The sequence below is a fragment of the Streptomyces sp. NPDC033165 genome (assembly GCF_055577965.1).
The window spans coordinates 115,344-172,346 of the sequence record NZ_JBVIPK010000008.1; the positions used below are offsets into that span (position 1 = coordinate 115,344).

Here is a 57,003-nt window from a genome sequence, read left to right on the forward strand (position 1 = left end):
ACCGCGAAGGGCGGGCTCGTGCTCCGCAACGACCGGGGCGAGTACTCCGTCTGGCCGGCGGACATCACTCCGCCGGCCGGTTGGCGGACCGTCCTGGCGGCCGACGAGCGCCGCGCGTGCCTGGACCACATCGACACGCACTGGCGCACCGAGCGCCGCGGCGCTCCTCCGCGCGCCGAGCAGACCGACCGCGCCGCCAAGTGACCCGAGCCGTAAGGTTCCCGTACCCGAAGGACGACTCCATGCCACGTACTGCCCTGGTGTTCGGCGGCAACCGAGGCATCGGTCTCGCGATCGCACGCCACCTGGCCGACCGCGGCGACAAGGTCGCGGTCACCTACCGCACCGGTGAACCGCCGGAAGGACTGTTCGGCGTACGGTGCGACGTCACCGACCCCGAGCAGATCACGGCCGCCTTCGCCGAGGTGAAGGCCGCACTCGGTCCCGTGGAGGTACTCGTGGTCAACGCGGGCATCACGCGTGACCGGCCGCTGTTCACCATGACCCAGGACGATTTCGAGGTCGTCCTGCGTACCAACCTCACCGGCGCGTTCCTGGCCACGAAACTGGCCTCCCGGGCCATGATGCGCGGCCGCTGGGGGCGGATCGTGCTGATCTCCTCGGCCGTCGCGTTCTCCGGCGCCGTGGGACAGACGAACTACGCGGCGTCCAAGGCCGGGCTGATCGGTCTCGCCCGTTCGCTGGCCCTGGAGGTGGCCGGCCACGGCATCACGGTGAACACGGTCGCGCCGGGCTTCACCGACACGGACATGGTCTCGGCCATCCCGGAGGACCGCCGTGCCGTCCTGCTCGCGCAGGTTCCCGTAGGACGGATGGCCGACCCCTCCGAGGTGGCGGCGGCCGTCGGCTACCTCACCGGGGAGGACGCCGGCTACGTCACCGGCGCCGTGCTCCCCGTGGACGGCGGAGTGGCCATGGGCCACTGACACGGGACCGGAAGGATCCGCCGTCGGGGCGGCGGACGGGCACGGAAGCAAGGCGGGGGAATGCACGTAGGACGGGAAGGGCCCGCGGCCAGCGGGTCGGGAGCGGGCGGGGAACCGGCGGGGCCGCTGGTGGTGGTCCGCCGGAGCGCGGAACTGCTGCGCAGGGCCCCTTCGATACCACTGACCCGACAGGAGCGGGGTCGGCTGGAACGGCTGACGTCCCCCGGAGCGCGTCAGGACTTCGTCGCGGCGCACGTCCTGGTGCGTCTGTGCGCCGCCCGGTTCATCGGCGTCCCGGCGCAGACCCTGGTGGTCCGTCAGGAGTGCGCGCAGTGCGCGGCCGACGACCACGGCAAACCGTTCCTGCCGGACCACCCCGACGTGGGGATCAGCCTCTCCCACACGCGGGGCGCCGTCGCCGCGGCCGCTGGCCGGGGCGAGGTGGGCGTGGACGTGGAGGAGACAGCCGGCGCCGGCTTCACGCCTGCGATCGCGCGCCGCGTGCTCAGCGCACGCGAACTGGAGACGGTCCTGGACTCCGACGATCCCCCATGGACCTTCCTGCGCTACTGGGTGCGCAAAGAGGCCCTGGTCAAAGTCGGGGCCACAGCGCTGGGCAGGTTGCGTGACAGCGACCTCACCGGCACGGACCCGACCCCCGATACCGGCCTCGGCCGCAGCCGCGGCTCCGTCCTCGCCGGTGCCGGCGCAGCGGCCGGTGCCGACGTCTTCGACGCGTTCCCCGAGAGGTGCGGGGGCCGGTACTTCCTCGAATGGGCCGCCCCCGACCGCACCCTGCTGGCCGCCGCCGTCGGCCGCACCCCACCCGTACTCCTCTCCGACCGGTACACCGACGCGGACCACGAGTCCGCGCCGGCCCGGGACCCTCGACGTCACCACGTCATCACGTAACCTTCCGACCGCCCTCACCTGGGAAGTTGAACTCATGCCCGACAACCAGCACGCCGACCGGACCTCCCGTACACGCACGGCGGTGCCGCGCCGATTCCTGATGTGCCGGCCGAGCCACTTCGAGGTCTCCTACTCCATCAACCCCTGGATGCACCCGGAGAAACCCGTGGACAACTCGCTGGCGCTGAGCCAGTGGGAGGGCCTGCGGGACCTGTACCGCGAACTGGGCCACACGGTCGTGGAGATAGATCCGCTGCCCGGACTTCCCGACATGGTGTTCGCGGCCAACGGTGCCACCGTCGTCGACGGCAAGGTGTTCGGCGCGCGCTTCCGGCACGCCGAGCGCACCGCCGAGGGTCCGGCGTACCTGTCCTGGTTCCAGCAGCAGGGGTACGAGGACATCCTGTGGCCCGAGTTCATCAACGAGGGCGAGGGCGACATCCTCACCGTGGGGCGCCGCCTGCTGGCCGGCACCGGCTTCCGCACCGACCCCCGTTCGCACTTCGAGGCACAGGAGTTCTTCGGCCTGCCGGTCACCTCCCTGAAGCTGGTGAACCCGGACTACTACCACCTGGACACCGCCATCGCCGTGCTCTCCGACGACGAGGTGATGTACTACCCGCCGGCCTTCTCGGAGGGCAGCCGGTCGGTGCTCCGCGAGATGTTCCCGGACGCCATCCTGGCGACCGACGAGGACGCCGCGGTATTCGGCCTGAACGCGCTCTCCGACGGGCTCCACGTGCTGCTCCCCAAGGCGGCCACCGGCCTGCAGGCCCGCCTGCGGGAGCGCGGCTTCGAGCCGATCGGCGTGGACCTGGCGGAGCTCCTCAAGGCGGGCGGCAGTGTGAAGTGCTGCACGCTGGAGTTGCGGACCCGATGACACAGGAGACGCACGGCGCGCAGAGCCGCATCCTTGAGCGGTACGACACCACCGCGGTCAACTGTCTGACGGGCGGGTACTCCGCGCTCGCAACCGTACTGGGCCGCCCCGTCGCCGAACAGGCGATATTCGAGCGGGGGAACGGCTATCTGTTCCAGGCCGGGCTGGACGAGGGCGGCTACCCCGAATACATCTTCCCGGTCGAGGAAGCCGGCGCGCTCGGCATGACGCGGTCCGGCTTCAAGGTGCACACCATCCCGATCGAACCTGCGGCCATGGGCGCCCAACTCGTCCGGTTGTTGGCGGAGTTCAAAGGCGTGGTGGTGTGGGTGAACACGGCCCACCTCGGCTACGCGGACGTGTACACCGGGAACGCGCCCTACCTGCACGCCGTGCTGATCGAGGGGGTCTCCGAGGACCGCCGGCATGTAGACGTGCTGGACACGCTGGTCGTCGGCCCCAAGCCGTTCAGCTGCCGGGCCCGTCTGTCCATCGAGGACCTGGTCCGCGCAACGACCGACCACATCAGGACCGAGTCCCACGACGGGATGGGCTTCTTCTACGCGGCCACCGACACCCTGGCGGCGGCCGGCCCGGGTGAGGGGGCGGGCGACGGCGGGCTGGACGGTGTGCTGGCCGAACAGGCTCGGCGGTTCTTCGCCGAGGAACGGTTCCGCGGCGCGATCAACCGCTACCGGGACCTGTCCGCCGCCTGCTTCGCGGGCACCCGGGAACAGGCCGCGATCGGCGCCCGCCGCCTGTTCCACCACAGTTCGGTCCTGTACGCGGTGCCCAGCCTCGTCCTGATGGGCCGTTCCCTCGCGGACGCGGGGGCCGGTGAGGATACGACGGCCCTCCACGAGGAAGCCATGCGTCACTGGCAGGCCATGGGCGTCCTCGCCCTGCGCTACGAGGCCACTGCCGCGCCGTCCGTCCTGGGCCGCATCAACGAGCGGTTCGCCCGGCTCGACGAGGTCACGGTCCGACTCTGGGAATCCCTCGTCGGCCGCTGACCCCACCCGCCCCGCGGGCCGGGCGATCGGGCTGGACGCGCGGTCCCACGTCACCACGACGACCGCGCGTCCCGCCCGCCCCCTCCCGGGCCGACGTCCCGCAAAGGGGCATGGAACCGGCGACCTCGCGTCATCGGGGGTCGCGCGCATTCCGCACGTTCCGAGGGCCTGTGGTCACCGCCCGCGGGAGGCCGGGACCGGCAGCTTCACCGGGAAGCGGTATCCGACGAACACGGTGTCCAGCAGCCCTTCCCCGGCCTTATCCAGAAGGGGACATCACCTCGCGAACCGCCCCCTCAGGCGACCTTGACCCACTTCGCCACGGAGGGGACGCCGTCGGTGTCGGTGACGAAGAGCATGTACCAGCCGGGCGGCACCAGCGTGGCGTCGTCCGGCACGCTCACGCTCACCTCGCCCTCCCCCTTCTCCAGCCCCAGCTCGATGGAGCGCTGCTCCACGTCCGTCGTGTGCGTGACCGCGCTCGGCCGCATCAGCCGGGCCGTCGCGATCCGGTCCGCGTCGGCGCTCTCGAAGGTGATCGTCGCGCCGCGCTCGGCGTCCTTCGGGCCGTCCCCGATCACCGGGCGCCTGTCCTTGCCCCGGTGCAGGGCGGGCGGGGTGTAGACCTCCATGCGCTGCTCGAACTTGCCGAGCTTGGTGTTGTCCTTGTCGCCGTAGAGCGAGTCGGAGCCGAAGGTCACCACCCTCCCGTCGGGCAGCAGCAGCGCCTCGGAGTGGTAGTTGCGGCCCACCGTCGGCTCGGCCGCCTCCTTGAAGGAGTTGGTCTTCGGGTCGTAGGTCTGCGCCTTGAGGATGTTGCTTTCCCCGCGGCCCCGGTAGTCCTTCGAGCCGCCGCTGGTGAAGACGGTGTCGTCCGGCATGATCACGCTGTTCAGATAGCGCGTGCCCTGCGGCAGATCGGGGCCGGGGCGGAAGGCCGGACTGTCCTGCTTGAGGTCGATGACGGCGGTGCGGGCGGTGGACTTCTTGGACTCGCCCACCCCGCCGCCGCCCAGCACCATCACCTTCTGGTCCTGCGCGGGCGGCAGCATCAGCGAGGCGGCCGTCTCCAGCTCGTCGGTGTCGGTCAGCCCGGGAACCTTGGTGAAGGTGTTCTTCTTCAGGTCCCAGATCCCCGGGTCGCGCCCCTTGTCGGCGGGGCCGTAACCGGCGTTCGCCCCCGGGTAGAAGAGCTTGCCGCCCTTGGTGAGGAAGAGCGCCGGGTAGGTCGGGAAGTACTGGAACGGGCCCTTGGACCACTTCTTGGTCTTCGGGTCGTAGATCTCGTTGTCGCCCGGCAGGATCTCGCCGACGTCGTCGAGCCCGGACACGGCCAGCACCTTGCCGTCCTCCAGGCCGACCAGCGTGGGATACCAGCGGGCCTCCCTCATCGGGTCGACCGGGATGTACTTCTCGGCCGTCGGGTCGAACTCGTAGGCGGCCCGGATACCCTGGAAGTCCTGCTTGTCCATGGTGATCTTCTCGGCGAGCCCGTACGAGTTGTCGGCCTCCTTGCCCTTCAGGCCGACGATCTCGTACTGCGCGGCGTCGGTCGTGACCGACTCGGGGCCGTCCTTCACCGCCTCGACGAAGACCCGCTGTTCCGCCGCGGTCACCTTGGTCTTCCACGGCTTCATCTGGCCGTTCTTGAAGTACGTGACCTCGAACTCGCGCTTGGCCTTGGGGACGGTGACGTCGAACTTGGCGACGTACTCGACGCCGGAGGGCGAGCGGAAGACCGTGCCCTTCTTCAGCTTCAGGGGCTTGTCCGGGTTCTCGTTCTTGACCCGCATGCCGCCCCCGGCCCGCTGCACCTTGTCGTCGAGCACCTCGTAGCGGGCGGTGCCGCCCGCGATCAGGAGGCGCCCGTCGGGCAGCTGGGCGTGGCCGCCGCAGAAGAAGTCCTCGGGGGTGGGGATCCTCTGGAAGGTGTTCTCGGCCGGGTCCCACAGCACCGTGTCGAAGGTGCCCTCGTCGAAGTGCTTCTGGTCGTTGCCGGAGCCCGCGACGATCAGCACCTTCCCGGTGTGCAGGAGCGCCGCGTGGATCGCGTTGGTGCGGTAGTCCTTCGGGATGTCCACCCGCTCCCAGGAGCCGTACTCCGCCTTGTAGGCCGGCTGGTCGATCTTGTACGCGTGGTACCTGTCCTCGGCGAAGGAGAGTGCGGCGGGGGCGTTCAGCCCGGCGAGGAGCACCACCGCGCCGCCGCCCAGGAGTGTCTTCTTCATCTTCTTCGAGGGCCGGTAGGCCATGGCTCAGTTCCCTCCTGCGGTGGTGGTGGCGGTGGTACCCGCCGTCGCGGTGGTGGTCGCCGACGGGGCCGGCGCGGTGGTGACGTAGGCGGGTTCGGGCAGCGGGGGCGCCGGGGCGAGGACCCCGCTCGGGGCCGCGGCACGCTTGTCCTGCCAGTTGGTCCAGGCCCACACGGCGACCGGGGCGAGGGATATCGCCAGGCCCAGCGTGGCCCAGGTCCGCATCGCCACATGGGTGTGGTCGAGGTAGACCGACGCGGCGAGCGAGGACAGCAGGACCGCGGCCCAGAAGAGGTGGATACGGAAGGTGAGCAGCCGGTCCGGGGAGGTCTGGCCGCCCTTGGGTGTGACGACGAACCGTCCGTCGGTGCGCAGGACGGCGGAGCCCAGCGACTTCAGGTAGATCGGCGCCGAGAGCGCGGACATGGCCATGCCGGCGAGTCCGCCGGAGCCCTCGGGTTCGTGCGGCGAGACGTTGTGGCGGCGGTTCCAGAGGTAGAGGCCGATCTGGAGGGCGGCGGCGTCGCTGTAGAGCATCAGCCAGATGGAGGCGGCGACCTGGGTGCCGGACGCCCCGAACCAGAGGAACAGCACACAGCTCAGCACGCCGAGCAGCCAGTTGACGGCGGTCATCGGGTAGTAGACGAGCATCAGCGAGTAGCTGAACAGGCGGCCGGGCGGGACCCGGAACAGCGCCTTGCCGTACTGCTTGAACAGCGTCTCGTACGTCCCCCTCGACCAGCGCAGCTGCTGGGTGAAGAAGTCCGTCCAGGAGGAGGGCCCCTCGCCGACGGCCAGCACGTCGGGGGTGTAGACCGAACGCCAGTAGCGCCCGGTGAGGGGGTTGCGGCGGCGGTGGATCTCGAAACCGGTCGCCATGTCCTCGGTGATCGAGTCGTACAGGCCGCCGACCTGGCGCAGGGCGGCGATGCGGACGACGTTGTTGGTGCCGACGAACATCGGGGCGCCGTAGCGGTTGCCCGCGCGCTGGATGAGCGCGTGGAAGAGGAACTGCTGCGACTCGGCGGCCTTGGTGACGGCCATGTCGTAGTTCCCGTAGACCTGCGGTCCGACGACGAAGGCGACGTCCGGGTCGCGGAAGTAGCCCATCATCCGTTCCAGGAAGTTGGGCATCGGCACGTGGTCGGTGTCGACGGAGGCGAAGAAGTCGTAGTCGCCGCCGTGCAGCGCGATCCAGGCGTTGTAGTTGCCGTGCTTCGTCCTGGCCTTGTGGGCGCCTTTCTCGCGGTTCCACTCGGGGACCCCTCGCCGGGTGAAGTGGTGCACGCCCAGCTCCGCGCAGAGCATCCGGGCCCCGGGGTCGTCGCCCTCGTCGAGCAGCCAGACGTCCAGCGGACCGCAGTGCGTCAGCCGCACGGCCCCCTGGAGGGTGGCGCGGACCATGGAGAGCGGTTCCTTGCCGGGGACGTACGTGGTGAGGAAGGCGACGCGGGTGCCGGGCTCGGGCGTCACCGGGACCGGGTCCCGGGCGACCAGTGTGGCGTGCGCGATGGAGACCACGTTGACCAGCATGAAGAACCCGATCAGGCCGATCGAGACCAGCATCACGGTGTCGGCGACGACGAGCCAGCGTTCCCCGTTCTCGCGCTCGGTCCAGTGCGTGGGCCAGACCAGGTAGAGCATCAGGGTGGCGGTGAGCACCGGGGCCAGGGTCATGAGCAGGACGGCCCTTATTCGGTGCTTCTCCGTCGAGAGCAGGCTCTTGTACCGCACGCGGTATCCCGTCGGGTCCGGCTCGGTGAGCGGACCCGCGAGCCGGCTGTAGGTGTCGTAGTCGTAGCCCTCCGACCGCACCGTGCCTCCCACTGTCGAACGGGTTGATATCCCCACAGAAGGCGACGGCTAACGGCGTGTCGACTTGGCAGGTCCGAGTGAGCGGTTTTTGATCCGGCACCGGAAAAGCCCCCGGCCGTGTGGTTCCGGGGGCTTATCGGGTGAACGCGGGGCGTGGCCGAGCGGACGGCGCGTCAGGGGGCGAGATGGCGCTCCACGATCTCGACCTTCGAGGTCAGACCGTCGGTGACACCGGGCCTGATGTCGGCCTTCAGTACCAGGGAGACACGTCCCGCGCGGGCTTCGACGGCGGCGACGGCGCGCTTGACCACGTCCATGACCTCGTCCCACTCCCCCTCGATGGAGGTGAACATCGCGTCGGTGCGGTTGGGCAGTCCGGACTCACGGACGACCCGAACGGCGTCGGCGACGTACTCGCCGACGTCCTCACCGACGCCCAGCGGGGAGACCGAGAACGCGACGATCATGCGCTGACCGTGCCCTCGCGGCGTGCGCGGGCGGCGATGACACCGTCGGCCTCGTACCCCTTGAGGAGCTTGTCGCCGTAGAGGCCGCCGAAGGGGATCAGGGACAGGACGAAGAAGAGGGCGACGCGCTTGAGCGGCCACTTGGCCTTCATCCAGACGTCGAGCAGGAACACGGCGTAGACCACGAAGAGGATGCCGTGGATCATGCCGAGCGGCATCATCAGGAAGTCGATGTCCGAGACCCGGCTGAGGATCGAACCGAAGAGGATCAGGGCGGGGAAGGACAGCGCCTCGGGAATCGAGATGAGGCGCAGCCGGTGCAGGGCGGAAGCGGTCTTGATGTCCACAGGGGCACCTTCGGTGGGAGGGGGTCGTGTGGGCGGGAGGGGCCGTACGGGCTTGTGAAAGCGGGCACAAGCCGCTCCCATTGTGGCATCGCGCCGGTGGGCCCCGGCCGCCGGGGCCCACCCCTCCCCGGGCGCGCGTATCGCCGCATATCAGGGCCGGTGCGGGTGTGCATCAGGGGAGCATCAGGGGCGTAACGGTTCCGTGGGGGGTGTCCGGGGCGGCGAGCGGGCGGCTACCTTCGTCGGGTGGCGATGTTCCGACTCCAAGGCAGCAAGACGCTCGCCGTCGATCTGACGGGCGATGCCGTCAAGGCGAAGAACGGCTCGATGGTCGCGTACGACGGCCGGATGACGTTCAAGAAGATGACCGGCGGCGGTGAGGGACTGCGCGGCATGGTGACCCGCCGTCTCACCGGCGAGCAGATGACCGTGATGGAGGTGTCCGGACAGGGCACCTGCTACTTCGCCGACCGGGCGAGCGAGATCAATCTCGTCGCGCTGCACGGCGAGAAGCTGTACGTGGAGGCGAGCAATCTGCTGGCCACCGACGCCGGGCTGCGCACGGGGACGACGTTCACCGGGCTGCGCGGCGGGGCGAGCGGCAACGGCCTGTTCACCACCACCGTGGAGGGCACGGGCCAGGCGGCGATCATGTCGGAGGGGCAGGCGGTGCTGCTGCGGGTGTCCCCGCAGTACCCGCTGATGGTCGACCCCGCCGCGTACATCGCCCACCAGGGCGATCTGCGCCAGCAGCTCCAGAGCGGGGTGAACTTCCGGACACTGATGGGCGAGGGTTCGGGCGAGGCGTTCCAGATGCGCTTCGAGGGCGACGGCCTGGTCTACGTACAGCCGAGCGAGCGCAACACGGTCGGGGGCGATGTCTGATGCCGTTCCGGGAGATCAACTCCAAGATGGTCGAGGCCACGGTGGCCCCGGGCCAGAAGCTGTTCAGCCAGCGCGGCGCGATGCTGGCCTACCGGGGCGAGGTGTCGTTCACCCCGAACATCCAGGGCGGCCAGGGCGGCTTCGCCTCGATGATCGGCCGCCGGGTGGCGGGCGAGGCGACACCGCTGATGACGGTCGAGGGCTCGGGCACGGTGATGTTCGGCCACGGCGGCCACCACATCCAGGTGATCAGCCTGTCCGGCGACACCCTCTACGTGGAGGCCGACCGCCTCCTCGCCTTCGACGGCTCCCTCCAGCAGGGCACGATGTTCATGGGCTCGCAGGGCGGGGTGATGGGCATGGTCCGCGGCCAGGTGACCGGCCAGGGCCTGTTCACCACGACGCTCAAGGGCCACGGCGCGGTCGCGGTGATGGCGCACGGCGGGGTGATCGAGCTGCCGATCACCCCGGGCCGGGACGTCCATGTGGACCCGCAGGCCTATGTCGCCCACCACGGGGAGGTCCGCAACAAGCTGTCCACGGCGGTCGGCTGGCGGGACATGGTGGGGCGGGGGTCCGGCGAGGCGTTCCAGCTGGAGCTGAGCGGGAGCGGCGCGGTGTACGTCCAGGCATCCGAGGAGAAGCTGTGAGCGCGCCCGTGGTCTTCGATCCGATGACGCTGCCGTCGGACGACAACGTCAACTCCTACACCTTCTGCGTGGAGCTCAAGGGGAGCCGGTGGTTCCTCCAGAAGGGCAAGATGATCGCCTACTACGGGCAGATCGACTTCGACGGGATCGGGCACGGCCGGTTCGAGCGGCTGGTGCGCACGAGCTTCCACTCGCCGCTGCACGCGAGCGACTGGGTGGTGGCCGAGGGCAGCGGGAAGATGCTGCTGGCCGACCGGGCCTTCGATGTGAACTCCTTCGACCTGGACGACGGGAACCTGACGATCCGGTCCGGGAACCTGCTGGCGTACGAGCCGTCGCTCGCGCTGAAGCAGTCGATCGTGCCGGGGTTCGTGACGCTGATCGGGACGGGGAAGTTCGTGGCCGCGTCGAACGGCCCGGTGGTGTTCATGGAGCCGCCGCTGCGGGTCGACCCGCAGGCGCTGGTGGGCTGGGCCGACTGCCCCTCACCCTGCCACCACTACGACCACGGCTACATGACGGGCGTGATGGGCGGAATCCGGTCATTGACGGGGATCGGCGGGACCTCGGGCGAGGAGCACCAGTTCGAGTTCGTCGGGGCGGGGACGGTGCTGCTGCAGTCCAGCGAGGCGCTGATGGCGGAGCAGGCCACGGGCGCGCTGCCGGACGCGCCGGGCGTTCCCGGTGGCGGGGGTCAACCCGGGTCCGGACCGCGCATGCCCGGCCAGCTGGGGGACCTCCAGCGTCGCTTCGGTTTGTGAGCGGTAGTCTGCGGAGTGTGACATCGAACGCCTGCGCCCAACCGTCGGTGCTTGCCGACGGCCCCCTGGGCACTCCGGCGGACCGGAGGCGCCGGTCGTCACACGTCCTCATTTCGTCCGGCTTTCAACTTCTTAGGTAGAATCCATATATGGAGACCGAGACGGCCACCCGCTGGCTGAGCGACACGGAGCAGTGCGCCTGGCGCACCCACCTGGACGTCAGCAGGCTGCTGATGCACCAACTGGAGAAGGACCTCCAGCCGTTCGGCCTGACCATGAACGACTACGAGATCCTGGTCAACCTCTCCGAGTCGGACGACCAGCGGATGCGGATGAGCGACCTCGCCGCCGCCACGCTCCAGTCCAAGAGCCGGCTCTCGCACCAGATCACCCGCATGGAGACCGCGGGGCTCGTGCGCCGTACGCACTGCGAGTCGGACCGCCGCGGACTGTACGCCGTCCTCACCGACCACGGCTCGGAGACCATGCGCGAGGTCGCCCCGCACCATGTCGCCTCGGTGCGGCGGCACTTCATGGACCTGCTGCCCCCCGAGGCCCTCGCCGACCTGCACGCGGCCCTGAGTCCGATCGCGGAACACCTGCGCGGCAAGCGCGGCAAGGTGTAGCCGCCCGGGTGCGGGAGCCGGACGCGGCGCCCGGCCCGGTCCTTCAGGCCGGGCGGGGCAGCCACAGCCGGAAGGCCGCGCCCCCCTCCGTCGCCCGGTGGACCGTCAGCGTCCCGCCGTGGCGGGCTGCGACGTCCCGGGCGATGGCGAGGCCCAGGCCCGCGCCGCCGTCGTCCCGGCTGCGGGCGGTGTCGAGCCGGACGAACCGTTCGAAGATCCGCTCGCGCTCGCCCTCGGGAACGCCCGCCCCGTCGTCCCGGACCTCCACCCGCACCCCGTGCCCGTCGGCCGCCACCGACACCACGACCGCCTCCTCGGCGTGCCGCTGCGCGTTGTCCAGCAGGTTGCCGACCACCCGGGCCAGCTGCCCGCGCGACCCGTCCACCTCGAACGCCCCGCCTTCGGCCACCTCCACCGTCACCGGGATACGGTCCCCGGTCCGCTGGGACACCTCCTCGCGGACGAGCGCCCCCGCCTCAAGCCGCGCGGCTCCCGGCTTCTCCCCCGCGTCCAGCCGGGCCAGCAGCAGCAGGTCCGCCGCCAGCGCCTGAAGCCGTACGGTGTCGGCGACCGCCCCCGGGAGGTCCAGCAGCTCCGGGTGGGCATCGGCCACCTCCAGCTGGGTGCGCAACGAGGCGATCGGGGACCGCAGCTCGTGCGAGGCGTCCGCGACGAACCCGCGCTGCCGCTCCACCGACGCCTCCAGGACCGTCAGCGTCTCGTTCGTCGTCCGGGCGAGCCGGGCGATCTCGTCGCGCGAATCGGGCTCCGGCACCCGGCGGGCCAGATCCTCGGACGCGGTGATCGCGGCCATCTCGCGGCGAATGCCCTCGACCGGCCGCAGGGCCCTGCGGGTGACCAGCCAGGTCACCCCGGCGACGACCAGCAGCAGGACCGGCAGTCCGGTCAGCATGGCCCCGCGCACCGTGTTCACCGCCTCCTGCTCGGCGGCGAGCGGCGCGCCCGCGTACACCGTGAGGGTGACCCCTTCGGGGGTGGTCGCCTCGACGGCGGCGAAGCGGTAGTCGGCGGTGGTGCGGTCCACGGTGGCGGTGCCGTCGGAGAAGTCCGGGTCGTCGGAGGAGACCTCGCCGCGCCCGGGGCGGCTGTCGTCGTCATCGTCATCGTCGTCGTCATCGGGCGAAGGGGAGGCCCCCGCCGAGGCCGAGGGCACCGGGGTGACGCCCGCCGAGCCCGTACCGGAGATCGCGCGCAGCTCCTCGGACACGAGGACGACCCGGCCCTCCTCGTCGGTGACCTGGACCGGATGGTCCGCCGCGTCGTCCAGGTCCAGTTCGCCGTAGGGCGTGCCCAGGGCGAGCTGCCCGGCCGCCTCGCGGGCCGCCACCTCCGCCTGGAGGTCCGCCTGGTCGGTCAGGTTGGCCCGCAGGACGAGGAGGACGGCGAGCCCGGCCGCGACCAGGGCGACGGCGACGACCAGGGTGGCTCCGAGGGCGGCCCTGGCCCGCACGGACCTCACAGCGCCTCCAGCCGGTAACCGGCGCCACGCACCGTACGGATGGAAGCGGCGCCCAGCTTGCGGCGCAGGGTGGAGATGTAGACCTCGACGATGTTCGGGTCGCCGTCGTAGGCGAAGTCCCAGACGTGCTCCAGGATCTCCGCCTTGCTGACCACCTGCCCGGCGCGCAGGGCGAGTTGCTCCAGCACCGCGAACTCCTTCGCGGTGAGGGCGTATTCGTCCTCGCCCCGGTGGACGCGCCGGGCGGCGGTGTCGATGCGGAGGGACCCGACGGTCAGCACGGGCGCGGCCGTTCCGGCCCCGCGGCGGCGCAGCAGGGCCCGCACCCGGGCGACGAGGACGACGTAGCTGAAGGGCTTGGTCAGGTAGTCGTCGGCCCCGGTGTCCAGCCCCTCGGCCTCGTCGTACTCGCCGTCCTTCGCGGTCAGCATGAGGACCGGCACCTCGTGCCCGGCGGCGCGCAGGGCGGCGCAGACCCGGTAGCCGTTCATGCCGGGCAGCATGATGTCGAGGATCACCAGGTCGTAGCCGCCCCCGCCCGCCCGGTGCAGCCCTTCGAGCCCGTCGTGCACGACATCCACGGCGAAGCCCTCGGCGGTCAGTCCCCGGGCCAGGGACACCGCGAGACGCTTCTCGTCCTCCACGATCAACAGGCGCATGCGCACAGCCTCGCAAACTCCGCCTGAAGACGGCTTCAGGTGGCTTCAGGCTGCGTTCAGCAAGAGGTCGGCAGTGTGGAACCCGTCGAGCAGCACACCAGCTCCCGACGACCTTCGGGGAGGAACCTCATGAAGCGCAACGCCACCATCGCAGCGATCACCGCGGCCGTCCTGATCGGCGGCACGGCCGCCGCCACCGTCGCCTTCGCGGACGACGACGGCGACCGAACGCCCACCAGGAGCGCAGGCATGGTGAGCACCGCCGACGCTCCCGGCGACCGGGCTCCGGCCGCCAAGGAATCCGCCCGGATCACCCTCGACCAGGCCGTCGCCGCCGCGCTGAAGAGCGTCCCGGGCACGGTCACCGAGGCCGAGCTGGACGACGACGATGACGATGACGACGGCCGCCGGGGCAACGTCCTGCGCTGGGACGTCGACATCACCGGCAAGGACGGCAAGCAGCACGAACTCCGCGTCGACGCGAAGACCGGCAAGGTCACGGTGGACCGGGATGACGACGACCGGGACAGCCGGGGCGGGGACGCGGACGACCGGAACGACGACTGACGCACCGGCCACCTCGCGGCCGAAGGCCCCGCATCGCTGCTGCGGTGCGGGGCCGTTCCGCGCTGTTTCCAGGCCCGTTCCACAGTGTTAACGGTCGGCGCACCACCCCCGGAAACGCGTTCAAGTCAATCTCCGGCACCATACGAACGCCCTGGTCACGCCACCAGGGAACATGCGGGCGAGGCTGAGCGGAGAACCGCCGCGATCAAGCCGTACCCCGCGTTCCGCGTTAGTCCGCGTCGCTCCCGGATCAAGCATCACCTCGAACATATTCACGATCTACACACAGGTGATGCACCGTGCGCACGCAAGCGCGAAGACTTCTCACGACCACCCTCGCTCTGGCCCTGCTCGCCCTCCCGGGCGCCGCCCCCTCCTGGGCATCGCCCCGGGACCGGCCGCCCGCTGCTCCTCCCCCGGCCACCGCCCCGGCCGCGGAGCGGACGGCCGCAGACCTCCCGAAGCCGCCCGTCGCGATGACGCAGGACGAGCGACGCAAGCGGTTACGGCAGAAGCGCCACGAACAATCGCCCCTGCGCGCCTACATCGAACCCTCGGCCGGGAAGCCGTCCGCACCGCCCCACGCCCGGCCCACGGAACCCGCGAAGCAGGGCCCGGCAGCCGCGTCCGCCGGCAGAGCGGCCGCACCTCCCGGGGCGCGGGCGACGGGGAACCCGGTCTGGGTCAACGCGTACGCCACCGCCTACCCGGCCAAGCTGTCCATCGGCGGACAGCTCAAGCTGCCCACCGCCACGGCGTCCTCGTACTCCGGCATGTGGCTGTACGTCGTCGACGAGGCGGGCACCTTCGTCCACCAGCAGGAGATCAAGCGGTCCACCGGCGACCCGACAGGCCGGTACCTGGACAACGGTGCCTGGTGCTACGGATGGTGGGCCCCGAACCCCTACCCGGCCGACCAGTGCTTCTGGTGGAGCGGCAGCGCCCTCGGCGGGCACCTGAAGGACGGCACGAAGTACTACGCCTGGATCTTCCTCACCGGCACGGACGGCACGTCCAGTCCGGGCGGCACCACCTCTCCCCTGGTCGAGGCCTTCTACACCCCCGACATCCCCGGAGCGCAGGCCGGCATCTGCACCTGCTACGCACAGGCGCACCGCGCGGACCCGGTCAACACGGCGACCGGCATGTTCTTCGAGCAGTTCACCGACGCCTCCCTGGTCGGTCCGGGTGTGCCGCTGGCCCTGGAGCGCACCTACCGTTCCGACTCGGCCGCCACCGGCCTGCTGGGGCGCGGGTGGGCGACGCCGTACGACTCGAAGCTGACGATCGCGACGGGGAAGGTGACGTACCGGACGGATGACGGGGCGTCGTTCGTCTTCACGCAGAAGAGCGACGGGACGTACACCGCTCCGGCGGGTTCGGCGGCCACGCTCGTCAAGGGCGCCGGTGACTTCACCCTCACCACGCCCGACCGCACCCGGCGGACCTTCTCCGACACCGGTCGGCTCACCTCGCTCGTGGACCGGGCCGGAAAGGGACTGACCCTGACCTACGCCTCCGGCAGGCTCGCCTCCGTCAAGGACGCCTCCGGGCGCACCACGACGTTCACCGTCGGCAGCGACGGCCTGCTGACCGAGGTGGCCCTGCCGGACGCGACATCCGTGACGTACGGCTACACCGGCGGTCTGCTGACCTCGGTGACCGACCAGGCGGGCAAGGCCTCCTCGTACGCCTACGACTCGGGCCGACGGCTGTCCTCGTACACCGACCCTGCGGGCGGGACGGTCCGCAACGTCTACGACGCCTCCGGCCGGATCACCTCCCAGACCGACCAGAAGGGCAAGGTCACCACCTTCACCCGGGACGGCAGCCGTGAGTCGCACACCACGGCCCCCGACGGGGGCGTGTGGACGGATGTGTACTCCGGCAACGTCCTGATGTCCTCCATCGATCCCTACGGCAAGAGCGTCACCTACGACTACGACCGCGAACTGCGGCCCGTCGCCATCACCGACCAGCGCGGCAACACCACGACGATGACGTACGACGGCGCCGGCCGGATGCTCACCCGGAAGGCTCCGTCGGCCCTCGGCTACGAGGAGAGCTGGACCTACGACGGCGCGGGCAACATCACCGGCCACACCGACGGCCGCGGCAACCGGACGGCGTACGCGTACAACGCGTCGAACCAGCTGACGTCCACGACGGACCCGATGGGCGGTGTCACCCGCTACACCTACACCGCGCTCGGCGCCCTCCGGACCGTCACCACCCCGCGCGGGAAGACCACCACCTACGGCTACGACGCGGCGGGCAACCGGACTTCGGTCACCACGCCGCTGGGCAACAGGACGACGTTCACGTACGACGCGGCCGGACGGGTCGCGACCAGGACGGACCCGCGCGGCCATGTCACGGGCGCCGACCCGGCCGCGTACACCACGCGGTACGCCTACGACGGGCGCGGGCTGCTCAGCTCGGCCACCGACCCGCTGGGCCGCACGACACGCTACGAGTACAACGGCGCCGAGCAGCTGACCTCGGCGAAGGACCCGGCGGGCAACACCACCCGCTACGCCTACGACGACGCCGGGAACCTGACCCGGACGACCGACGCGGCAGGCAAGTCCGTCGTCCGCACCTACGACACCGGCGGACGCCTCACCTCGGAGACCGACGCAGTCGGCAACAAGGCCACCTACACCTACGACAAGGTGGGCCGGATGCTCACGGCCGTCGCGCCGCGCGGGAACGTCGCCGGGGGCAACCCGGCCGCATACACGACGAGTTACGCCTATGACGCGGCGGGCAACCGCACAAAGGTCACCGACCCCGCGGGCAAGGCCACCACGACCACCTACGACGCGGTCAACCGGGCGCTGGTGGTCACCGACCCGCTGGGAAACACCACCGGGTACGCCTACGACGCCAACGACAACGTCACCAAGGTCACCGACGCGCTCGGGAAGACGGTCACCTCCGCCTACGACAAGAGCAACCGGCTGACCGGCACCACGAACCAGCTCGCGAAGACCACGACGTACGCCTACGACGCCGACGGCCATCTGATCGGCCGCACCTCGCCCCTGGGCCACAAGGCGAGCTGGACCTACGACGACGACGGCCGCCGGGCCACCTCCGTCGACCCGCGCGGCAACGCCGCCGGAGCCGCATCCGCCCAGTACGCCACCACCTACGGCTACGACCCGGCGGGCAACCCGATCTCCGTGAAGGACCCGCTCGGCGGCGCGAGCGGCACGAGTTTCGACGCGGTCGGAAACGTCACGGGCCGCACTGACGCGGACGGGCGCCGGACCGCGTACGCCTACGACGACCTGGACCGGCTCACCACCGTCACCGCGCCCGACGGGGCGGTCACGGCCTACGGCTACGACCCGGTCGGCAACCTGATCCGGCGGACCGACGCCAACGACCACGCGACCGTCTACGGCTACGACGACGCGCGCCGCCTCACCTCGGTCACCGACCCGCTGGACCGGGTGACGAGTTACGCGTACGACGCCGACTCCCGTCTGACCGGGAAGACCACCCCGCGCGGCTCGACCGGACACACCTTCGACCCGCGCGGCCTGCTCACGAAGACCGACTACTCGGACGCGACACCGGACGTCACCTTCGGGTACGACGACGCCGGACGGATGACGGCACGGGCCAACGCGAAGATCTCCGAGGACTTCGGCTACGACGCGGTCGGCAACCTCACCAGGACCCGCGGCTTCGCCTACACCTACGACGCCGCCGGGCAGATGCTCACCCGCAAGTACTCCGACGGCAACACCATCGCGTACACCTACGACGACGACGGCCGCACGGCCACCATGAAGGCCGACTCGACGACGACCACGTACACCTGGGATCCGGCGGGCCACCTCACCAGGTCGGCGCTGCCCAACTCCGAGACCGAGGACCGCACGTACGACCGGGCCGGCCGGCTGACGGCCGTCACCTCCGTCAAGGAAGGCGCCACGGTCACCCGGACCGCGCAGACCCTGTCAGCGGCGGGCCTGCCCACGCGCACCGACGTCACCCGGGCCGGGGTCGGCACGGGCGGCTGGGACCTGACGTACGACGCCGCCGGGCGCCTCACCTCCGGCTGCTACCCGCAGCCCTGGGTCGCCGGCTGCGCTACGAGCCGCACCACGTCCTACACATACGACGGGGTCGGCAACCGCCTGACCTCCACGCTGGGCGCCACATCGACCTCGTACGCCTACGACGCGGCCGACCAGCTGATCTCGACCACGACGGGCGCCACGACCACGCCCTACACCTACGACACGGAGGGCAACCGGACCAAGGCCGGAGCGGACACCTACACCTACGACCTGGCCGGGCGGATCTCCGCCGCCACCGTCGCGGGTTCCGGCTACACCTACGACCACGACGCGAGCGGCAACCAGGTCGCCGTGTCCAGGAACGGCGCCGTCACCAGCCGCACCCAGTGGGACCCCAACGGGCCGCTGCCGATCCTGGCGACCGAGTACGACAGCGCCTGGAGGCTCAAGCAGTCCTACCGCTACGACCCGCTGGGCCAACCCGCCTCGACCAGGACCGGTGCGGGCGCGGTCTTCTTCTACCACCACGACACCCAGGGCTCGCCGGTCGACGTGACCAGCTCGAACGGGACCCTGCACCAGCGCTGGGCGTACGACCCGTACGGCACCCGGGTGCTCAACACCACGGCGGCCGGGGCACCCGCGAGCACGCCGTCCTACACCGGCGCCCGCTTCGAGGCCAGCACCGGCGACCTGGACCTGCACGCCCGCCAGTACACCCCGGCCACCGGCCGCTTCGACCGTCCGGACCCGGCCACCAGGCCCCTGACCACCCCGTACGTCTCGTCCTACGCGTACGCCGACAACCAGCCCACCTTCCTCACCGACCCGAGCGGGCTGACCCCCGTACCGGGCGATGACGGCAACGGCCATGTCGACAGCCTCGGCGAGGGTCTGAAGATCTTCGGCAACGGCTTCGTGCAAGGGCTCAAGATGCCCTTCGAATTCGTCGGCGACCTCCATGGCGCCTTCACCGGCCAGAACGGCGGCGCTGGGGCCTTCGTCGACAAGTACCTCCCCGTTCGCCCGGCCTACCGCCTCTACCGCGCGGAGTACATGCTCCGCCAGCAGGGCTGCGACGCGCTCGCGGACCTGTACGGGGAGGCCGCGGAGGAACTGACCCAGCAGATCGCCGTGACCGGGATCGGGGGGCTCACGGGGTGGCGGCGGACCGCCGTGGCCCCGGAATCAGCGGCGATCTCGGTGGGGAACCTGCGGTTCGGCCCCGGAGGCGGCGGTGTGACCCGCGGATACGGCGGCATCGCCTACAAGACTCCCATCACGTCTCAGCTGAGAGCGCTGGTCAACCCCCAGGGCGGTGAGGCGAACTGCCGCGCCTGCGCGGTGGCGGTCAACCGGCTCCTGGCCGAGGGAGCTCCCTCCTCGGCACCAGGAAGCCTCAAGGAAGGTCCGACGACACCGATCGAGTCCCTTTACGGGGGGCGGCAGTTCGACGCGTCCACGATCTCCGGGATCGTCAAGGAGATCAAGAGCGCGGGTCACGGTGCCAGAGGTATCGTCCAGGGCCAGAAGGGCAGGCAGGCCCACGTCTTCAACGTGGTGAACATCAAGGGGGACGTGGTGTTCCTGGACGGGCAGTCGGGGCATGCCAGCCTCTCGCCGTGGCGGAATTTCTCTCTCCTCAGGACGGACTGATGCTGGAAATCGAAGAGGCAGCGGTACTGGCCCAGGCTTTCCTGGACAGGGAGGTCAGCCACGAGGGCATGGCCTTCGCGGTTGCCGAAGGAGACCGCGCCCAGGTGGGGAAGTACTTCTACTTCGACTGCCAGTCAGTCGCCTTTCTTCGTACCGGAGATCCACGGGACATGGCCGTCGGCACGGGCTATGTGCGTGTCGACGGCGAGACCGGTGAGTGCCGCCTTCTGGGTGCGGTCGAGTCCGCCCGGCTCGACCTCTTCTGACGTGTGTGAGCAGACGTCTCGCAGAACGGCGTGAACGACGGGCCCCGGGGGTGCGGTGAATCCTGCGCAGACCCCGGGGCCCGCCGACGGCCACACCCGCTCCGGCTCTCCGCTGACCGGCAGGTGGTCAGGGACGGACAGGCCGGACGGACAGGCCCGGCGGGCGGCTTCTTCTCCGGCTGGGTCCCAGGAGCGCCTCAGGCCTCCCCCGTGACCCCCGCCACCAGCTCGTCCGCCGCCGCGTACGGGTCCAGGTCCCCCGCCACGATGCGCTCCGCCAAGGCGTGCAGGCGGCGGTCGCCGCGCAGGTCGGCGATCCTCTCGCGGAGCGCGGTGACGGCGATCGTCTCGACCTCGTGGGACGCGCGGGCCGTGCGGCGGGCGGCCAGGACTCCGTGCTCCTCCATCCAGGCCCGGTGCTTCTCCAGGGCTTCCACGACCTCGTCGATGCCCTCGCCCCGGGCCGCGACCGTCTTGACGATCGGGGGGCGCCAGTCGCCGGGGGCGCGGGATTCGCCGAGGCCCAGCATGTGGTTCAGCTCGCGGGCGGTGGCGTCGGCGCCGTCGCGGTCGGCCTTGTTGACCACGTAGACGTCACCGATCTCCAGGATTCCGGCCTTGGCCGCCTGGATGCCGTCGCCCATGCCGGGGGCGAGCAGGACGACGGAGGTGTCGGCCTGGGAGGCGATCTCCACCTCGGACTGGCCGACGCCGACCGTCTCGACGAGGACCACGTCGCAGCCCGCCGCGTCCAGCACCCGGATCGCCTGGGGGGCGGACCAGGCGAGGCCGCCCAGGTGGCCCCGGGTGGCCATCGAGCGGATGTAGACGCCGGGGTCGGACGCGTGGTCCGACATCCGGACCCGGTCGCCGAGCAGGGCGCCGCCGGAGAACGGCGAGGACGGGTCGACGGCGAGGACGCCGACCCGCTTGCCCGCCCGGCGGTAGGCGGAGACCAGGGCCGAGGTGGAGGTGGACTTGCCGACGCCGGGCGAGCCCGTGAGCCCGACGACGTAGGCGTGGCCCGCCAGCGGTGCCAGCGCGGCCATCACCTCGCGCAGTTGCGGGGACGCCCCCTCCACCAGCGAGATCAGCCGGGCCACCGCACGCGGCCTGCCTGCTCGCGCCTGCTCGACCAGCGTGGGGACGTCCACGTCCACGTTCACCGCTCCGTTCGCCTTGCCCTAGCCCTGGAATCCGTACGGGTCTGGAATCCGTACGGGTACTACTTGCCCGGAACGCGGATGATCAGTGCGTCGCCCTGGCCGCCGCCGCCGCACAGCGCCGCCGCGCCCGTGCCGCCGCCACGCCGCTTCAGCTCCAGGGCCAGGTGGAGGACGACCCGGGCGCCGGACATCCCGATGGGGTGGCCGAGCGCGATCGCGCCGCCGTTGACGTTGACCTTGTCCGAGGTGACGCCCAGGTCCTTCATGGACTGGACGGCGACGGCCGCGAACGCCTCGTTGATCTCGATCAGGTCGAGGTCCTCGACGGTCAGGCCGTCCTTCTTCAGGGCGTGCCGGATGGCGCCCGAGGGCTGCGACTGGAGGGAGTTGTCGGGGCCCGCGACGTTTCCGTGGGCGCCGATCTCGGCGATCCAGTCGAGGCCGAGCTCCTCGGCCCTGGCCTTGCTCATGACGACGACCGCGGCGGCGCCGTCGGAGATCTGCGAGGAGGTGCCCGCGGTGATCGTGCCGTCCTTGGCGAAGGCCGGGCGCAGCTTGCCGAGGGACTCCACGGTCGTCTCGGGGCGGATGCCCTCGTCCTTGGCGAACAGGACCGGGTCGCCCTTGCGCTGCGGGATCTCGACCGGGGTGATCTCGGCCTCGAAGACGCCGTTCTTCTGGGCGGCGGCGGCCCGCTGGTGGGAGAGGGCGCCGATCGCGTCCTGGGTGGTGCGGTCCAGGCCGAGGCGGGTGTTGTGCTTCTCGGTGGACTCGCCCATGGGGATGTTCTCGTAGGCGTCGGTGAGGCCGTCGTGCGCCATCGAGTCCAGCATCTCGATCGCGCCGTACTTGTAGCCCTCGCGGGACTTGGGGAGCAGGTGCGGGGCGTTGGTCATGGACTCCTGGCCGCCCGCGACCACGACGTCGAACTCCCCGGCGCGGATGAGCTGGTCGGCCAGGGCGATGGCGTCCAGCCCGGACAGACACACCTTGTTGATGGTGAGCGCGGGCACGTTCATCGGGATGCCGGCCTTGACGGCGGCCTGCCGGGCGGGGATCTGGCCCGCGCCCGCCTGGAGCACCTGGCCCATGATCACGTACTGGACCTGGTCGCCGCCGATGCCCGCCCGGTCCAGGGCGGCCTTGATCGCCACTCCGCCGAGGTCGGCCGCGGAGAAGCTCTTGAGGGAGCCGAGGAGGCGGCCCATGGGCGTCCGGGCGCCCGCGACGATCACTGAGGTGGTGGTACCGGTCGTTGCTGGCATGGGCACGGCCCCTTGGGATCGGATGTGAACGAGGGTTTACCTGAATGTACTGAGCGGTGCCGCGCCCGTCATCCGGCTGCCGGTGTGATCGCGCGCACGTTGCGTAACCGTGGCGGGAGCCGGGGCGCGGAGCCATGCTGAGTCCATGCTGACGCGCATCGATCACATCGGAATCGCCTGTTTCGACCTGGACAGGACCGTCGACTTCTACCGTGCCACGTACGGGTTCGAGGTGTTCCACACCGAGATCAACGAGGAGCAGGGTGTCCGGGAGGCCATGCTCAAGATCAACGGGACCTCGGACGGCGGGGCTTCGTACCTCCAGCTGCTGGAGCCGACCCGGGAGGACTCGGCCGTGGGCAAGTGGCTGGCGAAGAACGGGGAGGGCGTCCACCACATCGCCTTCGGTACGGCGGACGTCGACGGGGACGCCGCGGACATCCGCGAGAAGGGCGTCCGGGTGCTGTACGACGAGCCCAGGACGGGTTCGATGGGGTCCCGGATCACGTTCCTGCACCCCAAGGACTGCCACGGAGTCCTCACCGAACTGGTCACGAGCAGCCCGGAGCACTGACCCGGCGGATACCCGGCCCGGTAGAGTGGGCGGTTCCGGGCCGGGGCCGGGTCGGGGCCGTGCCGCGTCCTCGTCGTTTGTCTGTCACCATTCCCCGGGGGACCGCTCGCCGGCGAGCGGTACTCGTGTGGAGACTTGCGACCAGGGGACGGATGGGACCGCGCAGTGCGGGGCTACGAACGCCAGGAGAGCCACCGAGCTGAAGACGACCATCTCTCGCGGTTCGAAGCCGAGATGGACCGGCTGAAGACCGACCGGGAGAAGGCCGTCCAGCACGCCGAGGACCTCGGTTACCAGGTCGAGGTCTTGCGCGCCAAGCTGCACGAGGCTCGGCGCAATCTCGCGACCCGTCCCGCCTATGACAGCGCGGACATCGGCTACCAGGCCGAACAGCTTCTTCGGAACGCGCAGGTCCAGGCCGAGCAGATGCGCAGCGACGCCGAGCGCGAGCTGCGCGAGGCCCGGGCCCAGACGCAACGGATTCTCCAGGAGCACGCCGAGCACCAGGCCCGCCTCCAGGCGGAGTTGCACACCGAGGCCGTGCAGCGCAGGCAGCGGCTCGACCAGGAGCTGGCCGAGCGCCGCCAGACCGTCGAGTCGCACGTCAACGAGAACGTCGCCTGGGCCGAGCAGCTGCGCGCCCGGACCGAGGCGCAGGCCCGTCGGCTCATGGACGAGTCCCGCGCCGAGGCCGAGCAGGCGCTGGCCGCCGCCCGCAACGAGGCCGCCCGGCTGGCCGAGGAGACCCGCCAGCGGGTCGGCGCGGACACCGAGGCGGCCAGGACCGAAGCCGAAGCGATCCTGCTGCGCGCCCGCAAGGACGCCGAGCGGCTTCTCGGGGCCGCGTCCGCGCAGGCCCAGGAGGCCACCAGCCACGCGGAGCAGCTGCGTTCCAGCACGACCGCCGAGACCGACCAGGCCCGCCGCCGGACCGCCGAGCTGAACCGGTCCGCCGAGCAGCGCCTCGCGGAGGCCGAGACCCGGCTGCGGGAGTCCCGGCTGGAGGCCGAGAAGGTCCTCGCCGAGGCGAAGGAGGCGGCCGCCAAGCAGCTGGCCGCCGCCGAGTCGCAGAACGAGCAGCGCACCCGTACGGCCAAGTCGGAGATCGCCCGGCTGGTCGGCGAGGCCACCAAGAGCGCCGACGCCCTCAAAGAAGAGGCCGAGCAGGCCCTCTCCGACGCCCGCGCCGAAGCGGAGCGGCTGGTCGCGGAGGCCGCCGAGAAGGCCGGTACGGTCGCCGCCGAGGAGGCCGCGGCCCAGCTCGCGAAGGCCGCCCGCAGCGCCGAGGAGGTGCTGACCAAGGCTTCCGAGGACGCGCAGTCGACGACGAGGGCGGCGAGCGAGGAAGCCGAGCGCATCCGCCGCGAGGCGGAGACCGAGGCGGACCGGCTGCGCGGCGAGGCCGCCGAGCAGGCCGACCAGCTCAAGGGCGCGGCCAAGGACGACACCAAGGAGTACCGGGCCAAGACGGTCGAGCTCCAGGAGGAGGCCCGCCGGCTGCGCGGCGAGGCCGAGCAGCTGCGCTCCGAGGCGGTCGCCGAGGGCGAGCGCATCCGGGGCGAGGCCCGCCGCGAGGCGGTCCAGCAGCTGGAGGAGGGTGCGCGCACCGCCGAGGAGCTGCTGACCAAGGCCCGCTCCGACGCCGACGAGCTGCGCACGAAGGCGAACGGCGAGAGCGAGCGCATCCGCGCCGAGGCCGCCGAGCGGGCCGCCGCCCTGCGCAAGCAGGCCGAGGAGACGCTGGAGCGCACCCGCGCCGAGGCCGACAAGCTGCGGGCCGAGGCCGAGGAGCAGGCGGCGGCGACCACGGAGGCGGCCGAGCGGGCCGCGGCCGAGCTGCGCGAGGAGACCGAGCGCGGCCTCGCCGCCCGGCAGGCCGAGGCAGCCGAGGAGCAGACCCGGCTGCACGGCGAGGCCGAGACCCGGCTCGCCGCCGCCGAGGAGGCGCTCGGCGAGGCGCGTACGGAAGCGGAGCGCATCCGCCGCGAGACGGCCGAGGAGGCCGAGCGGCAGCGCGCCGAGACCGCCGAGCGCGTCCGGGCGCTGACCGAGCAGGCCGGGGCGGAGGCCGAGCGGCTGCGCGACGAGGCCGCCGCCGACGCCTCACAGGCCCGGGCCGAGGCCGAGAGCCTCGCCGTACGGCTGCGCACGGAGGCGTCCGCCGAGGCCGAGCGGCTCAGGGCCGAGGCGCAGGAGAGCGCCGACCGCGTGCGTGCGGAGGCGGCCGCGGCCGCCGAACGGGTCGCCACCGAGGCGGCCGAGGCGCTGGACGCCGCCCAGGAGGAGGCGTCCCGCCGCCGCCGGGAGGCCGAGGAGATCCTCGGCGCGGCCCGGACCGAGGCGGAGCAGGAGCGCGAGCGGGCCCGCGAGCAGAGCGAGGAGCTGCTCGCCTCCGCCCGCAAGCGGGTCGAGGAGGCGCAGGCCGAGGCGCAGCGGCTGGTCGCGGAGGCGGACACCCGGGCCACCGAGCTGGTCGCGGCGGCCGAGCAGACCGCCCAGCAGGTGCGGGACTCCGTCGCCGGCCTCCAGGAGCAGGCCGAGGAGGAGATCGCCGGGCTGCGCTCGACCGCCGAGCACGTCGCGGAGCGCACGCGCGGCGAGGCGCAGGAGGAGGCGGACCGGGTCCGCGCCGACGCCCACGCCGAACGGGAACGGGCGTCCGAGGACGCGAGCCGCATCCGCCGGGAGGCGAACGAGGAGACCGAGGCGGCGAAGGCGCTGGCCGAGCGGACGGTCGCCGACGCGATCGCCGAGGCGGAGCGGCTGCGTTCGGAAACCTCCGAGTACAGCCAGCGGATGCGTACGGAAGCCTCCGACGCCCTCGCGTCGGCGGAGCAGGACGCGTCCAAGGCCCGGGCCGAGGCCCGTCAGGACGCCAACCGCATCCGCTCGGAGGCGGCGGCGCAGGCGGACCTGCTGATCACCGAGTCCACGACCGAGAGCGAGCGCATCCGTACCGAGGCGGACCGGGCGGCCGAGGCGCTCGTCGTCGAGGCCACCACGGAGGCCAACCGACGTCGGGCCGACTCCACCGAGCAGGCGGACCGGACGCTGGCCGAGGCGGGCGCCGAGGCGGAGCGGATGCGCACGGAGGCGGCCGAGGGGCTCGGCTCCGCGCAGGAGCACGCGGCCCGGACCCGCGAGGAGGCCGAACGGCTCCGCAGCGACGCGGAGTCGGCGGCCGAGGAGCTGCGCGCGGAGGCCCGCCAGGAGGCGGACCGGGTGCTGGACGAGGCCCGCGAGGCGGCGGCCAAGCGCCGGGCGGACGCGGCCGAGCAGGCGGACCAGCTCATCAACAAGGCGCGGGAGGAGGCGCTGCGCACGGCCACCGAGGCCGAGGGGCAGGCCGACACCATGGTCGGCGCGGCCCGCAAGGAGGCCGAACGGATCACCTCGGAGGCGACCGTCGAGGGCAACACCCTCGTGGAGCGCGCCCGTGCCGACGCCGACGAACTGCTGGTCGGCGCCCGGCGCGACGCGACGCAGATCCGGGAGCGGGCCGAGGAGCTGCGGGCCCGGCTGGAGAGCGAGATCGAGGAGCTGCACGAGCGGGCCCGCCGCGAGACGTCCGAGCAGATGAAGACGGCGGGCGAGCGCGTCGACAACCTGATGAAGGCGGCGACCGAGCAGCGCGAGGAGGCCGAGGCGAAGGCCAAGCAGCTGCTGGCGGAGGCCAATTCGGAGGCCAGCAAGGTACGGATCGCCGCGGTGAAGCGGGCCGAGTCGCTGCTGAAGGAGGCCGAGGCCAAGAAGGCCGGGCTGATCCGCGAGGCGGAGAAGCTGCGCGCCGACGCGGAGGCCGAGGCCAAGAAGACGGTCGACGAGGGTCAGCGCGAGCTGGATGTCCTGGTGCGCAGGCGCGAGGACATCAATGCGGAGATCTCCCGTGTCCAGGACGTGCTCGAAGCGTTGGAGTCTTTCGAGGCTCCGACCGGGGGCGGTAAACCGGCGGGCGGCTCCGCGGGAGGCGTCAAGGCTCCGGCGGCGGCGGGCAGCCGTTCGGGGGGCAAGTCGTCCGAGCGGTAGCGACCTACTGGACGGTAGTGATCTACGGGGGCCCGTGCTTCGTCATGGACATTCAACCCTTCGAGTGCAAGTACTCCAGGGGTCAGCCACTCAAAAGGGGTGTCATTCTCCAGATCAAACCGGCATCTGCACGCTGACACGCCGCTATGGCCCCTAGGATTCCCCCTATCACCTCACCGGTCTCATTCGACAGGAACCCCATGAGCGACCCTTCCTCCCCCTTCGGCTTCGAGCTCGTGCGACGTGGTTACGACCGCGGTCAGGTGGACGACCGCATTACCAAGCTCGTCGCCGACCGTGACAGTGCTCTGGCCCGAATCACCTCTCTGGAAAAGCGCATCGAGGAGCTGCACCTCGAAACGCAGAACGCCCAGGCCCAGGTCAATGACGCCGAGCCGTCGTACGCCGGTCTCGGTGCCCGTGTCGAGAAGATTCTCCGCCTCGCCGAGGAGGAGGCCAAGGACCTGCGCGAGGAGGCCCGTCGCGCGGCCGAGCAGCACCGCGAGCTCGCCGAGTCGGCCGCCCAGCAGGTGCGCAACGACGCCGAGTCGTTCGCCGCCGAGCGCAAGGCGAAGGCCGAGGACGAGGGCGTCCGTATCGTCGAGAAGGCCCAGGGCGAGGCGAACACCCTGCGCTCGGACGCCCAGAAGGACGCCCAGCAGAAGCGCGAGGAGGCCGACGCCCTCTTCGAGGAGACCCGCGCCAAGGCCGCCCAGGCCGCGGCCGACTTCGAGACGAACCTCGCCAAGCGCCGTGAGCAGTCGGAGCGCGACCTCGCGTCCCGTCAGGCCAAGGCCGAGAAGCGCCTCGCCGAGATCGAGCACCGTGCCGAGCAGCTCCGCCTGGAGGCCGAGAAGCTCCGTACGGACGCCGAGCGCCGGGCCCGCCAGACGGTGGAGACCGCGCAGCGCCAGGCCGAGGACATCGTCGCCGACGCCAACGCCAAGGCCGACCGGATCCGCAGCGAATCGGAGCGCGAGCTGGCGGCGCTCACCAACCGCCGCGACTCGATCAACGCGCAGCTGACCAACGTCCGCGAGATGCTGGCGACGCTGACCGGCGCCGCCGTGGCCGCCGCCGGCACCCCGGTGGAGGACGAGTCCGCCACCCGTGGTGTGCCCGCCCAGCAGACCCGCTGACACCACGTCGGCACCCGTAGTACCGCTTTACCCCCGTGTGCGCCCGGTTCCGCCTTTGTGGTGGCGCCGGGCGCTCGGGCGTTCTAGCGTAGGCGCATGATCGAGCTTGAGGGACTCACCAAACGGTTCGGCAGCAAGATCGCCGTCGATCACCTGACATGTCAGGTGAAACCGGGTATCGTGACGGGCTTTCTGGGTCCCAACGGGGCAGGCAAGTCCACCACGATGCGGATGATGCTCGATCTCGACAATCCGACCAGCGGCACGGTGCGCATCGACGGCAAGCACTACCGCGACCTTCAGGAACCGCTGAAGTACATCGGGGCGCTCCTCGACGCCAAGGCGATGCACGGCGGCCGCAGCGCGTACAACAACCTGCTGTGCCTGGCGCAGAGCAACCGCATCCCGAGCAGCCGGGTCGACGAGGTGCTCGACATGGTCGGCCTCAGCGCGGTGGCGCGGAAGAAGTCCAAGGGGTTCTCCCTCGGCATGGGCCAGCGGCTCGGCATCGCGTCGGCACTGCTCGGCGATCCCGAGATCCTGATGTTCGACGAACCGGTCAACGGACTGGACCCCGAGGGAATTCACTGGATCCGCAATCTGATGAAGGCGCTCGCCTCGGAGGGCCGGACGATCTTCGTCTCGTCCCATCTGATGAGCGAAATGGCTCTGACCGCGGACCATCTGATCGTGATCGGCCAGGGCAAGCTGCTCGCCGACACCTCGATGGCCGACTTCATCCATGAGAACTCCCGCAGTTATGTGCGGCTGCGCTCGCCCCAGCAGGAACGGCTGCGCGATGTGCTGCACCAGGAGGGGTTCACGGTCGTCGAGACGGGCAGCGGGACCCTGGAGATCGACGGCGCCACCACCGAGGAGCTCGGCGAGCTGGCCGCCCGTCACCAGGTGGTGCTGCACGAGCTGAGCGCCCAGCGGGCCTCGCTGGAGGACGCCTTCATGCAGATGACCGCCGCTTCCGTCGAGTATCACGCCCACTCCGAACGGGACCCCGTCGCCGGAGCGCCCGCGGTGGGCGAGGGCTGGGGCGAGGACTGGAACAAACAGGGCTCCACCGAGGACGAGGGGAAGTGACGACGATGGCATCGGTACCCGCGGTTCTCACCTCGGAGTGGACCAAGATCCGGTCGGTCTCCTCGACGACCTGGACCCTCATCTGCGCGTTCGTCGTCACGGTCGCGATGGGCGCGGCGCTGAGCGCCCTGCTGAACGCCACGTTCGACGACCTCTCGGAGGCCGAGCAGGTCACGTTCGACCCCACCCTCGTCAGCTTCTCCGGGACGGTCCTCGGCCAGCTCGCCATGGTCGTGTTCGGGGTGCTCGTCGTCGGTACGGAGTACAGCTCCGGCATGATCCGCACCTCGCTGGCGGCCGTGCCGCAGCGCGCGACGCTGTTCTTCAGCAAGATCACGGTGGCCGGGGTGCTCGCCCTCGTCGTGGGCCTGCTCACCAGCTTCGTCTCGTTCTTCCTCGGCCAGGCACTGCTGGGCGACCGGGGCACGGACATCGGTGCGGAGAACGTGCTGCGCGCGGTGGTCGGCGCCGGTCTCTACATGGGACTGATCGCGATCTTCTCCATGGGGGTGGCGGCGATGCTGCGCAGCTCCATGCTGTCGCTGGGCATCCTGATGCCGTTCTTCTTCCTGGTCTCACAGATCCTGATCGCGGTGCCGTACGCCAAGGACGTCGCCCGGTACTTCCCCGACCAGGCCGGTTCGAAGATCATGCAGGTCGTCCCGGGGGCACTGAACACCGATCCAGCACCGTACGGCCCCTGGGCCGGCCTCGGGATCATGGTGCTCTGGGTACTGGCCGCGCTGCTCGGCGGCTACCTGGTCCTGAAGAAGCGCGACGCGTAAGCCCGTAACGGCCCGCTCGCACGCCGTGCGCGACTTGGCCGGAACCGTCAAGGCCTGGTTATCCTCCTAACTCTTACGGGGGTGCGCGGCCAGGTGGCCCGAGCCCCGACGACCGAGTGAAGTCGATGGGGCTGGAGAATGATCGAGGCAGTCGGCCTGACCAAGCGCTACGGCGCGAAGACGGCCGTGGACGACCTTTCCTTCCAGGTGCGGCCGGGTGCCGTCACCGGGTTCCTCGGTCCCAACGGGTCGGGCAAGTCCACGACCATGCGCATGATCCTCGGCCTGGACCGCCCCACCGCGGGTCACGTCACGATCTGCGGCCACCCCTACCGCAGCCTGCCCAACGCACCGCGCCAGGTCGGCGCGCTGCTGGACGCCAAGGCCGTGCACGGCGGCCGCACCGCCCGTAACCACCTGCTGTCCCTGGCCCAGCTCGCGGGCATCCCGGCGGCACGGGTCGACGAGGTGCTGGGTGTCGTCGGACTTCAGGACGTCGCCAGGCGGCGCTCCAGCGGCTTCTCCCTCGGCATGGGCCAGCGGCTCGGGATCGCGGCGGCGCTGCTCGGCGATCCGCAGGTGCTGCTCTTCGACGAGCCGGTCAACGGCCTCGACCCGGAGGGCATCCACTGGGTCCGCAACCTGATGAAGATGCTGGCCGCCGAGGGGCGTACGGTCTTCGTCTCGTCCCATCTGATGAGCGAGATGGCGCTCACCGCGGACCATCTGATCGTGATCGGCCGCGGCCGGCTGCTCTCCGACATGAGCGTCAAGGACTTCATCTCGGCGAACTCCGCCGACTTCGCCCGCGTACGGGTGCCGACGGGCGACCCCGCGGAGCGCGAGAAGCTGACGGCCTCGCTCATCGAGGCGGGCGGCCGGGTCATGTCGGAGCCGGACGGGGCCCTGCGCGTCACCGGGCTGCCGCTGCCGAGGATCAGCGACGTGGCGCACGCGAGCGACGTACGGCTCTGGGAGCTCTCGCCGCACCAGGCCTCCCTGGAGGAGGCGTACATGCGCATGACGCAGGGCGTGGTCGACTACCGCTCGACGGACGACGCCAAGGCGGGCCTCGCGGAGCCGCAGCCGGTCCCGTACGGGGACGGCTCGGGCGGTTACGGGGCCGCGCCCGGCCACGGGGAGCCCCGGCCGGTGGAGGTACCGCAGGACGGCTGGTACGCCCCGCCGCCGCCCGGACAGAACCCGTACGCGGCCTCCGGGAGGGACGCGGCGGCTCCGAAAGCCCCAGCGGCCCCCCTCCCCGCTCCCGTAGCGGCCACCGAGACACCCGCCGAGCCCTCTCCCGCCGCCCCGGCCGGACAGCAGCAGCAGCAGCAGCAGACCAGCGAGGACCCCCGATGACGACGCCGGCCACCCCCCAGGCCCACGAGCAGCAGGCGCCGGGACACGGCCCGGCGGTGTCCTACACGTCGCCCATCCCGATCCGCCCCGCGACCCTCGGCGACGCGATCGCCTCGGAGTGGACGAAGATCCGTTCCGTGCGCTCCACGATGTGGACGCTCGGCGTGATGATCGTGCTGATGGTGGCGGTCGGAGTGGGGTCGGCGCTGCTGATCGCCGCCACCGACACCGATCTGATGGGCGAGCCCGTTCTGGGCCTCGGCTTCTTCGGGGTGCTGCTGGGCTCGATCTGTGTGATCACCCTCGGTGTGCTGACCATCGGCTCCGAGTACAGCACCGGCATGATCCGTACGACGCTGACGGCCTGCCCCAGCCGGAGCCGGGTGCTGACGGCGAAGGCCATCGTCTTCTTCCTGCTGACCTTCGTCCTCACGACGGTGGCCGCCACGGTCATCGCGGCGTTCCAGACCCTGGTCCTGGACGGCGGCGCCGCCTCGGGGTCCCTGTGGCTGCGCACCACCGTCGGGGCCGGGATCTACATCGCGACCCTCGGCCTGCTGTCCCTGGGCGTCGGTGCGATCGTCCGGCACTCGGCGGGCGCGATCACGATCATGATCGGTGTGGTGCTGCTGCCTCTGGTGCTCGCGTTGTTCATGTACGCGGAGAGCCTGCGCGGCCTCCAGCGCTTCCTGATCGAGTACTCGATCCCGAACCAGCTGGGCGCGCTGTACGGCACGACGGTGACCAGCTCCGGGCCGTCCGGCTGGGAGCCGCTGCTGCTGATGCCGCTGCTGGCCGCCGTGTCGCTGGGCGGGGCGTACGCGGCGCTGAGTCAGCGTGATGTCTGAGGCACCCGGGCCCTGGGCCCGGCCGGGGCGCCCGGGCCGGTGGGCTCAGTAGCGAGGCGCGTTCCTGGACCGCTGCACTCGTGTGGTGCGGCGGTCCTTCGCGTTCCAGCACGCCTTGTGCCAGTGCCTGCGGTCGTCGATCCCGCCGAACTCGGGCCAGGCGACGAGGTGCGGGACGCCGGAGGGGATCTCCTGGTCGCAGCCGGGGCAGCGGTAGCGCTTGCCCTGGGCGCTCGCGCCGCTGACCGGGCGCACCGACCACTCCTCGCCCTGCCAGCTCTCGGTGGCCCCTCCCCCGCCGTACCGTCCGGGCGCCGTGCCGGGCCGGTCGTCGGGACTCTCGCCGCCACGGGGGCGGTTACGGCGCGGGGACACAGGACACCTCACGGGGGCGGTTCGGGCACGGCGGGTTCAAGCCTAGAGCCTCGCTTCCGGGGCAGCCGTCGGGTGCGGCGGGCGGCCCGATCCGGCAGCGGGGTGAGTTAGCGGAAAATCGCAACAACTTCTTCGTGGACCGTGCCTTTGGCACGTGTCAGACGTTGTTGCCAGTGGGGGAGAACCGCGTCGGGCCGCAAGGAGGCAATAGGCGATGCGCATCGGAACGTTCGTTCTGGCAGCCCAGTTCCCGGGGCAGGGGCCGGGTGAGGCCCTGCACCGGGCCGTCCGGTCCGCCGAGGCCGCTGAGGAGTCGGGGCTCGACTCGGTCTGGCTGGCGGAGCACCACTTCGTGCCGTACGGAGTCTGCCCGTCCGCCACCACGCTGGCCGCGCTGCTGCTGGGCCGCACCCGCAGAATCCGGATCGGCACCGCGGTCAGTGTGCTGCCCAACCACCACCCGGTCGCCCTCGGCGAGCAGGCCGCGCTGCTGCATCTGACCAGCGGGGGCCGCTTCTCGCTGGGGGTGGGCCGGGGTGGCCCCTGGGTGGACCTGGAGGTCTTCGGCGGCGGTCTCGACGCCTATGAGAGCGGCTTCCCCGAGGCGCTGGACCTGCTGCTCGACTGGCTGCGGGAGCCGAGGGTCGCGGGGCGCGGCGAGCGGTTCGGCTTCCGCGAGGTGGCCGTGGTGCCGCGCCCGGACGAGTTGCTGACCGGGCCGGACGAGGCGGGGGCGGGCGCGTCTGGGCCCGAGGTCGTCGTCGCGTGCACCTCGGCGTCGAGCGTACGGCTCGCGGCGCGGCAGGGGCTCCCGATGCTGCTGGGCATGCACTGCGGGGACGAGGAGAAGGCGGACATGGTCGCCCTGTGGCGTACGGCCGCCCGGGAGGCGGGTCAGCCGCCCGAGGTGGTGGAGGGGGCCGCACATGTGTCCGCAGGGGTGGCCCAGATCGCGGACAGCGCCGGGGACGCGGTGGAGGCGCTGGTGAAGACGATGCCCGGGTGGCTGCGGCAGGGGCTCGACGCCCATGTCACGGTCGACGGGAGGCACCGCGTGATGCGGGACCCCGTCGCGTATACGGAGTTGCTGTGCGGGCTGCACCCGGTGGGTACGCCGAAGCTGGCCGCCGACCGCCTCGCGGCCACCGCCGAGCGGACGGGGATCACCCGCTTCGCCCTGCTGGTGGAGGGGTCGGGGGATCTCGCGGCGACCGAGGAGAACGTCCGACGGCTGGGCGCCGACGTGCTGCCCCTGCTCACCTGACCTGCGCATGCCGGTGTTCCTCGGCGACATCTCTGGGGGACCTGTGGTGCGGTGGTACGGGAGCTGCCGCCCCGGAGCCAGTTGCACCTCCCGCGGCCCGGAACGGCAGCAGAAGCGTTCAGCAGTCCCGTAGTCCGGGCGACTGGTTGAGCAACTGGCCCCTCACCGAGGTGAACTTGGCCAGTCGGTCGTCGACCGAGGCGTCCAGCGGGAACACCGCGACGCGGTGGCAGTTCTGGAATGCGAGACGCACTCCGAAGTGCCGCTGAAGCGCGCCGCGTATCGCATCACTCGCGAGCGCGCGCAGCAGCTGACCACGTGCCTGCTCGTCCGGCGGAGGCGTCTGGTTGTCGGCGAACTGTCCACCGTCCACCTTCAGCTGAGCCACCAGCGAGCTGATCATCTCCCATGCGTAGGGCAGGGAGGTCCGGACGCAGTCGACGAAGTCGGCTTCGTCGACCTCGCCTCGCTCGGCCTGTTCCAACAGCGCCGGTGAGACGTCGAGCGACATGGGTTCTCCTCTCGCGACCCCGGGCAGTGGCCGGGGCCTTACGGGCAGGGAAGAAGGGCGACGACGCAGCGTGCACGGACGGCGACCTCCTGCTTCCACGGTAAGCGTGCGGTCGGAGCCGCACCAGGAGATTGGGAACACAACCGGCCAATAACGAAGGGGCGCAAAGAGGGGCAAGCCCGCGCGGCCGCAACACCGCGCGCACCGAGTGACAGGGGGCAACAGGTGGGGAAATCGCGCCGGGCCCCCGTCGTCGAGTAGCGTTGCCGACCATGCGTCTCGTCATCGCCCGTTGCTCCGTGGACTACGCGGGCCGGCTCACAGCCCACCTGCCCTCTGCCCCCCGTCTGATCCTGGTGAAGGCGGACGGCAGCGTCTCCATCCACGCCGACGACCGGGCGTACAAGCCCCTCAACTGGATGTCCCCGCCGTGCACCCTGAAGGAGGGCGCCGGCGAGGACGAAGGCGTCTGGACCGTGGTGAACAAGGCGGGCGAGAAACTGATCATCACGATGGAGGAAATCCTTCACGACTCCTCCTACGAGCTGGGCGTCGACCCGGGGCTGATCAAGGACGGCGTGGAAGCGCACCTCCAGGAACTGCTCGCGGACCGGATCGAGATCCTCGGCGAGGGCCACACCCTGATCCGCCGTGAATACCCCACCGCGATCGGCCCGGTTGACATCCTGTGCCGGGACGCGGACGGGGGGACGGTGGCCGTGGAGCTGAAGCGCCGGGGTGACATCGACGGGGTCGAGCAGCTGACCCGCTATCTGGAACTGCTGAACCGCGACCCGCATCTCGCACCGGTCCGGGGCGTCTTCGCGGCACAGGAGATCAAGCCGCAGGCCCGGGTGCTGGCCACGGACCGGGGCATCGGCTGCCTGGTCCTCGACTACGACGCGATGCGCGGCATCGAGGACGACAAGCTGCGGCTGTTCTGATCCCTGCCGGAAGGAGCCGGGCTGCCCGCGTTCGACGCGGACGGCCCGGCTTTCGCGTATGCCCGGGAGCCTTTACGTACGTCCTGGAGCCTTGACTACGTCCTGAAGCGCTCAGGCCGTCGCGTCGGTGGTCGGGGTCGGCTCCGGGGCGCTCGCCGACTGCACGGGGCCGGTCGCGGAGGAGGTGCCCTCCGGCGGGGGCTCTGTCGTGGACTGTGTAGGCGACGGGCCCTGGTCCCCGCCGTCCGACTCCGACGGCGAAGGGTCCGAGCTCTCGCTCTCCGTGGGCGTGGGCGTGGTCGGCTCCCCGCTGGGCGACGACGGGTCGTCGGACGGACTGCTGCTCTCACTGCCCGTCGGCCCGTCCGTCGGGGTGGCACCGGTGCTCGTGGAGGCGCTCGGGGACGGTGTGCCGGAGGTGCTGGGGGTGGCCGGGCCCGAGGCGTTCGGGGTCGTCGGTGCCGCGCCGCCGGTCGTCTCCCGCCCCGGTGTGGAGGCGTCCCGCGGCTCGTCGGCGGGCGTGTCGTCGTCGGTGCCGTCCTCGGAGGCCGACTGCTCGGTGGTGACGTTGCGGCTGCCCGGTTCCTCGCTGCCCGTGGTGACGCCGAGGGTGACGACGGTGCCGAGCACGGCGATCAGCAGCGCGCCCGCGCCCGCCGCGGCGAGGTTGCGCCGGGTCCCGCCCAGGAGCGCGCGGCCGCCGTTCTTGTACGGGGCGGGGCCCGGCGGCAGCAAGGAGATCAGGGTCGGGTCCGGCATCGGGCCCGGGCCGTCCTGCCGGTCCGGCCGGTCGAACACCGGCGGCCCCGGGAACCCGCCGGGCGGCGTGCCCGGGCCGTCCCGGCGTACGACGGGCACCTCGTCGCCGGAGGGGGTACGGCCGAGGGGGGTGAAGTCGCCGGAGCGGTCCGCGACCAGGGCGAGCGCACGGCGTCCGGCGACGGCCCCGGACTTGTCGGCGAGCGCGCCGCGCATACCGATCGAGGTCTCCAGCTCGGTCCGGGCCCGGTCCGGGTTGCCGGTGCACAGCGCGAGGACGCCCAACTCGTGGTGGAAGTAGGCCTCCTCGGCGACCTCACCGGCGCTCCTGGCGGCCTCCTGGCCGATCCTGAGGGCCCGTTCCCAGGCTCCCCAGCCCAGGCCCGCGGCGAAGGCCGGGGCGGCGCTGCGGGCGAGCAGGACGGCGGCGCTGGCCGCGCCCGCCTCGTCGCCGGGGACCAGCCGGGCCAGGGAAGCGACGATCGCGTCGGACTCGGCTACCGCGCGCTGCGGGGTGACCGAGGGGTGCGAGGTCCACCAGGCGTAGTGCTGGGCGGCGGTACGGGCGTGGGCGGCGGCCTCGTCCGCGTAGCCGCCGGCCTCCAGCTGGGCGAGCACCCCGGCGGCGAGGCGGTAGCGCGGTCCGGCCGGGGAGAGCAGGCCGCAGCCCGCGAGTTCGCCGAGTGCGGCGTCCGCGCGGGTGTCGCCCACGAGGGCCGGCAGGTGGGCCTGGTGGGGCACCTCGCCTCCGAGGGCGACGGCGAAGCGCAGGGTCTCGCGGGCGGCCTCGCTGAGCCGGGAGGCCAGCAGCACGGCGGGTGCGGCGCCCTCGCCGAGGCTCGGCAGGGGGACGTCCAGGGCTTCGGCGGTGGGTGCTTCGGGGACCGGAGGCGCGTCGTCCGGGCGTGGCTCGAAGTAGTCGTACTCGTCGAAGGCCGTGGGGTCGACGCGCAGCTGGTCGCCCTGGCGGAGCAGGGACCCCGCCTGGACGAAGCGCAGCGGCAGCCCTTCGGACTCGAACCAGAGGTCGCCCGCCCAGTTCCGCTCGTCCTCGGTGAGGGGGCGCTCGACGACCTGCTCCAGCAGCTCCAGCGAGGCGCCGCGGCCGAGGCCCGCGAGGAGGACCTCCTCCACGTGGCCGTCCACACCGGGGGTGGCGGCGTCGGGGGTGGCCGCGAGCAGGAAGGCGCACTCGGGGGTGGCGCCGAGCAGTTCGTCCAGGGCCGCCCCGGCTATCTCCAGGTCGTCGACGGTGACGACGGCGCCGATGCGCCGCACGAACGTGAGCAGTTCCTCGCGGTCGGGGCGGTGCAGCGGGGCCCGGTAGACCGTGTCGAAGAGGGCGTACAGCAGGTCGGTGGCGGTGCGCCCGCGGCCGCTGAGGCGTACGACGCCGTCGGGGGCGAGGTCGGCGCAGTCGGCGGCGACGGCGTCCAGCAGGGCGGTGCGGCCCGATCCGGCCTGGCCGGTCAGGCGTACGCTGCGGCCGCGCGCCAGCAGCCCGACCAGGCGCTCGCGCTCCTCCTGGCGCTCCAGCAGGGGCGGCTGCGGGGCGGGCGGGCCCGGGGGGACGGGGGGCGCGCCCGCGCGCTCGTGGTCGGCGCGCTCGGCGGGGGTGCGGCGGACGGGGGCGGCGGGCTCCGCGCCGGGCGGGCAGGCCTCGACCTCGCTGCCGTCGACGGGGTTGACCGTGACGAGCAGATCACCGGCGGTCAGGCGGACGACGCGGACCTGCTGCGGTGTCTGCTGCCCGAAGTCGGCGGCGGCGTCGCGGGACGGCCGCCGGTGGTCCGGCTCGCCGCCGGGACGGTCGTGCCCCTGCCCGTGTTCCTCGGGTGCCCGGTGTGTCGGGTCCATCGCAAAGTCCCCCAGACGCGTCGTGCGCGGTCGCCCCTCCCGGCCTCACACGCCCCGCTGTCGCTTCCGGTCCGGTGTCCACCACTTGGGTTTCGGTTTCATTCGGCGGACGGCCGAACATTAGACCTTGCACAGTATCTACGAAGGGGCGGGGTGCCACGCCGCCCAGGACGTCACGTTCCGGTGAGGATTGCGCGACTTCTGCCGCCGGATTCCGTCCGTCCGTTCACCCGGCGCGACCGGCGGGGCAGCAGGACGCCTTCCTACCTAGACGCGCGGCAGCGAGTCGGCGGCGATCCCGCCCTCGATGGCCAGGATGCGGTGCAGCCGGGTGGCCACCAGGAGGCGCTGCATCTGCGGCGGCACACCGCGCAGCACGAGGCGGCGTCCGGCCCGTCCGGCCCGGCGGTGGGCCCCCATGATGACGCCGAGTCCGGTGGCGTCCCAGGAGTCCAGCTCGGTCAGGTCCAGCACGAGGTCGCCGGCTCCGTCGTCGACGGCCGTGTGCAGGACCGTACGGGCGTCCGCCGCGCTTCGGACGTCGAGGCGGCCCCCGACGACCAGCTCGGCGTGGTCGCCCCTGATGTGCATATGCGCTCCCCGGTCATGCTCCGTAGAAGGTCCGTCTGTCTTTTCTTCTGCCTGTGCTTCTGTCTCTGTCACAACTGACTGCCCCGGCGACAGGGAAGTTGCCGTCTGTAAGCGAACCGATACCGAATTCACTCGGTGGAGTGAATCCGGTTCGCCGGAGACCGGTCACTGCCGGGTACACTCCCCGGCTTCCTCGGCTCCCCCGGCCCTGACGGCGGCGGGCCGACGGGCCGGGGAGCGCGGTTCGCGGTCAGTACGTGTAGAAGCCCTGCCCGCTCTTGCGCCCGATGTCACCTGCGTCGACCATCCGGCGCATCAGCTCCGGGGCGGCGAACTTCTCGTCCTGGGACTCGGTGTAGATGTTGCCGGTGGCGTGCAGCAGGATGTCGACGCCGGTGAGGTCGGCCGTGGCGAGCGGGCCCATGGCGTGGCCGAAGCCCAGCTTGCAGGCGATGTCGATGTCCTCGGCCGAGGCGACACCCGACTCGTACAGCTTGGCCGCCTCGACGACGAGCGCCGAGATGAGCCGGGTGGTGACGAAGCCCGCCACGTCGCGGTTGACGACGATGCAGGTCTTGCCGACGGACTCGGCGAACTCCCGTGCGGTGGCGAGGGTTTCGTCGCTGGTCTTGTAGCCGCGTACCAGCTCGCAGAGCTGCATCATCGGGACCGGCGAGAAGAAGTGCACGCCGACGACACGCTCCGGACGCTCCGTCACGGCCGCGATCTTGGTGATCGGGATGGCGGAGGTGTTGGAGGCGAGGACGGTGTGCTCGCCGACGACCTTGTCCAGGGAGCGGAAGATCTCGTGCTTGACCTCCAGCTTCTCGAAGACGGCCTCCACGACGACGTCCGCGTCCGCGACGGCGTCGAGGTCGGTGGTCGTGGTGATGCGGGCGAGCGCGGCATCGGCGTCGGCGGCCTCCAGCTTGCCCTTGGCGACGAACTTGTCGTACGAGGCCTTGATGCCGTCACGGCCACGGGTCAGCGCGGCGTCGGTGACGTCCCGCAGCACGACGTCCCAGCCCGCCTGGGCGGAGACCTGCGCGATCCCGGATCCCATGAGTCCGGCCCCGATGACGGCGAGCTTCCTGGCCACGTTCGCACCCCTTGGTTTCTGTTCGCCTGTGCGGCATTTGTTCACGGCGGTTCACATGCTCTCCGGCGGAGGTTAGTACCCGTCGGGCGCGCTGGGGCCGCGAAGAGATGCGCGTCACGTCTCGAATGACGGACATCACACCGGGACGCGTCATTCGGCTCCACGCCGTGCGCAGTTGGGGGTTCGGCGTCACTACGCTGACCCCATGGTCAATCTGACGCGCATCTACACCCGGACCGGCGACCGGGGCACCACCGCCCTCGGCGACATGAGCCGCACCGCCAAGACCGATCTGCGGATCTCGGCGTACGCGGACGCCAACGAGGCCAACGCGGTGATCGGGACCGCCATCGCGCTGGGGCAGCTGCCCGAGGACGTGGTGAAGGTCCTCGTACGGGTCCAGAACGACCTGTTCGACGTGGGCGCCGACCTGTCCACCCCGGTGGTCGAGGAGCCGAAGTATCCGCCGCTGCGGGTCGAACAGTCCTACATCGACAAGCTGGAGGCGGACTGCGACACCTTCCTGGAGGAGCTGGAGAAGCTGCGCAGCTTCATCCTTCCCGGGGGCACGCCGGGGGCCGCCCTGCTCCACCAGGCGTGCACGGTGGTCCGGCGCGCCGAGCGGTCCACATGGGCGGCGCTGGAGGTGCACGGTGAGTCGATGAACGCCCTGACCGCCACGTATCTCAACCGCCTCTCCGACCTCCTGTTCATTCTGGCGCGGAGCGCGAACAAGGAGGTCGGGGACGTGCTGTGGGTGCCGGGCGGCGAGCGCTGAGGCTTCCCCCGGGCGGGGGCCCGCCTACTTCTCGGCCGGTTCCCGCTCGACGGCGGCGCCCTCGTAGCCCTTCGGGGCCTGCTTCGGGAACAGCGTGTAGCTCCCGGCGATGATCAGGTTGATGCCGATCACCCAGCCCATCTTCTGCTGCCACATCCGCAGCGAGCCGGTCTCCCCGCCGGAGCCGACGTACCAGACCGCCGCCTGGAGCAGCCCGAGCGCGACCACCGCGGCGAGGATCCAGCGGGCGGCGGTGCGCCACTCGTGGACGGCGCGGGCCGTGCCGTACTTCGGCGGCTTCACCGGCGGCGGGCCGCCGAACCAGCGGTGGGCGACACGGGCGTCCACCCACGTGACGGTGTGGTGGCCGAGGCCCACGGTGAAGCCGATGTAGACGGCGGCCAGCCCGTGCTTCCAGTCGGGCTCGGCCCCGTTCTTCAGGTCGATCGCCGTCACCACCAGCAGCAGGACCTCCAGCAGCGGCTCGCACAGCAGCACGGCGGCCCCGAGCCTCGGTTTCCTCGCGACGTACCGCAGTGCGAGCCCCGCGGCCAGCAGCACCCAGAAAGCGACCTCGCAGGCCACGACCAGAATGGCGATCACAGCGTCTCTCCTCCCGTTCCCCTCCAGCCTCCCGTCCGCGGGGCGGGGAATCGTCGTCGGCAGTGACGAAACGGGACTGCATCCTTCGATGTAGTCGCCCATCGGTCCGCGAAGGGAGGCCAGGCGTCCGCGCGGCGTGTTGGATGGAGAGGTGTTCACCTGGCTCCGCCCCCACCGCGACGATATGCTCCTCGCCGTCTGCGGGCTGCTCGGGGGGCTGCTCCTGTGGCGGCTCGGCCTGCACACCCAGGGCGGCCGCCCCTTCTCCGCACCCTGGATCGCGCTCGTACCGCTGACCGTGATGGCCGCGATGGAGCTGCTGCGCCGCAGCGCCCCGCGCACGGCGCTGGCCTTCGGCGCACTCGCGCTGATCGCGGACCAGTTCACCCGGGGCAGTCTGGCGACCGTCCTGATGTTCACGGACGTGATGTACGCGGCCGTGCTGTACGGGACCCCGGCCGCGGCCCGCCGCCTCCCGGTGGCCACGCTCCTGGTCACCGTCGCGTCCACGATCGGTTTCCTGGCCTGGTTCCGCAGGCCCGAGGCGCTGCTGATCGGTGTCGTCACGGGGCTGGTCACCTTCGTCCCGGCGATCACCGGGGTCAGCGTGCGCAACCACCGCGCCGCCGCCGAGGCCGCCCGGCTGGCCGCCGACCAGACCGCGCGGCTGGCGGAGCTGGACCGGACGCAGGCGGTGGTCGCCGAGCGGGCCCGGATGGCCCGGGAGCTGCACGACATGGTGGCCAACCACCTCTCCGCCGTGGCGATCCACTCCACGGCGGCCCTGTCCATCGACGACCCGGAGACCTCGCGGCGGGCCCTCGGGGTGATCCGGGAGAACAGCGTGGAGGGGCTCGCGGAGATGCGGCGGCTGATCGGGCTGCTGCGCGAGGGCGGCGAGGGCGATGCCCCGGCCGCCGCGCCGACGCTCGCCGCACTGGACGTACTGGTCGAGCAGGCGAACACCAACGCCGTGTCCAGCGGGCTGACCTGCACCCTGGAGGACACCCGGGCGGCGGGCTCCGGCCCGCTGCCGACGCCGGTGGAGCTGGCCGCGTACCGGATCGTTCAGGAGTCCCTGACGAACGCCCTCAAGCACGCGGCGCCGGGCCCGGTGGTGGTGCGCCTCGGCCGGACCGGGGAGCTGCTGACGGTCGGGGTGACCAGTGTGTTCGGGGAGCGCCCCGGCCCCACGGCGCCAGGGTCCGGGGCCGGGCTCGTGGGCATGCGGGAGCGGGTCGCGCTGCTCGGCGGGACGATCGAGGCGGGGCCGGGGCCTGCCGCCGACGGCACCAGGATCTGGCGGGTGCGGGCCGAACTGCCCGTACGGGAAAGGATGATGAGGGAATGACGATCCGGGTCCTGGTCGCGGAGGACCAGTCGGCGGTGCGCGCGGGGCTGGTGCTGATCCTCTCCAGCGCGCCGGACATCGAGGTCGTCGGGGAGGCGGGGGACGGCGAGGCCGCGGTCCGCCTGGCGCGTGAACTCCGCCCGGATCTCGTGCTGATGGATGTGCAGATGCCTCGGCTGGACGGAGTGTCGGCGACCCGGCAGGTGGTTGCGGAGGAGCTGGCGGACGTCCTCGTCCTGACCACGTTCGACCTCGACGCTTACGTGTTCGGGGCGCTGCGGGCCGGGGCCTCGGGCTTCCTGCTGAAGAACACCGACGCCCGCGACCTGCTGGAGGCGGTACGGACGGTGGCGCGCGGCGAGGGCCTGATCGCCCCGGCCGTGACCCGCAGGCTGATCGCGGAGTTCGCCGGGGCCACGCCCGTACGTGCGAGGGAGGCGGCCGATCCGGCGGTACTGGACGCACTGACCCGGCGGGAGCGCGAGGTGCTGGGGTGTCTGGGCGAGGGCCTCTCCAACGCGGAGATCGCGCTGCGGCTGTCGATGGCGGAGGCCACGGTGAAGACCCACGTCAGCAGGCTGCTCGGGAAGCTGGAGCTGCGCAGCCGGGTCCAGGCAGCCGTCCTGGCACAGGAGTTGGGCATCTGACCCGCTTCCGCCTCTCATTCCCCCATCTAAGGTCTGGACCTCTTGACGATTGGTCCAGACCTTCCTACTGTCACCGAAACACACTGCGGTGAGTACGGGAACACTACGTACTCAGGGCGGCGCAGGGTTTGCAGTCCACGAATTACCCCCGTTTGTTGGACCTCACCCGAGGAGCACCGTTGAGCACTGAAACCCCCCAACGCCGTTCCCGATTCCGATGGATACCCACCCGGAGCGGCAGATCCAAGGTCGTGGCGGGCCTGACCGCGCTCGTCGTCCCGTTGGCCGCGATGGTGGGTCTCGCCTCCCCCGCCTCGGCGGCCACGTCGGCCACTGCCACATACACCAAGAAATCGGACTGGGGCAGCGGCTTCGAGGGCCAGTGGACGGTGAAGAACACCGGCACCACCTCGCTCTCCTCCTGGACGATCGAGTGGGACTTCCCCTCCGGCACCGCGGTCGGCTCCGCCTGGGACGCCGCCGTCACCAGCAGCGGCAACCACTGGACCGCCAAGAACCTCTCCTGGAACGGGACCATCGCCCCCGGCGCCAGCGTCAGCTTCGGCTTCAACGGCACCGGCTCCGGCTCCCCCTCGGGCTGCAAGCTGAACGGCGCCTCCTGTGACGGCGGCACCGTCCCGGGCGACAACCCGCCCTCCGCCCCCGGCACCCCGACCACCAGCGATGTCACGGACACCTCGGTGAAGCTCAGCTGGAGCGCGGCCACCGACGACAACGGCGTCAAGAACTACGACGTGCTGCGCGACGGGGCGAAGGTCGCCACGGTCACCGGCACCACCTACACCAACACCGGCCTGACCGCGGGCACCGACTACTCCTACGCCGTGCAGGCCCGGGACACCGCCGACCAGACCGGCCCGGTCTCCGGCTCCGTCTCCGTGCGCACCACCGGCGGAGGCGGCGAGCCGCCCGTCGGCGACAAGATCAACCTGGGCTACTTCACCAACTGGGGCGTCTACGGGCGCAACTACCACGTCAAGAACCTGGTGACGTCCGGCTCCGCCGCGAAGATCACGCACATCAACTACGCCTTCGGCAACGTGCAGAACGGCAAGTGCACCATCGGTGACGCGTACGCCGACTACGACAAGGCGTACACCGCCGCCCAGTCCGTCGACGGCGTCGCCGACACCTGGGACCAGCCGCTGCGCGGCAATTTCAACCAGCTGCGCAAGCTGAAGGCCGAGTACCCGCACATCAAGGTCCTCTGGTCCTTCGGCGGCTGGACCTGGTCCGGCGGCTTCCCCCAGGCCGCGCAGAACCCCGCCGCCTTCGCCCAGTCCTGCTACGACCTGGTCGAGGACCCCCGCTGGGCCGATGTCTTCGACGGCATCGACCTGGACTGGGAGTACCCCAACGCCTGCGGCCTGACCTGTGACACCAGCGGCCCGGACGCGCTGAAGAAGCTGGCCTCCGCCACGCGGGCGAAGTTCGGCCCCGACAACCTGGTCACCGCCGCCATCACCGCGGACGCCTCGGCCGACGGCAAGATCGACGCCACCGACTACGCGGGCGCCGCCCAGTCCTTCGACTGGTACAACGTGATGACGTACGACTTCTTCGGCGCCTGGGCCAAGCAGGGCCCGACGGCCCCGCACTCGCCGCTGAACCCGTACACCGGCATCCCGCAGGAGGGCTTCACCTCCTCCGAGGCCATCGCCAAGCTCAAGGCCAAGGGAGTCCCGGCCAAGAAGCTCCTCCTCGGCATCGGCTTCTACGGCCGCGGCTGGACCGGCGTCACCCAGTCCGAGCCCGGCGGCACGGCGACCGGCGCGGCCTCGGGCACGTACGAGGCGGGCATCGAGGACTACAAGGTCCTCAAGAACACCTGCCCGGCCACCGGCACCATCGCCGGCACGGCCTACGCCCACTGCGGCAACAACTGGTGGAGCTACGACACCCCGGCCACCATCGGCTCCAAGATGACCTGGGCGAAGAACCAGGGCCTGGGAGGCGCGTTCTTCTGGGAGTTCTCCGGTGACACCGCCAACGGTGAACTGGTGAGCGCGATCGACAGCGGTCTCCAGTAGCCGCTGGAGTGATCCCCACGCCGTAACGGCACGCACCACCCCGGAAAAGCACCGGGGAGACGGGTCCGCCCCCCGTCTCCCCGGTTTTTCGCTGTGTACGCGTACGTTCTCGCTCGGTGCGCGACCGTTACGCGACGTTGACCCGCTGGCCGGGCGGTGCCGCCTCCAACCAGGCCAGGAAGCCGGTCAGGGCGTCCTCGCTCATCGCCAGCTCCAGGCGCGTCCCCCGGTGAAGACAGCCGAGCACGACGGAGTCGGAGAGCAGCGCGAGCTCCTCCTCGCCCTCCGGCAGCCGGCGGGCGATCACCTCGATCGCAGAACGCTCCAGGCCCCGGCGGGGGCGAGGAGCGTAGGAGAAGACCCGGAACCAGTCGACGCGGTCACCGCTGTAGCGGGCGACCCCGTACACCCAGCCCTTGCCCAGGGAGTCGGGCTCCTCGGACACGTCCCAGCGCAGGCTGCAGTCGAAGGTCCCACCGGACCGCTGGATCAGCCGCCGGCGCAGACCGAAGACGAACAACCCCAACAGGACCAGTACGACGACGGACACGCCCACCCACAACGCGAGGACCATCTCCACCGACCTCCTCGCATCGTCGAGTAACGGATACCGAAATACGTATTGCACCTGCATCGCCTCAGCCGCGACACGGCTGGATTGCTCCAGCTCGGGCCGCGGCTGAGTAAAAACATCTGTCAGCGGGGTGCTAGCGCACCGCCACCGCGCGCAGTCGTACGTCCGCACGCCGCTGGGCAGCGGCGTCCGCCTCCGACTTCGCGAGCTCCAGCGCCCGCTCGGCGCGCTCGACATCGATCTCGTCCGCCAGCTCGGCGATCTCGGCCAGCAGCGACAGCTTGTCGTCCGCGAACGAGATGAATCCACCGTGCACGGCGGCGACGACAGTGCCGCCCTCACTCGTGCGGATCGTCACCGGGCCCGATTCCAGCACACCGAGAAGCGGCTGGTGACCGGGCATGACGCCGATGTCGCCGGACGTGGTGCGCGCGACGACCAGGGTGGCCTCGCCGGACCAGACACTACGGTCCGCGGCGACCAGCTCGACATGCAGCTCAGCAGCCAAGGGTGGCTCCTCGGGTCACCACCCGGCGGTCGATGCCGGGTGTTGGGTCAATTCTACGGGGCGTGGTGAGGGGGGCGGGACACACCCGCCCCCCCTCGGTGAGCCGGGGGCTCAGGAGACGCCGAGCTCCTTGGCCTTGGCCTTGAGGTCGTCCAGGCCACCGCACATGAAGAACGCCTGCTCCGGGAAGTGGTCGTAGTCACCGTCGCAGATCGCGTTGAACGCGGCGATCGACTCGTCGAGCGGCACGTCCGAACCGTCCAGGCCGGTGAACTGCTTGGCGGCGTGGGTGTTCTGCGACAGGAAGCGCTCGACGCGACGGGCACGGTGGACAACGAGCTTGTCCTCCTCGCCCAGCTCGTCGATACCGAGGATCGCGATGATGTCCTGGAGGTCCTTGTACTTCTGCAGGATTCCCTTGACGCGGCTGGCCGCGGCGTAGTGGTCCTGCGAGATGTAGCGCGGGTCCAGGATGCGGGACGTGGAGTCCAGCGGGTCCACGGCCGGGTAGATGCCCTTCTCGGAGATCGGACGGGAGAGAACCGTCGTCGCGTCGAGGTGGGCGAACGTGGTGGCCGGGGCCGGGTCGGTCAGGTCGTCCGCGGGGACGTAGATCGCCTGCATCGAGGTGATCGAGTGACCACGCGTCGAGGTGATGCGCTCCTGGAGCACACCCATCTCGTCGGCCAGGGTCGGCTGGTAACCCACCGCGGACGGCATGCGGCCGAGCAGCGTGGAGACCTCGGAACCGGCCTGCGTGAAGCGGAAGATGTTGTCGATGAAGAGCAGCACGTCCTGCTTCTGCACATCGCGGAAGTACTCCGCCATGGTCAGGGCGGACAGAGCGACGCGCAGACGCGTGCCCGGCGGCTCGTCCATCTGGCCGAAGACGAGCGCGGTCTTGTCCAGAACGCCCGACTCGGTCATCTCGTCGATGAGGTCGTTGCCCTCACGGGTGCGCTCACCGACACCGGCGAACACCGACACACCGTCGTGCAGCTTCGCCACACGCATGATCATTTCCTGGATGAGGACCGTCTTGCCGACGCCCGCACCACCGAACAGACCGATCTTGCCGCCCTTGACGTACGGGGTCAGCAGGTCGACGACCTTCAGGCCGGTCTCGAACATCTCGGTCTTCGACTCAAGCTGGTCGAAGGCCGGGGCCTTGCGGTGGATCGGCCAGCGCTCGGTGATCTGCGCCTCGGCCTCCGGCTCATTCAGGATCTGACCGAGGGTGTTGAACACCTTGCCCTTGGTGATGTCGCCGACGGGGACGGTGATGCCCGCGCCCGTGTCGGTCACCGGGGCCTGGCGGACCAGGCCGTCGGTGGGCTGCATCGAGATCGCGCGGACCACGCCGTCACCCAGGTGCTGGGCGACCTCAAGGGTCAGCGTCTTGCGGGCGCCGTCCTCGGCCGGGTCGGCGACCTCGACGTGGAGGGCGTTGTAGATCTCCGGCATCGCGTCGACGGGGAACTCCACGTCGACGACCGGGCCGATGACCCGGGCGACGCGGCCCGTGGCAGCGGCCGTCTCAACTGTCGTCGTCATTACTTGTCACTCCCCGCGGTCGCGTCGGCCAGAGCACTGGCACCGCCGACGATCTCGCTGATTTCCTGGGTGATTTCGGCCTGTCGGGCCGCGTTGGCAAGCCGGGACAGGCTCTTGATGAGGTCCCCGGCGTTGTCGGTCGCCGACTTCATCGCGCGGCGGCGGGCAGCGTGCTCGGAAGCGGCTGCCTGCAGCAGTGCGTTGTAGATGCGGCTCTCGACGTAGCGCGGCAGAAGGGCGTCGAGGACGTCCTCGGCCGACGGCTCGAAGTCGAACAGCGGAAGGATCTCACCCTTGCGGGTGCTCTCCTCGGCCACCTCGTCGAGCGAAAGCGGCAGCATCCGGTTGTCGACCGCGTTCTGCGTCATCATCGACACGAATTCCGTGAAGACGATGTGCAGCTCGTCGACGCCGCCCTCGGCCGTGTCCTTCTGGATGGCCTCGATCAACGGGGCGGCGATGCGCTTGGCATCGGCGTACGCCGGGTTGTCGGTGAAGCCGGTCCAGGAGTCCTCGACCTTGCGCTCGCGGAAGCCGTAGTACGCGACACCCTTGCGGCCGACGATGTACGTGTCGACCTCCTTGCCCTCCTCGGCAAGGCGCTCCCGCAGCCGCTCCGCGGCCTTGATGGCGTTGGAGGAGTAGCCGCCGGCCAGACCGCGGTCGCTCGTGACGAGCAGGACCGCGGCCCGGGTCGGGACCTCGACCTCGGTGGTGAGCGGGTGCTTGGCGTCGGAGCCGGTCGCCACCGCGGTCACCGCACGGGTGAGCTCGGTCGCGTACGGCATGGATGCCGCCACCTTGCGCTGCGCCTTCACGATGCGCGAGGCGGCGATCATCTCCATCGCCTTGGTGATCTTCTTGGTCGCGGTGACGGCTTGGATGCGGCGCTTGTAAACGCGAAGCTGAGCGCCCATCGATCAGCCCTCGCCCAGGAGCTTGCCGTCCGAGGTCTCGAACTGCTGCTTGAAGGCGGCGATCGCGTCGGCGACCGACTGCAGCGTGTCGTCGGACATCTTGCCGCCCTCGGCGATGCTGGTCAGGAGGTCCTTGCGCTCACGGCGCAGGAACTCCAGCAGCTCAGCTTCGAAGCGACGGATGTCCTCGACCGGGACGTCGTCCATCTTGCCCGTGGTGCCGGCCCAGACCGAGACGACCTGCTCCTCCATCGGGAACGGGGCGTACTGCGGCTGCTTCAGCAGCTCGACCATGCGCTTACCGCGCTCCAGCGAGGCCTTCGAGGCCGCGTCCAGGTCGGAACCGAAGGCGGCGAACGCCTCCAGCTCGCGGTACTGGGCGAGGTCCACGCGAAGCCGGCCGGAGACCTGCTTCATGGCCTTGTGCTGGGCCGAGCCACCGACTCGGGAGACCGAGATACCGACGTTGAGCGCCGGACGCTGACCCGCGTTGAACAGGTCGGACTCCAGGAAGCACTGGCCGTCGGTGATGGAGATGACGTTGGTCGGAATGAACGCCGACACGTCGTTCGCCTTGGTCTCGACGATCGGGAGGCCCGTCATCGAACCGGCGCCCATCTCGTCGGAGAGCTTGGCGCAGCGCTCCAGCAGACGCGAGTGCAGGTAGAAGACGTCACCCGGGTAGGCCTCGCGGCCCGGCGGGCGGCGCAGCAGCAGGGACACGGCGCGGTAGGCGTCGGCCTGCTTCGAGAGGTCGTCGAAGATGATCAGGACGTGCTTGCCCTGGTACATCCAGTGCTGGCCGATGGCCGAACCGGTGTACGGCGCCAGGTACTTGAAGCCGGCCGGGTCGGACGCCGGGGCGGCGACGATGGTCGTGTACTCCAGCGCACCGGCCTCTTCGAGCGCACCACGCACGGAGGCGATGGTGGAACCCTTCTGACCGATGGCGACGTAGATGCAGCGCACCTGCTTGTTCACGTCGCCCGAGCGCCAGTTGTCGCGCTGGTTGATGATCGTGTCGACGGCCAGAGCGGTCTTACCCGTCTGACGGTCGCCGATGATCAGCTGACGCTGGCCGCGGCCGATCGGCACCATGGCGTCGACGGCCTTGTAGCCGGTCTGCATCGGCTCGTGCACCGACTTGCGGACCATGACGCCAGGGGCCTGCAGCTCTAGGGCGCGGCGGCTGTCGGTCTCGATCTCGCCGAGACCGTCGATCGGGTTGCCGAGCGGGTCGACGACACGGCCGAGGTAACCCTCGCCGACGCCGACGGAGAGCACCTCACCGGTGCGCTGCACCGGCTGGCCCTCCTCGATGCCGCTGAACTCGCCGAGGACGATCGCACCGATCTCGCGCTCCTCAAGGTTGAGGGCGAGACCGAGGGTTCCGTCCTCGAACTTCAGCAGCTCGTTCGCCATGGCGGAGGGCAGGCCCTCCACCTTCGCGATGCCGTCGCCGGCAACGCTGACCGTACCGACCTCCTCGCGCGAGGCCGCGTCCGGCTGGTACGACTGGACAAAGTTCTCCAGTGCGTCCCGGATCTCCTCCGGCCGGATCGTGAGCTCCGCCATCTGGGTTCCCTGCTCTCCTTGTTGGGCCCGAAGTTTCTTAAGGGGGTCTGGGGGCCGACCCCCAGGAATCTTCTGCAGTTTCTGCACGGCCCAACCGGGCCGCTGGTCTTGCGTGTTCTTTTGCGCTGCGCTGTGTCAGCCGGCGATGCGACGGGTCGCCTCGTCGAGGCGCTCCGCAACGGTGCCGTTGATGATCTCGTCACCGACGCGCACCGAGATCCCGCCGAGGACCGCGGGGTCCACGTCGAGGTTCAGGTGCATCTCGCGGCCGTAGAGCTTCGCCAGGGCGGCGCCGAGGCGCTGCTTCTGCCGGTCGCTGAGCGGCACCGCCGAGGTGACGACGGCGACCATGCGGTCCCGGCGCTCCGCGGCGAGCTTGGACAGCGTGTCCAGCCCTGCTTCCAGGCTACGTCCACGGGGCTGGGTCACCAGGCGGACGATGATCCGCTCGGTGACCGGCTGCGCCTTGCCGCCGAGCAGGCTGCGCAGCAGCTCACTCTTGGCGGCGGCCGTGGCCGTACGGCTGGTGAGCGCGGACCGCAGCTCCTGGTCGGAGCCGATGATCCGGCCGAACCGGAACAGCTCGTCCTCGACGTCGTCGAGGGCGCCGCCGCGCTGGGCGGCGGTGAGGTCGGCGGTGTTCGCCAGCTCCTCGACCGAGTCCACCAGGTCGCGCGACTGCGACCAGCGGGACCGGACGAGACCGGAGACCAGGTCGACGGTCTCGCCGCCGACCTGACCGCCGAGCAGGCGGGCGGCCAGCTCGGCCTTGCTCTCGCCGCTCTGGGCCGGGTCGGTGAGGACCCGGCGCAGGGATACTTCGCGGTCGAGCAGTGCGGTGACCGAAGCCAGCTCCTGGGCGAGCTTCGCCGCGTCGACCGACGTGTTGTCGGTCAGCGCGTCGAGACGCTCACGTGCGGCAGCCAGTGCCTCGCGGCTCGCGCCGTTCATCGGGCGGCCTCGGCCTTCGCCTCAAGCTCGTCGAGGAAACGGTCGACGGTGCCGCTCTGCCGGGCGTGGTCCTGGAGGGACTCGCCGACGAGCTTGCCGGCCAGGTCGGTGGCGAGCTTGCCGACGTCCTGGCGGAGTGCGGAAGCCGCAGCCTTGCGGTCGGCCTCGATCTGGGCGTGGCCGGCGGCGATGATCTCTTCGCGCTGCCGCTGACCTTCCGCCTTCATCTCCTGGATGATGACGGCACCCTGCTCCTGCGCCTCCTGGCGCAGGCGAGCGGCCTCGTGGCGGGCCTCGGCGAGCTGAGCCTTGTACTGCTCAAGAACGCTCTGGGCCTCGGTCTGAGCCGCTTCGGCCTTCTCGATGCCACCTTCGATCGCCTCACGACGCTCGTCCAGGGCCTTGTTGATGGCCGGGAGGAGCTTCTTGTAGAAAGCGAAGAAGACAATGCTGAAGCAGATCAGGCCGATGAGAATCTCGGGCCAGACCGGCAGCAGCGGTGACTGCGGCTCCTCAGCTGCCAAGTGCAACATGGTGGACCTTTCGTCGAAAACGTATCGTCAGGTCGCCTGGACTACTTCGGGTAGATGAAGGGCGCGACGAAGCCGATCAGGGCCAGGGCCTCGATGACGGCGAAGCCGAGCAGCATGTTCTGGCGGATGAGGCCGGCGGCCTCGGGCTGGCGGGCGATGGCCTGCACACCGTTACCGAAGATGATGCCGATACCGACGCCGGGGCCGATCGCCGCGAGGCCGTAACCGATGGTGCCGACGTTGCCCACAACGGCTGCGAGAGTCTCAGACATGGATCTGTGATTCCTTCTCTTGATTGGCCGGTGGAGATTGCGTCCACCGGACGACTAAGGGGTGTCCGGGCGGTGGCCCGGGTGTCCTCAGTGCGCTTCTTCGAGCGCCTGGGACAAGTACGTGGCGGTCAGCACGGTGAACACGTAGGCCTGGAGCGCCTGGATGAACATCTCGAAGACGGTCAGGGCCAGGGTCACGGCGAACGACGCGGTGGCGTACACGGTGCCGAGCACGGTGCCGAGCATGTACCAGGTCGCGATCGTGAAGACCAGGATGAGGATGTGACCGGCGAACATGTTCGCGAAGAGTCGGACCGCCAGCGTGAAGGGGCGCACGAAGATGCTCGATACGAACTCGATCGGCGTCAGGATCACGTAGATCGGCTTGGGCAGGCCGCTCGGCACGCACAGGTTGCGGATGCCTCCGACGAAACCGTGGTTCCGGAAGGTCACCGTCATGTAGGTGGCCCACACGAGGAGGGCCAGTCCGATCGGGTAGGCGATCAGCGAGGTCACCGGGAACTGCGCGATCGGAATGATCGCCCAGAGGTTCATCACCCAGATGAAGAAGAACAGCGACACCAGCAGCGGAACGAAGGGCTCGCCCTTCTTGCCGATGATCTCCTTGGCAATGCCCCGGTGCACGAAGTCGTAGAGGGCTTCGGCGACCATCTGCAGCTTGCCCGGAACGACCTTGGGCTTGGAGAAGCCGGCCCAGAACAGGCTCAGGATGGCGATCGTTCCGATGATCGCCAGCAGCATCGGCTTGTTGAAGTCGACCGGACCGACACTGAAGATCGGGTCGAAAATGAACGACCACGCGCTCGGGGCTGGGAATCCGCACGAACCCTGGAACAGGTGGCAGTCAACCTCGAAAGCGAGCGTCTGGGCGTCAGCAGTCACCAGGAGCTCCTTCTGCATGGCGCATGGATACGGCTACCTCGTTGTATCGGAGCGGCTGGCAGCCGCAGGTCGGCACCGGACTGGGTTCTTACGGTGAGGAGGCGGCGGCCGGGCCCGAAGCCTCGCGATGAATCAGGCGACAGCCGTGTTGTCCGCGCCCGCAGTACCGCAACCGAGACCGGACGATAGCAGCATGTCGAACAGGGCTTTATCCCGGCCCTACTGGTCATGCTTGTCCTCGGTTCCGCCCGGGGCGTTCCGGCTCTCCGCCTCCGGATCCACGTACAGGGTCTTGCTCCTGGCATGCAGCACGGTCTGCGTGATGATCCATGTGATCACCGAGGCGACCAGCGTGAGGGCGAAGACCTGGAGGTCGAAGAGCGACGTGTCCCTGATGCCCATGATCAGCAGGAGCAGGAGCACGAGCTGGACCGAGTAGACCATCAGCCCCATGCCCTGGAACAGGTGGGGCATGGACTTGGCGACCCACTGCAACGCCAGCTGTCCGAGGGCCATGAAGAGGATGACCACCACGCAGCCCACCACGGCGCCGATCGCCCCCTTGCCACCGGCGAGCAGGCCGCCGACAAGCGTGGCGATGGCGCCCACCGCGGCGGTGGGGGCGGCGATGCGCAGTACTTCGCGCATGTCGGACTGCATGGCGGCAGCTCCACTGGTCTTGGGGAGGAATGGGGCGTCGTCATGGACGAGCGTAGGCCCGGTCCGCAGAGCGGAGACCTGGGCCAATGGACCGTCTCACTAGGGTCCTTCGGCTCCGTCACCGGGTCTCGTGAACGGTATCACAAACTATTTGATGAGGTCTTTACCTGGAAAGTGTGCCACCTGTCACACATGAGAGTTAACCCGCGCGTGTGTGCACGACAAGGCGGCGCAATGTCTGGTAATGCACCACGGAATCCGAATCGTCAGCGCGAGGAGTCGATGGAGCGGCGTTCGGGGAAGCGCGAACGAGCGCCGATCGCGGTCGCCCCGTTGACACCGGACACCCCGACCGCCACAGGGGCCCGTTCGGCGTCCTCCTCGCTCATCAGAGCGCCCTGCACGTCCTGTTGGGCCCCGGAGGCCACGGGCGTCGGGCTCTCACCGTAGGAGGGCGAGGGGGAGGAAGCCCGCTCCGTCGCCCCGCGGCGGTAGCGGGGCGGCACGAAGCGGTTGGCCCAGTGCGGGGCGCGCGGGGTGAAGCGCGGCATCAGCAGCAGGACGAGGCCCACCACGCTCGCCGCGATGATGATGAAGACGATCCACGTCGAGGCCGAGTGCACCGAGTAGGCGACGGCGCCGAAGGCGATGATGGCCGACCAGAAATACATGATCAGCACGGCCCGGCTGTGCGAGTGGCCGATCTCCAGCAGCCGGTGGTGCAGGTGGCCCCGGTCCGCGGCGAACGGCGACTGGCCGTTCCAGGTGCGGCGGACGATGGCGAGGATCAGGTCTGTGGCGGGGATCGCGATGATCGTCAGCGGCAGCACCAGCGGGATGAAGACCGGGAACATCGCGTGGGTGGCCCCGCGCTCGCTGCCCTCGAAGAAGATCTTCATGTTGTCCGGGTCGACCTGGCCGGTGATCGAGATCGCGCCCGCCGCCAGCACCAGGCCGATCAGCATCGAGCCGGAGTCGCCCATGAAGATCCGCGCCGGATGCATGTTGTGCGGCAGGAAACCGAGGCACATGCCCATCAGGATCGCCGCGAACAGCGTCGCGGGGGCCGCCGCCTCGATCCCGTACCCCATCCAGAGGCGGTAGGCGTACAGGAAGAACGCCGCCGAGGCGATGCACACCATGCCCGCCGCGAGCCCGTCCAGGCCGTCGACGAAGTTGACCGCGTTGATCGTGATGACGACCAGCGCCACCGTGAGCAGCGTGCCCTGCCACTGGGTGAGGGCGACCGTGCCGACGCCGGGGATGGGCAGCCACAGGATCGTGAGCCCCTGGATGACCATGACGGCGGCGGCGATCATCTGGCCGCCGAGCTTGATCAGGGCGTCGATCTCGAACTTGTCGTCGAGAACGCCGATCAGCCAGATCAGGGCGGCGCCGGAGAGCAACGCCCTCGGCTCGTTGGACAGTTCGAAGACGTCCTTCAGGTTGTGCAGGTGGTCGGCGACGATCAGTCCCGCACACAGTCCGCCGAACATGGCGATGCCACCGAGCCGCGGAGTCGGTTCCCGGTGGACGTCGCGGGCGCGGATCGCGGGCATCGCCCCGACCGCGATGGCGAACTTACGCACCGGTCCGGTCAGCAGATAAGTCACTGCAGCCGTGACACAGAGCGTCAGCAGGTAATCACGCACGGGCTGCCCCACAGGTTTCGCCGGCCATCTGAGCCCCACACCCTAGTCTCTGGAACAAGGACTCCACGGTACGGGTGATGGTTGCACAGCCCTCGTCTACCCCGGGTACGGCGGATTCCGCATGGCCAGCTCACGGACCTCCGCCGCGATCGGGCCCGCCTCGCCCGCCTCCCGTACGGCCGCCCCGAACAGGGCGGCGATCCGGGCCATGTCCCCCTCGTCCATCCCCTGCGTGGTGACGGCGGCGGTGCCCAGGCGGATGCCCCGGGCGTCCCCGTACGGCAGCGCGCAGGTGTCCAGGACCATACCGGCGGCGGCCAGCCGTTCGCGGGCGGTGCGGCCGTCGACGCCGAGCGGCGCCGGGTCCACGACGACGATGTGGGTGTCGGTGCCGCCCGTGGTGACCTCGAAGCCCTCCGCCTCCAGACCGGCGGCGAGCACCCGGGCGTGGGCGACGACCTGGTGCGCGTAGAGCGTGTACGCCGGTGTCTCCGCCTCTCCGAACGCGACCGCCTTCGCCGCGACCGTATGCATCTGCGCGCCGCCCTGGGTGAAGGGGAACACCGCCCGGTCGATCCGCTCGGACAGCTCCGCGCCGCACAGGATCATTCCCCCGCGCGGCCCGCGCAGCACCTTGTGCGTGGTGGCGCAGACCACGTCGGCGTACGGGACCGGGTTGGGCGCCGCTCCCCCGGCGATCAGCCCCATCGGGTGCGCGGCGTCGACGATCAGATACGCGCCGACCTCGTCGGCGATCTCGCGGAACAGCTCGTAGTCGGGGTGCCGGGGGTAGGAGATCGAGCCGCAGACGACGGCCTTGGGGCGGCGGGCGCGGGCCAGTGCGCGGAGCCGGGTGTAGTCGATGAGTCCGGTGTCGGGGTCCACCCCGTAGCCGACGAAGTCGAACCAGCGGCCGGAGAAGTTGCCGGGCGCCCCGTGGGTGAGGTGTCCCCCGTACGGGAGTCCCATCGCGAGCACCGTGTCGCCGGGGCGCAGCAGCGCGGCGTAGGCGGCGAGGACGGCGGAGGAGCCGGAGTGCGGCTGGACGTTGGCGTGTTCGGCGCCGAAGAGGGCGGTGGCCCGGCGCACCGCGATGCGTTCGGCGGCATCCGCGTGCTCGCAGCCGCCGTGGTGGCGGGCGCCCGGGTAGCCCTCGGCGTACTTGTTGGCGAGCGGGGAGCCGAGGGCGGCGAGGACCGCGGGCGACTGGAAGTTCTCGGCGGCGATCAGCTGGAGGGTCGCGGCCTGGCGGCCGGTCTCCGCGAGCAGGATTCCGGCGACCTCCGGGTCCTCGCGGAGCAGGGCGCCGAAGTCCTGGGGCAAGGCGTCGGGCGCGGACGACACGGCTGCGGGTGCGGCGGGCGAGGTGACCGGCATGGGACGGCTCCGGGCCTGGAGGAGGGTGCGCCGGCGAGGGTGTGCCGGTGTCAGCTCCAATGTAGGCCGGGGCGGGGTGCTGTGCCCGCTGTCGCGGCCTCCCCTACGCCGGTCGGCGCACCGGGCCCGTCCGGCCGCGGGGCAGGAGGCGCGCGTACGTCCGTCAGCTCGGGGCGTGGACGCCGGTGAGGGCGGTGACGACCGGGTCGAGGGCCTGGTT

General features: G+C 70.7%; 52 protein-coding genes (2 of these 52 running past the window's edge). 25 read left to right on the forward strand and 27 right to left on the reverse strand.

All coding sequences use genetic code 11. The features are described from left to right. The 5 genes in view from ACZ5WC_RS20315 to ACZ5WC_RS20335 are tightly spaced (at most 60 nt apart) and all read left to right on the forward strand, a layout consistent with a single transcriptional unit that may run on beyond the window. On the forward strand, positions 1-204 hold the 3' portion of the coding sequence (locus ACZ5WC_RS20315) for an MbtH family NRPS accessory protein (protein ID WP_468542110.1). Its footprint begins 21 nt before the window's first position; the window shows 204 of its 225 coding nt (coding positions 22-225); the start codon falls outside the window, past its left edge; its stop codon occupies positions 202-204. A 38-nt stretch (positions 205-242) separates the two neighbouring features. Beyond that, positions 243-947 carry a 3-oxoacyl-ACP reductase FabG gene (gene fabG, locus ACZ5WC_RS20320; protein WP_468542111.1) on the forward strand — a complete coding sequence of 235 codons (705 nt, stop codon included), beginning with the start codon at positions 243-245 and terminating at the stop codon, positions 945-947. 60 nt (positions 948-1,007) lie between these two features. Further along, positions 1,008-1,859, forward strand: a complete 852-nt coding sequence (locus tag ACZ5WC_RS20325; protein ID WP_468542112.1) for a 4'-phosphopantetheinyl transferase family protein — start codon at positions 1,008-1,010, stop codon at positions 1,857-1,859. A gap of 34 nt (positions 1,860-1,893) precedes the next feature. Next, positions 1,894-2,739 carry a dimethylargininase gene (gene ddaH, locus ACZ5WC_RS20330; RefSeq protein WP_468542113.1) on the forward strand — a complete coding sequence of 282 codons (846 nt, stop codon included), beginning with the start codon at positions 1,894-1,896 and terminating at the stop codon, positions 2,737-2,739. Beyond that, positions 2,736-3,752 (forward strand): hypothetical protein, encoded by a 1,017-nt coding sequence (locus ACZ5WC_RS20335; protein WP_468542114.1) that lies wholly within the window; start codon positions 2,736-2,738, stop codon positions 3,750-3,752. The genes ddaH and ACZ5WC_RS20335 overlap by 4 nt, the downstream gene beginning before the upstream one ends. A gap of 296 nt (positions 3,753-4,048) precedes the next feature. Here the strand turns inward: ACZ5WC_RS20335 and glxA are convergent, their stop codons facing one another. From glxA to ACZ5WC_RS20355, 4 genes are all read right to left on the reverse strand, one after another. Then, positions 4,049-6,004 (reverse strand): radical copper oxidase GlxA, encoded by a 1,956-nt coding sequence (gene glxA / locus ACZ5WC_RS20340; protein WP_468542115.1) that lies wholly within the window; start codon positions 6,002-6,004, stop codon positions 4,049-4,051. A gap of 3 nt (positions 6,005-6,007) precedes the next feature. Continuing rightward, positions 6,008-7,819, reverse strand: coding sequence for a glycosyltransferase family 2 protein (locus tag ACZ5WC_RS20345; RefSeq protein WP_468542116.1), 1,812 nt, complete (start codon positions 7,817-7,819; stop codon positions 6,008-6,010). A gap of 173 nt (positions 7,820-7,992) precedes the next feature. After that, the gene (locus tag ACZ5WC_RS20350) at positions 7,993-8,286 is read right to left on the reverse strand and encodes an MTH1187 family thiamine-binding protein (protein ID WP_468542117.1); all 294 of its coding nucleotides are present in this window, start codon (positions 8,284-8,286) and stop codon (positions 7,993-7,995) included. Beyond that, positions 8,283-8,633 (reverse strand): DUF3817 domain-containing protein, encoded by a 351-nt coding sequence (locus ACZ5WC_RS20355; protein ID WP_468542118.1) that lies wholly within the window; start codon positions 8,631-8,633, stop codon positions 8,283-8,285. Before ACZ5WC_RS20355 ends, ACZ5WC_RS20350 begins: the two co-directional genes overlap by 4 nt. 252 nt (positions 8,634-8,885) lie before the next feature. Here ACZ5WC_RS20355 and ACZ5WC_RS20360 point away from each other — a divergent pair, with 252 nt between their 5' ends. From ACZ5WC_RS20360 to ACZ5WC_RS20375, 4 genes are all read left to right on the forward strand, one after another. Then, positions 8,886-9,518: an AIM24 family protein gene (locus ACZ5WC_RS20360; protein ID WP_468542298.1), complete on the forward strand. Its 633-nt coding sequence runs from the start codon at positions 8,886-8,888 to the stop codon at positions 9,516-9,518. Further along, positions 9,518-10,168 (forward strand): AIM24 family protein, encoded by a 651-nt coding sequence (locus ACZ5WC_RS20365; protein WP_468542119.1) that lies wholly within the window; start codon positions 9,518-9,520, stop codon positions 10,166-10,168. The genes ACZ5WC_RS20360 and ACZ5WC_RS20365 overlap by 1 nt, the downstream gene beginning before the upstream one ends. Next, positions 10,165-10,929 (forward strand): AIM24 family protein, encoded by a 765-nt coding sequence (locus ACZ5WC_RS20370; RefSeq protein WP_468542120.1) that lies wholly within the window; start codon positions 10,165-10,167, stop codon positions 10,927-10,929. The genes ACZ5WC_RS20365 and ACZ5WC_RS20370 overlap by 4 nt, the downstream gene beginning before the upstream one ends. Positions 10,930-11,078: 149 nt before the next feature. After that, positions 11,079-11,555 (forward strand): MarR family winged helix-turn-helix transcriptional regulator, encoded by a 477-nt coding sequence (locus ACZ5WC_RS20375; protein ID WP_468542121.1) that lies wholly within the window; start codon positions 11,079-11,081, stop codon positions 11,553-11,555. 43 nt (positions 11,556-11,598) lie between these two features. Here the strand turns inward: ACZ5WC_RS20375 and ACZ5WC_RS20380 are convergent, their stop codons facing one another. Next, positions 11,599-13,035 carry a sensor histidine kinase gene (locus tag ACZ5WC_RS20380; protein ID WP_468542122.1) on the reverse strand — a complete coding sequence of 479 codons (1,437 nt, stop codon included), beginning with the start codon at positions 13,033-13,035 and terminating at the stop codon, positions 11,599-11,601. Next, on the reverse strand, positions 13,032-13,694 hold the full coding sequence (locus ACZ5WC_RS20385) for a response regulator transcription factor (RefSeq protein WP_468542123.1): 663 nt from the start codon (positions 13,692-13,694) through the stop codon (positions 13,032-13,034). The genes ACZ5WC_RS20380 and ACZ5WC_RS20385 overlap by 4 nt, the downstream gene beginning before the upstream one ends. A 129-nt stretch (positions 13,695-13,823) precedes the next feature. Here ACZ5WC_RS20385 and ACZ5WC_RS20390 point away from each other — a divergent pair, with 129 nt between their 5' ends. The 3 genes from ACZ5WC_RS20390 to ACZ5WC_RS20400 all read left to right on the forward strand — a co-directional run bounded on the left by ACZ5WC_RS20390 (position 13,824) and on the right by ACZ5WC_RS20400 (position 20,220). Further along, a complete protein-coding gene (locus ACZ5WC_RS20390; protein ID WP_468542124.1) occupies positions 13,824-14,261 on the forward strand; it encodes a PepSY domain-containing protein in 438 nt (145 codons plus the stop codon). Positions 14,262-14,737: 476 nt separating this feature from the next. Continuing rightward, positions 14,738-19,954: a DUF6531 domain-containing protein gene (locus ACZ5WC_RS20395; RefSeq protein WP_468542299.1), complete on the forward strand. Its 5,217-nt coding sequence runs from the start codon at positions 14,738-14,740 to the stop codon at positions 19,952-19,954. Continuing rightward, entirely contained in the window at positions 19,954-20,220 is a 267-nt protein-coding gene (locus ACZ5WC_RS20400) for a hypothetical protein (RefSeq protein WP_468542125.1), read from the forward strand. Before ACZ5WC_RS20395 ends, ACZ5WC_RS20400 begins: the two co-directional genes overlap by 1 nt. Positions 20,221-20,417: 197 nt before the next feature. On the opposite strand, the gene meaB is transcribed toward ACZ5WC_RS20400, so the two are convergent. Both meaB and ACZ5WC_RS20410 read right to left on the reverse strand, forming a co-directional pair. Then, a complete protein-coding gene (gene meaB / locus ACZ5WC_RS20405) occupies positions 20,418-21,386 on the reverse strand; it encodes a methylmalonyl Co-A mutase-associated GTPase MeaB (RefSeq protein WP_468542126.1) in 969 nt (322 codons plus the stop codon). A 59-nt stretch (positions 21,387-21,445) separates the two neighbouring features. After that, positions 21,446-22,651, reverse strand: a complete 1,206-nt coding sequence (locus ACZ5WC_RS20410) for an acetyl-CoA C-acetyltransferase (RefSeq protein ID WP_468542127.1) — start codon at positions 22,649-22,651, stop codon at positions 21,446-21,448. 145 nt (positions 22,652-22,796) lie between these two features. Between ACZ5WC_RS20410 and mce the strand changes: the two genes are divergently transcribed. From mce to ACZ5WC_RS20445, 7 genes are all read left to right on the forward strand, one after another. Continuing rightward, complete coding sequence (mce, locus tag ACZ5WC_RS20415) at positions 22,797-23,225, forward strand: methylmalonyl-CoA epimerase (protein ID WP_468542128.1); 429 nt, start codon at positions 22,797-22,799, stop codon at positions 23,223-23,225. A gap of 165 nt (positions 23,226-23,390) precedes the next feature. Then, entirely contained in the window at positions 23,391-27,251 is a 3,861-nt protein-coding gene (gene scy / locus ACZ5WC_RS20420; protein WP_468542129.1) for a polarized growth protein Scy, read from the forward strand. 200 nt (positions 27,252-27,451) lie between these two features. Beyond that, positions 27,452-28,390, forward strand: coding sequence for a cellulose-binding protein (locus tag ACZ5WC_RS20425; protein WP_468542130.1), 939 nt, complete (start codon positions 27,452-27,454; stop codon positions 28,388-28,390). 96 nt (positions 28,391-28,486) lie between these two features. Continuing rightward, the gene (locus tag ACZ5WC_RS20430) at positions 28,487-29,482 is read left to right on the forward strand and encodes an ABC transporter ATP-binding protein (RefSeq protein WP_468542131.1); all 996 of its coding nucleotides are present in this window, start codon (positions 28,487-28,489) and stop codon (positions 29,480-29,482) included. 5 nt (positions 29,483-29,487) lie between these two features. Then, positions 29,488-30,267 carry an ABC transporter permease gene (locus ACZ5WC_RS20435; RefSeq protein ID WP_468542132.1) on the forward strand — a complete coding sequence of 260 codons (780 nt, stop codon included), beginning with the start codon at positions 29,488-29,490 and terminating at the stop codon, positions 30,265-30,267. Positions 30,268-30,405: 138 nt separating this feature from the next. After that, entirely contained in the window at positions 30,406-31,629 is a 1,224-nt protein-coding gene (locus ACZ5WC_RS20440) for an ABC transporter ATP-binding protein (protein ID WP_468542133.1), read from the forward strand. Next, entirely contained in the window at positions 31,626-32,477 is an 852-nt protein-coding gene (locus tag ACZ5WC_RS20445) for an ABC transporter permease (protein ID WP_468542134.1), read from the forward strand. The genes ACZ5WC_RS20440 and ACZ5WC_RS20445 overlap by 4 nt, the downstream gene beginning before the upstream one ends. Positions 32,478-32,522: 45 nt before the next feature. On the opposite strand, the gene ACZ5WC_RS20450 is transcribed toward ACZ5WC_RS20445, so the two are convergent. After that, positions 32,523-32,852, reverse strand: coding sequence for an ATP/GTP-binding protein (locus ACZ5WC_RS20450; protein ID WP_468542135.1), 330 nt, complete (start codon positions 32,850-32,852; stop codon positions 32,523-32,525). A 214-nt stretch (positions 32,853-33,066) separates the two neighbouring features. On the opposite strand from ACZ5WC_RS20450, the gene ACZ5WC_RS20455 reads away from it, so the two are divergent. Continuing rightward, positions 33,067-34,116, forward strand: a complete 1,050-nt coding sequence (locus tag ACZ5WC_RS20455; protein WP_468542136.1) for an LLM class flavin-dependent oxidoreductase — start codon at positions 33,067-33,069, stop codon at positions 34,114-34,116. Between the two features lie 118 nt (positions 34,117-34,234). Here the strand turns inward: ACZ5WC_RS20455 and ACZ5WC_RS20460 are convergent, their stop codons facing one another. Then, positions 34,235-34,627, reverse strand: coding sequence for an SCO5389 family protein (locus ACZ5WC_RS20460; RefSeq protein WP_468542137.1), 393 nt, complete (start codon positions 34,625-34,627; stop codon positions 34,235-34,237). A 272-nt stretch (positions 34,628-34,899) separates the two neighbouring features. Between ACZ5WC_RS20460 and nucS the strand changes: the two genes are divergently transcribed. Then, entirely contained in the window at positions 34,900-35,571 is a 672-nt protein-coding gene (gene nucS, locus ACZ5WC_RS20465; protein ID WP_096628456.1) for an endonuclease NucS, read from the forward strand. Between the two features lie 111 nt (positions 35,572-35,682). On the opposite strand, the gene ACZ5WC_RS20470 is transcribed toward nucS, so the two are convergent. The 3 genes from ACZ5WC_RS20470 to ACZ5WC_RS20480 form a co-directional block, all read right to left on the reverse strand. Further along, positions 35,683-38,187, reverse strand: a complete 2,505-nt coding sequence (locus tag ACZ5WC_RS20470; RefSeq protein WP_468542138.1) for an ATP-binding protein — start codon at positions 38,185-38,187, stop codon at positions 35,683-35,685. 267 nt (positions 38,188-38,454) lie between these two features. Then, positions 38,455-38,778, reverse strand: coding sequence for an STAS domain-containing protein (locus tag ACZ5WC_RS20475; RefSeq protein WP_096626823.1), 324 nt, complete (start codon positions 38,776-38,778; stop codon positions 38,455-38,457). A 250-nt stretch (positions 38,779-39,028) separates the two neighbouring features. Next, positions 39,029-39,877, reverse strand: coding sequence for a 3-hydroxyacyl-CoA dehydrogenase family protein (locus tag ACZ5WC_RS20480; protein WP_468542139.1), 849 nt, complete (start codon positions 39,875-39,877; stop codon positions 39,029-39,031). 205 nt (positions 39,878-40,082) lie between these two features. On the opposite strand from ACZ5WC_RS20480, the gene ACZ5WC_RS20485 reads away from it, so the two are divergent. Further along, the gene (locus ACZ5WC_RS20485; protein WP_468542140.1) at positions 40,083-40,655 is read left to right on the forward strand and encodes a cob(I)yrinic acid a,c-diamide adenosyltransferase; all 573 of its coding nucleotides are present in this window, start codon (positions 40,083-40,085) and stop codon (positions 40,653-40,655) included. 24 nt (positions 40,656-40,679) lie between these two features. Here the strand turns inward: ACZ5WC_RS20485 and ACZ5WC_RS20490 are convergent, their stop codons facing one another. Continuing rightward, complete coding sequence (locus tag ACZ5WC_RS20490; protein WP_468542141.1) at positions 40,680-41,258, reverse strand: hypothetical protein; 579 nt, start codon at positions 41,256-41,258, stop codon at positions 40,680-40,682. Between the two features lie 151 nt (positions 41,259-41,409). Here ACZ5WC_RS20490 and ACZ5WC_RS20495 point away from each other — a divergent pair, with 151 nt between their 5' ends. The 3 genes from ACZ5WC_RS20495 to ACZ5WC_RS20505 all read left to right on the forward strand — a co-directional run bounded on the left by ACZ5WC_RS20495 (position 41,410) and on the right by ACZ5WC_RS20505 (position 45,307). Continuing rightward, positions 41,410-42,609 carry a sensor histidine kinase gene (locus ACZ5WC_RS20495; RefSeq protein WP_468542142.1) on the forward strand — a complete coding sequence of 400 codons (1,200 nt, stop codon included), beginning with the start codon at positions 41,410-41,412 and terminating at the stop codon, positions 42,607-42,609. After that, entirely contained in the window at positions 42,606-43,256 is a 651-nt protein-coding gene (locus ACZ5WC_RS20500) for a response regulator transcription factor (protein ID WP_311121550.1), read from the forward strand. The genes ACZ5WC_RS20495 and ACZ5WC_RS20500 overlap by 4 nt, the downstream gene beginning before the upstream one ends. Positions 43,257-43,435: 179 nt before the next feature. Next, positions 43,436-45,307, forward strand: coding sequence for a glycosyl hydrolase family 18 protein (locus tag ACZ5WC_RS20505; RefSeq protein ID WP_468542143.1), 1,872 nt, complete (start codon positions 43,436-43,438; stop codon positions 45,305-45,307). A gap of 127 nt (positions 45,308-45,434) precedes the next feature. Here ACZ5WC_RS20505 and ACZ5WC_RS20510 read toward each other — a convergent pair whose 3' ends face one another. The 13 genes from ACZ5WC_RS20510 to ACZ5WC_RS20570 all read right to left on the reverse strand — a co-directional run. Continuing rightward, positions 45,435-45,881 (reverse strand): DUF2550 domain-containing protein, encoded by a 447-nt coding sequence (locus ACZ5WC_RS20510; RefSeq protein WP_311122994.1) that lies wholly within the window; start codon positions 45,879-45,881, stop codon positions 45,435-45,437. Between the two features lie 133 nt (positions 45,882-46,014). Continuing rightward, positions 46,015-46,389, reverse strand: a complete 375-nt coding sequence (locus tag ACZ5WC_RS20515; RefSeq protein ID WP_096626830.1) for a F0F1 ATP synthase subunit epsilon — start codon at positions 46,387-46,389, stop codon at positions 46,015-46,017. A 111-nt stretch (positions 46,390-46,500) separates the two neighbouring features. Further along, a complete protein-coding gene (gene atpD, locus ACZ5WC_RS20520) occupies positions 46,501-47,943 on the reverse strand; it encodes a F0F1 ATP synthase subunit beta (RefSeq protein ID WP_096626831.1) in 1,443 nt (480 codons plus the stop codon). Then, positions 47,943-48,860: a F0F1 ATP synthase subunit gamma gene (locus ACZ5WC_RS20525; RefSeq protein ID WP_096626832.1), complete on the reverse strand. Its 918-nt coding sequence runs from the start codon at positions 48,858-48,860 to the stop codon at positions 47,943-47,945. Before ACZ5WC_RS20525 ends, atpD begins: the two co-directional genes overlap by 1 nt. A 3-nt stretch (positions 48,861-48,863) precedes the next feature. Further along, positions 48,864-50,435, reverse strand: a complete 1,572-nt coding sequence (gene atpA / locus ACZ5WC_RS20530) for a F0F1 ATP synthase subunit alpha (protein ID WP_096626833.1) — start codon at positions 50,433-50,435, stop codon at positions 48,864-48,866. Positions 50,436-50,570: 135 nt separating this feature from the next. Beyond that, complete coding sequence (locus tag ACZ5WC_RS20535; protein WP_468542144.1) at positions 50,571-51,386, reverse strand: F0F1 ATP synthase subunit delta; 816 nt, start codon at positions 51,384-51,386, stop codon at positions 50,571-50,573. Further along, positions 51,383-51,919: a F0F1 ATP synthase subunit B gene (locus tag ACZ5WC_RS20540; protein WP_096626835.1), complete on the reverse strand. Its 537-nt coding sequence runs from the start codon at positions 51,917-51,919 to the stop codon at positions 51,383-51,385. Before ACZ5WC_RS20540 ends, ACZ5WC_RS20535 begins: the two co-directional genes overlap by 4 nt. A 41-nt stretch (positions 51,920-51,960) precedes the next feature. After that, entirely contained in the window at positions 51,961-52,191 is a 231-nt protein-coding gene (atpE, locus tag ACZ5WC_RS20545) for an ATP synthase F0 subunit C (protein ID WP_006127588.1), read from the reverse strand. 87 nt (positions 52,192-52,278) lie between these two features. Continuing rightward, on the reverse strand, positions 52,279-53,112 hold the full coding sequence (gene atpB / locus ACZ5WC_RS20550) for a F0F1 ATP synthase subunit A (protein WP_311121548.1): 834 nt from the start codon (positions 53,110-53,112) through the stop codon (positions 52,279-52,281). Between the two features lie 201 nt (positions 53,113-53,313). Beyond that, on the reverse strand, positions 53,314-53,754 hold the full coding sequence (locus ACZ5WC_RS20555) for a hypothetical protein (RefSeq protein WP_096626837.1): 441 nt from the start codon (positions 53,752-53,754) through the stop codon (positions 53,314-53,316). Between the two features lie 266 nt (positions 53,755-54,020). Next, positions 54,021-55,418 carry an MraY family glycosyltransferase gene (locus ACZ5WC_RS20560; protein WP_468542145.1) on the reverse strand — a complete coding sequence of 466 codons (1,398 nt, stop codon included), beginning with the start codon at positions 55,416-55,418 and terminating at the stop codon, positions 54,021-54,023. Positions 55,419-55,502: 84 nt separating this feature from the next. Then, on the reverse strand, positions 55,503-56,783 hold the full coding sequence (locus ACZ5WC_RS20565; RefSeq protein ID WP_468542146.1) for a serine hydroxymethyltransferase: 1,281 nt from the start codon (positions 56,781-56,783) through the stop codon (positions 55,503-55,505). Positions 56,784-56,946: 163 nt separating this feature from the next. After that, positions 56,947-57,003 carry the 3' portion of an arsenate reductase/protein-tyrosine-phosphatase family protein gene (locus ACZ5WC_RS20570; RefSeq protein ID WP_468542147.1) on the reverse strand. The gene runs 585 nt beyond the window's last position, so 57 of the gene's 642 nt are visible here — the last part of the coding sequence; its start codon lies off the right edge, out of view; it ends in the stop codon at positions 56,947-56,949.

Bases quoted from the DNA above. Each gene is read 5' to 3' on its own strand.
- fabG (WP_468542111.1), top strand. From the start codon at position 243: ATGCCACGTACTGCCCTGGTGTTCGGCGGCAACCGAGGCATCGGTCTC.
- ACZ5WC_RS20325 (WP_468542112.1), top strand. From the start codon at position 1,008: ATGCACGTAGGACGGGAAGGGCCCGCGGCCAGCGGGTCGGGAGCGGGC.
- ddaH (WP_468542113.1), top strand. From the start codon at position 1,894: ATGCCCGACAACCAGCACGCCGACCGGACCTCCCGTACACGCACGGCG.
- ACZ5WC_RS20335 (WP_468542114.1), top strand. From the start codon at position 2,736: ATGACACAGGAGACGCACGGCGCGCAGAGCCGCATCCTTGAGCGGTAC.
- glxA (WP_468542115.1), bottom strand. From the start codon at position 6,004: ATGGCCTACCGGCCCTCGAAGAAGATGAAGAAGACACTCCTGGGCGGC.
- ACZ5WC_RS20350 (WP_468542117.1), bottom strand. From the start codon at position 8,286: ATGATCGTCGCGTTCTCGGTCTCCCCGCTGGGCGTCGGTGAGGACGTC.
- ACZ5WC_RS20360 (WP_468542298.1), top strand. From the start codon at position 8,886: ATGTTCCGACTCCAAGGCAGCAAGACGCTCGCCGTCGATCTGACGGGC.
- ACZ5WC_RS20365 (WP_468542119.1), top strand. From the start codon at position 9,518: ATGCCGTTCCGGGAGATCAACTCCAAGATGGTCGAGGCCACGGTGGCC.
- ACZ5WC_RS20375 (WP_468542121.1), top strand. From the start codon at position 11,079: ATGGAGACCGAGACGGCCACCCGCTGGCTGAGCGACACGGAGCAGTGC.
- ACZ5WC_RS20385 (WP_468542123.1), bottom strand. From the start codon at position 13,694: ATGCGCCTGTTGATCGTGGAGGACGAGAAGCGTCTCGCGGTGTCCCTG.
- ACZ5WC_RS20390 (WP_468542124.1), top strand. From the start codon at position 13,824: ATGAAGCGCAACGCCACCATCGCAGCGATCACCGCGGCCGTCCTGATC.
- ACZ5WC_RS20395 (WP_468542299.1), top strand. From the start codon at position 14,738: ATGACGCAGGACGAGCGACGCAAGCGGTTACGGCAGAAGCGCCACGAA.
- ACZ5WC_RS20400 (WP_468542125.1), top strand. From the start codon at position 19,954: ATGCTGGAAATCGAAGAGGCAGCGGTACTGGCCCAGGCTTTCCTGGAC.
- ACZ5WC_RS20410 (WP_468542127.1), bottom strand. From the start codon at position 22,651: ATGCCAGCAACGACCGGTACCACCACCTCAGTGATCGTCGCGGGCGCC.
- mce (WP_468542128.1), top strand. From the start codon at position 22,797: ATGCTGACGCGCATCGATCACATCGGAATCGCCTGTTTCGACCTGGAC.
- ACZ5WC_RS20425 (WP_468542130.1), top strand. From the start codon at position 27,452: ATGAGCGACCCTTCCTCCCCCTTCGGCTTCGAGCTCGTGCGACGTGGT.
- ACZ5WC_RS20430 (WP_468542131.1), top strand. From the start codon at position 28,487: ATGATCGAGCTTGAGGGACTCACCAAACGGTTCGGCAGCAAGATCGCC.
- ACZ5WC_RS20435 (WP_468542132.1), top strand. From the start codon at position 29,488: ATGGCATCGGTACCCGCGGTTCTCACCTCGGAGTGGACCAAGATCCGG.
- ACZ5WC_RS20440 (WP_468542133.1), top strand. From the start codon at position 30,406: ATGATCGAGGCAGTCGGCCTGACCAAGCGCTACGGCGCGAAGACGGCC.
- ACZ5WC_RS20445 (WP_468542134.1), top strand. From the start codon at position 31,626: ATGACGACGCCGGCCACCCCCCAGGCCCACGAGCAGCAGGCGCCGGGA.
- ACZ5WC_RS20455 (WP_468542136.1), top strand. From the start codon at position 33,067: ATGCGCATCGGAACGTTCGTTCTGGCAGCCCAGTTCCCGGGGCAGGGG.
- ACZ5WC_RS20460 (WP_468542137.1), bottom strand. From the start codon at position 34,627: ATGTCGCTCGACGTCTCACCGGCGCTGTTGGAACAGGCCGAGCGAGGC.
- nucS (WP_096628456.1), top strand. From the start codon at position 34,900: ATGCGTCTCGTCATCGCCCGTTGCTCCGTGGACTACGCGGGCCGGCTC.
- ACZ5WC_RS20470 (WP_468542138.1), bottom strand. From the start codon at position 38,187: ATGGACCCGACACACCGGGCACCCGAGGAACACGGGCAGGGGCACGAC.
- ACZ5WC_RS20475 (WP_096626823.1), bottom strand. From the start codon at position 38,778: ATGCACATCAGGGGCGACCACGCCGAGCTGGTCGTCGGGGGCCGCCTC.
- ACZ5WC_RS20485 (WP_468542140.1), top strand. From the start codon at position 40,083: ATGGTCAATCTGACGCGCATCTACACCCGGACCGGCGACCGGGGCACC.
- ACZ5WC_RS20500 (WP_311121550.1), top strand. From the start codon at position 42,606: ATGACGATCCGGGTCCTGGTCGCGGAGGACCAGTCGGCGGTGCGCGCG.
- ACZ5WC_RS20510 (WP_311122994.1), bottom strand. From the start codon at position 45,881: ATGGTCCTCGCGTTGTGGGTGGGCGTGTCCGTCGTCGTACTGGTCCTG.
- atpD (WP_096626831.1), bottom strand. From the start codon at position 47,943: ATGACGACGACAGTTGAGACGGCCGCTGCCACGGGCCGCGTCGCCCGG.
- ACZ5WC_RS20525 (WP_096626832.1), bottom strand. From the start codon at position 48,860: ATGGGCGCTCAGCTTCGCGTTTACAAGCGCCGCATCCAAGCCGTCACC.
- atpA (WP_096626833.1), bottom strand. From the start codon at position 50,435: ATGGCGGAGCTCACGATCCGGCCGGAGGAGATCCGGGACGCACTGGAG.
- ACZ5WC_RS20535 (WP_468542144.1), bottom strand. From the start codon at position 51,386: ATGAACGGCGCGAGCCGCGAGGCACTGGCTGCCGCACGTGAGCGTCTC.
- ACZ5WC_RS20540 (WP_096626835.1), bottom strand. From the start codon at position 51,919: ATGTTGCACTTGGCAGCTGAGGAGCCGCAGTCACCGCTGCTGCCGGTC.
- atpE (WP_006127588.1), bottom strand. From the start codon at position 52,191: ATGTCTGAGACTCTCGCAGCCGTTGTGGGCAACGTCGGCACCATCGGT.
- atpB (WP_311121548.1), bottom strand. From the start codon at position 53,112: ATGCAGAAGGAGCTCCTGGTGACTGCTGACGCCCAGACGCTCGCTTTC.
- ACZ5WC_RS20555 (WP_096626837.1), bottom strand. From the start codon at position 53,754: ATGCAGTCCGACATGCGCGAAGTACTGCGCATCGCCGCCCCCACCGCC.
- ACZ5WC_RS20565 (WP_468542146.1), bottom strand. From the start codon at position 56,783: ATGCCGGTCACCTCGCCCGCCGCACCCGCAGCCGTGTCGTCCGCGCCC.